Genomic DNA, 46,940 nt, shown 5'->3' on the forward strand with positions numbered 1-46,940 from the left:
CCCTTCACGATGTCTTCCTGCTGCTCGCGCGCTGTCAGCATAATAATCGGCACATTTGAGAAGCGTCGAATTTCCCTGCACACATCCCAGCCATCCATTTCCGGCATCATGATATCGAGGATCACTAAATCCACCGGTTCTTCTTCGAGCAGCCGGAGCGCTTCTCTGCCGCTCTGTGCTTTCAGGCAAGCGTAGCCATGCGGCTCCAAATACAGCTCCACCAAATCAAGCATCCGTTTTTCATCATCCACCAACAATACTTTGCGCATCGCTTTCCCCTCTTTCCAGCCGGACAATGACTTCCGTTCCTTTGCCCTGTTCGCTCTTCAGATCGATCCGTCCGCCGTGCGATTCGACAATTTCCTTTGCAATTGCAAGGCCAAGGCCGGACCCGCCGTTTTCGCGCGACCGCGATTTCTCGGCGCGGTAAAGGCGTTCGAAAACATACGGCACACTTTCTGACGGGATGCCTTCACCTTCGTCGCTGATGCGGATTACGATTTCATCGCCTTCTTGCCTGCAGTCGACCGAAACCCGGGAACCCGCAGCCGAATGTTTCAGCGCGTTGTCCAGAATGTTCAGCAGCACTTGCTGGATGCGGTCGGGATCCCAAAATGCCCGGAGGCCGGGTTCACACGCCACCGACAAAAAAATCCGCCCTTGTCTGAACGCCGGCTTGACCAATGCCGCAACTGAGCCGAGCAAATCAGCGATGGCTACGTCCTGGCGCCGTATTTCAAACTGGTGTAAATCGAGCTTTGCCAATTCGAATAAATTCCCGATCAGCGCTGCCAGCTGTGCCGACTCTTCTCGAATGATGGCGATGTATTCTTCCCGCTCCTTCTGCGGGATTCCCGGCCTGCTGAGGATATCCGCGTAGCCTTTGATATACGTAAGCGGCGTCCTCAGCTCGTGGGAAATGCTCGCCAGGAATTCATTGCGGGCATTTTTCAGCCGGTCGAGGTCGACCGATAATTTAGTGATGGCATTCGCCAGCTCTCCCAGTTCGTCGTTGCGGTCTGTCGACAAATCAACGCCTGTGTTGCCGATGCTCATCTGCTCCGCCGCTTCTTTCATCCGGATCAGCGGCAGCGTGATAAAACGCGACAGCATCAGCACAGCAACAATCGTCAACAATACGGCAATGGCGCCAGCCGCTAGAAATTGCTGCTGCAAATTGCCGACCATGCGCTCGATCGCCGCTGTACCGGAAAACATGAAGACATGCCCGGCGTGTTCGCCGTCGATTGTAATGGGGCTGTCTGCCGCAATATAGCGCTTGTCGTCCCATTTTTCTTCTACCACTTTTCCGCCTGCCGGCACTTCTTCAAAATCGGTATGCTGCAGCACATCGATTATTTCTGGTTCAAGCGGATCTGAATTGATGAGGATTTTTCCCACTTCGTCGGTGATGACGACAATATAGGAAGACGCCGCCTCCATCATGCCGACATGTTCGAGCGTCGTCGGCTCGAACATGTCGGCGAGCACTTCGCTGTGCGTTTCCCCGCGGGCAAGCAAGCTCTCCATGACTTCATCGACGCGTTCGTTGACGAGTGTGAAATACAATGCAGTGAACAGCAGCGCTTCGATCAATAAGATGAACGCAAAAAACAATAAGCCGATCTTCAGCGATAATTTATTGAACATAAGCGCCTCTTAGAAGCAAACGCGTTGCCAGCGTCGTCATCGCACTTCGCCATTTTCCAAGATTTGCGTCCAGTCTTCACCTTTGTTTCCTAAGAGGAAAGCCTGCCCTTTGACTGTATAAATCGCCAATTCATCCGGTTTCTGGGCTAGATAAAGAACGCCGTCTTCAGGCAGCTCTGGCAACGCCAAAGTTTTTTCATCGCCGGTTTCAAGTGTGTATTCCACGAGCTCTGACGCCGTTTCATAGCTTGCGTAATACAGCGCGTCTTCGCTGAACGTAAGCGCTGTACCAAATTGGCCGTCGCTTGTCAGTACTTTGAACGAATCGCCGCCATCCTCGGATAGATAAACGCCGGTTGATGTCGCCGCGGCGATGATTTGTGAATCGTCCGGGTGCATCGCCAAATAGGAAATTTCACCTTCAAGCCCTTCTACAGCCGCTTCATTCCAGTTTTCGCCTTCGTTTTCACTGCGGAAAAAGCCTGCTCCCATTTTGGAATTCGGCTGTGGGTTCATGACAAACATGTGGTGGCTTCGGTAGCCCACCGCCATGGCGTGGAAATCGGTCTCGCCTTCAAAGCCCATGTGTTCGAGTGAACGGCCGCCGTCCATGCTGCGTTGGATGCCGATCGGATTCATCATGCCGGAGCCTTGGCCCGGATGGCCGGATGTGTAAAACCCGAGGTCCACCGCGTTAAAGCCCATATAATCGTTGTGCATGCCATCCGTTTCAAGCCATTCGCCGCCGCGGTAGATTTTCAGCCCTTCGTGCGACGCAAAATACAACCCGTCGCCTTCAATATAGCCCATGCCGTGAACGTGCTCCAAAATGCCTTCAAAATCCACTTCGAAATCGCCTGCTTCCAGGCTCTCTTGTGTTGCTTCTTGCTTTGCTGCATCCTCTTCCGGTGCAGGTTCCGTTTCGTTTTCAGCCCCGCATCCGGCAGCGAGCAAAGCCGCTAACGATACAGCGATCCATAATTTATTGTTCAAGTGAATTGCCACCTTTCTTTATTCTGCTCCTTCTATTATAGCGGAAAATTCACGATTTTTTGTGCAGACGATTCTGCACAAATTCTGCATAAGCGATGGGTATAGTGAAAGTACACTAACAACGAGAGAGGGATTTCCATGATAAAAAACAAGTTTCAGATCACTATTTTGTCTGCCGTTGCGGCGTTCACACTCGCTGCGTGCGGAGATTCAGATGAACCTCAAATGACGCAGGAAACCGAGCAGCCAGCGACAGAAGAAAGCAGCGGCGGCGACCATAGCGGCATGGACCATTCCGGTTCCGGCGACATTCCGATGGGCCTAGAAGAAGCAGCCGATCCAATGTATCCGAAAGGCAGCACTGCTACTATCACGGCTGGCCATATGGAGGGCATGGAAGGCAGTGAAGCGACGATTGTCGGCGCATTTGATACCACTGTCTATGCCATAACGTACACACCTGAAACCGGCGGCGAACCTGTCGAGGACCATAAATGGGTCATTCACGAAGAGCTTGAAGATGCCGGCAGCGAACCGCTTGCTGCAGGAGATGAAGCGGTTGTCATTGCCGACCACATGGAAGGCATGGACGGCGCAACCGCCACAATCGACACTGCCGAGGAAACGACGGTCTACATGGTCGATTTCACTACCGCTGACGGCGAAGAAGTCATGAATCATAAATGGCTGACTGAAAGCGAATTGTCTGCCGAATAATACCTTATTTTTCAAAACAAAAACACCTTTGACGCCAGCGCTGATTTAAAGCGCATGGTTCTGAAGGTGTTTTTTTATCATACAGATTACGATAATGCCGGTATCCGTTCGCGGTATTTTTCAATCAGCTCATTATTGTGGCTGTCGGCCCCGTCAATGTTGCCGCTGAGAAAGACGGGAGGCTCGAAGCCGTTGTCGGCCATCACTTGAATGGCTTCAGCGAAGATGGCGTTTAATATGGCGGCCCCCACCACTGTCGATGTTGGCCCAAAAGGCACTTTGACGTTTTCTACGCTTAGGACGGCATCGCCCGCCACGGCATGGTTGTCGATGACGAGGTCCACTGAGTCATGCAAATGCTTGCCGCCCGAGTGTCTCGATGGCTGGCTGTTTGCATAAGCGATTGACGTCAGACCGATTACTGTGGCTCCCTTGCTGCGAGCGGCAAGCGCAAAATCAATCGGTACCGGATTTCGCCCGGAAGTGGATAAAACAAATACCACATCCTCCGGCCGGAAGTCCTGCTGTTTGAGCAACTCTGCTGCATACCCGTTTTTGCGCTCCAGTCCAGAAGAGCGGACTGCGCCTTCATGCAGCATCAGTGGTTCGATCAAAATCGGTTTGACCGGCACGAGGCCGCCAGCCCGGTAAAAAACTTCCTCCGTCAGGATATGGGAATGGCCGCATCCAAACAGCTGGATAATCCCGCCGTTTTGGATCGCTGCCGTCACTTTACGAGCCGCTTTCACCATCACTTCTTTTTCCTGATTTTCAACGAGCTGCAGCATTTCGTGCACTTTATCAAAATACATTGCCAACATGAGCAAACCCCCTTCGCCACTAGCCATTAGGTAATTCTTATTTTCAGCGCTGAATTTCGGTAATGAATTTATAGCGGTCGGCGCGATACATGCTGCGGACCACTTCAAAAGGGACGCCATTCGATAAATAAGATACCCGTTCAATCATCAGGATCGGCGCTGGCATGCCAATTTCAAGCAAAGCCGCTTCTTCTTTCTTCACGAGCGACGCTTCCATCCGTTGGGAAGCATGGCTGATCGCCAGCCCTTGCTCTTGTTCGATCAAAGAGTAAAGCGAACCGGCCAATTCCTGCTCGCTTAAATTCGGGAACAAATTCACGGGCAGATAAGTTCTTTCAAGTGCCATCGGCTTGTCGTTGGCGTATCGGATGCGTTCGACCGTGAACACTTCGTCGCCATTAGCCAACTGAAGTTCGTTCGCTACATCCAGCTCGGGCAACCCTCTGCTGAAATTAATGATTTTATTGCTCGGGACCAACCCCCGCGCTTTCATGTCTTCAGTAAAACTCGTCAAGCCAGTCAACGGCTGTTCCACTTTCGGCGACGCGACAAACGTGCCGCGGCCTTTTTCCCGGTGCAGCAGGCCCTCATTCACTAAATTGGTGATCGACTGGCGCACCGTCATTCGGCTGACCCCGAAAAGCTCTGTCAGATCGCGTTCAGATGGAATCGCTGTCCCGATCGGAAATTCGCCGCCATTGATGCGCTGCTTTAACGCTGCTTCTATTTGGACATACATCGGTACGTGTGATTGTTTGTCTAACACCGTGTTCACTGCCTTTCCTTTTCTGCCAATTGGTAGGCATCCCGGTCAACAATAAGAGTGACATCGTCGTGCTTCCATAAGAAAGATGCTGGAAAATCCTCATTTGGCTGTTTTTCCAGCAGCCTTTTAACCGCTTCGCCTTTCTTTTTGCCGGATGCCAATAAAAGGATTTTATCGCTTTTCAAAATCGAAGCGATTCCCATTGTAATGGCATGGGTCGGAACTTCTTCCAACGAGCCAAAAAAACGTGAGTTGTTGTTCCGCGTTGACTCGTCCAGTTCCACGCAATGCGTCAAACTGTCTTCTGGCGTCCCCGGTTCATTGAATCCGATATGGCCGTTCGTTCCCAAGCCAAGAATTTGCAAATGAATTGGGCCTAACCGATCGATGAGCGCTTCGTAGCGACGGCATTCCTCTTCTATTGAAGAAGCCTGCCCGTCCGGCAGATAGGTGTGGCGCATCTCGATATCCAGGTTGTTGAATAAATTATCGTTCATGAACTTGTGGTAACTGTTGGGGTGACTGCGGTTCAGCCCCCGATACTCATCCAGATTAATGGTTTTCGCTTGTTTATAGGAAATCTTGCGCTGCTGAACCCCTTCTGCCAGTTTGCGGTAGAGGCCAAGAGGTGTAGAACCGGTTGCGAGCCCTAAGACCGAATTGGGATTCCGCGTAATCTGCCCTTCCAGGATGTCGGCTGCACGGCTGCTCATTTCATCGTAGTCCTTAACAATTTCAACTTTCAAATGAGTCCCTCCTTCGCATAAGCGATTGTGCCGCGGCAGATGGTCAGCTGAACGTCCAAGTTTTCATCGAGGACGACAAGATCTGCATCTTTCCCTGCTGCGATGCTGCCTTTTTGGGACAAGCCCAGTTCTTTTGCGGCATTCGCAGAAGTCATTGCCACCAACTCGCTGATCGTGCACTGGGTGGCTGAGCGGACATTTTTCAACGCTGCATCCATCGTCAAAATGCTGCCGGCCAGCGCACCGCTTTTCAAGCGCGCATCCGTTTCGGTAACGATGACGTCTTGCCCGGCCAATTCATATGTGCCAGGCTCGAGCCCTTTCGCCCGCATCGCGTCTGTGATCAACACGAGGCCTTCCGCCCCTTTTTGGCGATAAGCCAATTCAATCGACTTCGGATGGCTGTGGATGAAGTCCGCTATGATTTCGGCGGTTAATCGGTCCTCCAGCAATGCCGTTCCAACAACTCCCGGGTCCCGGTGATGGAACGCGCTCATCTGGTTGTAAAGATGGGTTACTCGACTCGCACCTGCTTGGAGCGCTTGCTGCATTTCCAACCATGTGCCATCTGAATGGCCAATCGATGCCAAAACCCCGTCCGCAGTCAGCCTTTTGATAAATTCAAAACCGCCTTCCATTTCCGGAGCAAGCGTAACCAGCTTGATGCGGCCACCGCTCAATTCCTGCCATTTCAAAAATAAGGCTGATGATGGCGCAATGATGTGCTCTACTGGTTGAGCTCCAGGTTGCTTTGCGGAGATAAATGGCCCTTCAAGATGGACGCCCAGCATCTCAGCTTGAGCATCGCCTGCCTGAAATCGGCTGGCATTTTGCAGAGCCGCTGAAATCGCCTTATCGGACTGTGTCATCGTCGTCGCCAAAAAGCTTGTCGTTCCTTCTTTCGGCAGCGCAGTCGCTATGCCGCTGAGCGCTCCCGGCGTAGCGTCCATGACGTCAAAACCCGCAGCCCCATGGATATGGACGTCGATAAATCCTGGAACCAACGTCCAATTCTTTCCGGCTGCATTGATATGAACATCGGCAGCTTTCGATATTGATGGTGCTGTTTCTGTTATTTTTCCATCCTCCAGAAAAACGTCGCCAACGAAACTGTTGTTCACTGAATCCGCGATGGTAATGGTTGAAATCAAGATGGTTTTCTTCATCAATAGCACTCCTTACGAAAAACCAGGAAAGTCACGGATGAATTTCCTGGTTTTATAATATCATTATTGAATTTTCAAGATGGAAACTGTCCCTTGGTCCTGCTGCCCTTTTTTCAGCATTTCCAATTCTTGCCCCGTTAAGTTCGTGAAGATGATCGGCGTTACAATCGAAGGTGCATGCGCTTCAAGATATGCAAGGTCGAGTTTCAATAACGCATCGCCGCGCTGGACAAGCTGCCCTTGTTCAACAACTGCTTCAAAGCCTTCCCCGTTCAATTTCACGGTATCAAGGCCAACATGGATCAAGATTTCGATTCCCGTGTCCGTTTCAATCCCAATCGCGTGTTTTGACGGGAATAACGTGACTACGCGCCCATCAACCGGCGAATAGAGTGTGCCGCCGGAAGGTATGATTCCGAAGCCTGGCCCCATCATTTCTTTTGCAAACACTTCATCCGGCACTTCAGAAAGTTCAATGATTTCTCCGTCAATCGGCATTGCAAAATCTTCTGTGCGGAGTTCTTTCACTAGTTCAGGCGCTGCTGCCATTTCTTCAATAGGTACATCCAAGCTTTCAGGCGTCGGGTTGCCATTTGCCAATCGCTTCTGCATCGCGTCCGCTAAAAATTCAACAGCTGTCCCGATGACCACTTGAACATTTGTTTTATTGATTTTCATCAAGCCCATCGCGCCGTGGCGCTTCAAATCTTTCTCGCTTACTTTGTCTGCATCTTTAACTGTAAGGCGAAGGCGCGTCGTACAATAATCGACAGCTGAGATATTGCTGCTGCCGCCAAGCGCTTCAATGGTATGGTACGCGCGGATATCATTGCTCCGGTTGCCTGTATCGGCATTGCTATTTTCCGCGTCTTCATCTTCGCGGCCCGGTGTTTTAAGATCCAGTTTGATGATCAGGAAATAAAAGATTCCGAAGTAAATCGCGCCTGTTCCGGCGCCCATTACCAATAGCATCAACGGATTTTGGGCCAGCCCGAAGTTCAGGACATAATCGATGGCACCGGCCGAAAATCCGAAACCGTGATGGATATCAAGTGCATAAGCCACCATCATCGATACCCCAGTTAACATGGCGTGGACAATGTACAATATCGGTGATAAGAACATGAATGAGAATTCGATAGGTTCCGTAATCCCTGTCAAGAAAGAAGTAAAGGCGATACTGAACAGCATCCCGCCGACGATTGCTTTGCGCTCTTTTTTAGCCGTGGCATAAATCGCCAGGCACGCTGCCGGAAGCCCGAACATCATGATTGGGAAGAATCCAGAAAGGAAAGGCCCCGCTGTCGGGTCCCCTTTTAAAAAGCGGTTGATTTCGCCGCGCACAACTTCTCCGTTGGCGTCAGTGAAAGTACCGAAGTCGAACCAGACAATCGTGTTGATGACATGGTGCAAACCTGTCGGCAACAACAAACGGTTCAAGAAGCCGTAAGCCCCTACACCGAACATGCCGGCATTTAAAATCCAATCGCCTGCGCCATCGATCATTCCTTGTATTGGCGGCCATGCGTAGCCGAATAGGCCAGCTAAAACAGTCATCGCAGCCGCGGTAACAATCGGCACAAAGCGCCTGCCGCCGAAGAAAGCCAGCCACGCTGGGAATTTCACATCGTAGAATTTATTGTATAATAGCCCGCCGACAATACCCGAGAGAATTCCGGCAAAAACGCCCATATTGATTGATTCATTAATCGTGACAATGGCTGATGTCAATACCAGATAAGCGATCGCACCCGCAAGCGCCGCGCCGCCATTGCTGTCATGGGCAAGCCCGAAAGCGATGCCGATTGCAAAAATGATGGCAAGGTTATCGATGATCCCTGCACCCGCTGCCGACAAAAACGGAATGCCGAGCAAGTCATCCTGGCCAAACCGCAAAAGCAAAGCTGCTGCTGGCAATGTAGCGATTGGGAACATCAACGATTTCCCGATTTTCTGCAGAAAATTGAACAAATGGATCCACCTCTTCTTCTTTAGTCTTAATTTTTACTATAGAGATAATGTGTATAGATGTCTATACCAATTTTATTATTTATCAGATAAATGCACGCGCTTTCATTTATATTTTTATAAGTTGGAGAAAAGATTTTTAATGTCGATATTCCGCAAAACAACTACGCTTGCCGCGGGCGAGCGCCAAGCCTCCTCGGTCACTTCGCTCCCTGCGGGGTCTCGGCTGTCTCGCTTTCCCGCAGGCGTCTCCGCTGTTTTGCTCCATATCGAGAAATATCTTAGTGAAGGTGCGCCTAGCCCAAAGCGGTGTATAAAGGTTAACAAGCATTAATTTGCCTTTAACATGACGAAGCAATTCGTTGACATGACGAACAGAGAAATCAACAAGCACTAGCCGACTTTTAACATGAACTGTTTGGAATTTAACCGGTACTAGCTGAAAAGCGTCTCACCAAGATCCAAGTTCAAGAGCTTAAATGGAAAAGCCGTTCGCCCAGCGAACGGCTCCTTCTCAAGCACTGGCGCATTTCGCCTTGGCGAAATGCAGCCATCTGTTGGTTTGTGGCGGCAGGTTCGCCTGTTAACATGAACTAAATCGCAGTTAACATGACTTAACCAGGCGCTAACATGAAGTCCGGGAGATTCAACATGAACTAGTCAGCCGTTAACATGCACTGTTCGGAAATTAACCGGCACTATCCAAATTCCACATTCCACCATACGTCCTATCAATCAAAAAGCTGGGATATCGAATTCTTCATTGAACAATTCAGCGAGTTCGCCGACGGTCATGCCGTGGCGCAGCGGAATAGCGTACTGGCCGACAAATGAAGCAAATTCCGGATCAAGCACCGGCCCTTCCACTTTGATGCTGCCAAGTGGATTCGGGCGGTCGAGCACGATAAACGGAATGCCTTTTTCTTTAGCGGCTTCCATTGCAAGCGCCATGGTATAGATGTACGTGTAGAAACGCGTGCCGACGTCCTGGATATCAAACAGCAGCACGTCGACGCCTTCCAGCATTTCCTGTGTCGGTTTCCGGGTAGAGCCGTAAAGGCTGTAAACCGGAAGACCGGTCACTTCATCGATGTAATAATTCACGTATTGTCCGGCCTGAGCATCTCCCCGGACACCGTGTTCCGGCCCATACAGCGCAGTCAATTCAACTTCCGGGTCATTGTAGAGAAGGTCCACGATGCTGTTCAGTTCCTGGTCTACACCTGTCGGATTCGTGATCAACCCGACGTTCTTCCCTTCGATCAAGTGTTTCTGGTCTTCCAGCAAAACTTCCACCCCGATGGCGAATGGTTCTTTTTTGCCTTTGCCGCGGTCTTTCGATTTGCCGTTTCCGTTGTCATGATTGGCGAATGCAATTGAAAGTGAAGATAAAACCAGCATAGCGGTCAATAAAAATACGATCCACTTTTTCAATATCATCTTTCCTTGTCAGTTTAGTAAGTTAAACCATGTCCATACTCATACAACGAGCCGCCTGTAAGATCCGGAATGAATACCGGCAATTTGCCGGTTGGAGACAGTTCGCCTAAAATGGTCGATGCCATCGCTTCGTAACTTGCAGTACGGAAGCTGTATTGCGCCCAGTACACATCCACTTCCGGATACGCCATCACGTCATACGGGTTTTGAATGCCAACTGCAATAACTAGCGCATCGGTTGCGGCGATGATCTGATTTGCCATCTTCATTTGCCCGCTGTTCGGGGAGCGCTGCGAAACGATAGGAGAACGTTTTTCTCCGCAATCATTACCTCCATGTAAAATGCCTGCCCCGCTTACAGCGGGACAGGCATAACAATCACACGACGGGCTATTATTTCTGCTGTCTCGGGCGAATCAGAATCTCATTAACATCCACATAATCCGGCTGTTCGACAGCATACGCAATCGCGCGGGCGATGTCTTCAGCCTCCAGGAACTTCATGTCTCCCCCAGATGCAAACATATCAATGATGTCCTGGTCGGTGATCGTCTCGGAAAGTTCGGTCGACACAGCTCCCGGTGAAATGATCGTCGCTCGGATGTCCATCGCCGGATCGAGTTCCTGGCGCAAACCTTCCGTGATGGCGCGCACTGCGAATTTCGTGCCGCTATAAACGGCGCTGCCCGGCGTCACATCGTGTCCGGCAACCGATGCTACGTTGATGATATGGCCTTCCCGGCGTTCTTCCATATGCGGCAGCACTGCTGCGATGCCGTACAAAACGCCTTTGATGTTGACGTCGACCATTTGGTCCCATTCCGAAATCTTCCGTTTGTTGAGGAATGAAAGAGGCATAAGCCCAGCGTTATTGATAAGAACATCGATCTTCCCAAACTTTTCGATTGCGGCATCCGCCAGCTCTTGCATTTCTTCCGCCGACGTTACATCCGTAACTTTGAATGCCGCCGTACCGCCAGCAGCCTCAATTTCTTCTTTTAGTTCGATAAGGCGTTCTTCGCGGCGGGCCGCAAGCATGACGGCATACCCTTTGCCAGCCAATTCCTTTGCTGTCGCCTGCCCGATTCCGCTGCTTGCGCCTGTAATGATCGCTGTTTTCGTAGTTGTCATGTTTCATTCCAGCTCCATTTCTGTAATAGATTCCTCTAACTGCCTCATGGTAACTCTACCTTCTGCCTGTACCGCTGTAAACTGTTTCGCATGGCGTACGTGTGGTATGTTGGATAGAAGAACCGATGAAAGGTGGAAACGCCCTTGCAAGCCCCTGAGCCTTTATTTATTGACCTCCCGCAGGAATTCGACTTAGCGGCGAACCTCGCCTATATGCAGCGGAATTCTAAGGAATGCATGTATACGATTCGCAATGAAACCATTACGCGCGCATTGGAAATCGATGGCGAACGCCTGTTGATCCAAGTCAGCGCCATTCAGAACCGGCAGCTGCTGGTGCGTTTTTTAACTGGCACTCCGACTGCTGGGATCAAACCTTATATTCGCGACTGGTTCGACCTCGGCACCGATCTCGCACCGTTTTACGAAATGGCGAAAAACGATCCCCTCTTGCAACGGACCATCGAGGATTTTTACGGCCTCCGCAACATCGGGCTGCCGGATTTGTTCGAAGCGCTGTGCTGGGGGATCTTGGGCCAGCAGATCAATTTGGGCTATGCCTACACGTTGAAGCGCCAGCTTGTCGAGAAGTTCGGCGAAGCGGTGGACTATGGAGGTGTGCCGTACTGGATTTTCCCTTCTTATGAAAAAATCGCAGAATTGTCGCCGGAAGACATGAGTGACATCAAAATGACCGTCAAAAAAAGCGAGTACATCATTGGCGTCGCCCAGCTGATGGCAAGCGGCGAGTTGTCGAAAGAAGGCCTGCTCGCACTTGGCAGCCTTGGCGCCATTGAAAAAGAATTGATCCGCATCCGAGGCATCGGTCCGTGGACCGCCAATTATGTGCTGCTCCGCTGCCTGCGTTTCCCCAATGCTTTTCCGGTGGATGACGTCGGCCTCATCAATGCCATCAAATTCCAGCTTGGCCTCGACCGCAAACCAACCAAAGAGGAGATTCTCGACCTAGCCGTTCCATGGGAAAACTGGAAAGCGTACGCGACGTTCTATTTATGGCGTGTGCTTTATTAATAAATCCGGATCTTCGGCAAGTGCGAAGGTCCGGGTTTATTATTGTATGCGTATCTGGAATTGCCGGAACAATGATGGAAACGTCGGAAACGATGACAGAACCTTCTACTAAAAACAATAGAAAACGTAAAAGTGGTCCCCACCTTTTCACTGGACAAAAAAAGCCAACGGCAATCCCTCTGCCGCTGGCGCATCTTTTATTCTGCTACTTTAACCATGCCGTATGAAGTGATGGCGTTCCACATCGATTCCGGGATGTCGAGTTTGCCGACCATCTCCTGCGGGATCACTTCATGGATTTCCTGTTCTTTGCCTTGCTTCACTTTTTCCGTCCATTCCGGATCAACTAGCGCTTGGCGGCCCATTGCGACGATATCGGCGCCTTCTTCGAGCGCTGCCACGGCATCTTCCGGCTTTTTGACGCTGCCAACCACAACAAACGGCACGCGGCCATTGATTTGTTTCGATAGAATTTCAACGATGCTGCCTTGTTCTGCTGCACCGCGCGGCTGTTTCTTGAATTCGAATAAAGACACGTGGACGTAATGGATGCCGCCTTCGATCAATTTTTCGACGAGCACTTTTGTATCTTCAATCGTGTAGCCGACCGAGTCTTCGTTGTTTTCTTCAGGCGATAAACGGTAGCCGATGATGAAGCTGTCGTCTGCGTATTGCGCAGCTGTTTTCTTCACTTCGTCCAATACCGCCATCGAGAAACTCAAACGGTTTTCCAGGCTGCCGCCCCATTTGTCTTCGCGCTGATTGAATGTAGCTGAGACGAATTGCTGGATCAAATACGTGTTCGCGCCGTGGATTTCCACGCCGTCAAATCCGGCTTCGATCGCGCGGCGCGTCGTTTCGCCGAAATCACGGATGATGTCGTCGATTTCAGCAGCTGTCAATTCGCGCGGCGTCGGTTTGCCTTCTGGCCCTGCCACTGCGCTCGGCGCTACTGTTTCTTTCGCAGCGATCAAATCCGGCTGGCCTTGGCGACCGCCGTGCTGCATTTGCAGAATCGCTTTGCTGCCGCCTGCTTTCATTTCATCTGCCAACCTTTTCAAGCTCGGCAAAGCTTTGTCATCAAAACCGATAAACTGGTTCGGGAACGCGATGCCGTTTTCAGAGATTGCGATGCAGGCAGATACGAACAAGCCGCCGATGTTTGAACGGCGGTTATAATACTCAAGTTCAGCGTCTGATACTGTACCATCCGGGTTTCCTGAATAAGTCGTCATTGGCGCAACGCCTAAGCGATCTTGTAAAACAACACCGTTCGGCAATGTAATTTCTTCGAATAAAGATGTATAGTTCGGATTCATGTGAATTCCTCTTTTCTTTTGTCTGTAGGTATATCAAAATATCATAGGATTAGGACAATCACAAGAATACAGGCTTAGCGGTGTCTAATTTTTGATTCCTTTTTAAAGCAATGGTAAGCTCCTCTACAGACAAATTAGAAGGAGTGTTTTACATGGCACCTACAACTTATAAAGAAATCCACTTGGTAAACCGTCCGGAAGGAATGCCTTCAGACGAAGATTTCAAATTCGTGGAACAATCGGTACCCCCCCTACAAGACGGCGAAATGCTGTTAAAAACGCTTTACCTATCGGTTGACCCATATATGCGCGGACGCATGCAAGATGCAAAATCCTATATCGCACCATTCCAGCTCAATGAAGCCATCACCGGCGGCGTGCTCGCTGAAGTGATTGCTTCGGAGTCGCCGCAATTCAAACAAGGCGATATTGTCAACGGCAACCTTAAATGGGGAGAATACAATATTGCAAAAGCGGATGGCCTCCAAAGGGTCGATCCTAAGGTTGCACCGATTACAACACGCCTCGGTGTTTTAGGTCTAACGGGCCTAACAGCATATTTCGGGTTGCTCGACATCGGAAAACCGAAGCCAGGCGAAACGGTCGTCGTTTCCGGCGCAGCGGGAGCCGTCGGTTCGATTGTCGGCCAAATTGCGAAATTAAAAGGCGCGAAAGCGATCGGCATCGCGGGATCGGATGAAAAAATCGATTACTTGATCAACGAGCTCGGTTTCGACGCTGCAGTCAATTACAAAAAAGACAGCTTTGTGGAAGATTTGAAAAATGCGTTGCCGGACGGCGTCGATGTCTACTTCGACAATGTCGGGGGAGATGTATCGGATGCCGTCATGCGCTTGTTGAACCGCAATGCGCGCATTCCGCTGTGCGGAGCGATTTCTTCCTATAATGCAGCTGGCAAGGACCTTGGCCCGCGCATCCAGACGGCTCTCATCAAAACCAGCTCGATGATGCAAGGCTTCACGCTCGGCAATTACGCCGCAGATTTCGGAAAAGGCGCTGCTGAACTCGGCCAATGGCTGCAGGCTGGCAAGCTGAAATACGAAGAAACGATTGTCGAAGGCTTTGAAAACACGCCGCAGGCATTCCTCGGCTTGTTCCAAGGAAGCAACGTCGGCAAGCAATTGGTCAAAGTGGCAGACCCGGATTTCGCGAACCTGCAATAACGGCACCTTTTATTACTCAAAAACAAAAAAGCGTTCAAAGCGATTTTCCGCTTTGAACGCTTTTTCAATTTGATGATAAAGAAAATGCCTCCGCGAGTAGACTCAGCATCTTCATGCGGTTGGCAGCGCCTGATACATTCGGGATGACGGTGACTTCATCGGCACCGTATAATTCCGCGAGCCGGACGATTTCTGCCTTCACTGTATCGATATCACCGATAATCATGCGTTCTCTGTTTTTCGCCACTTTTTCGCGTTCCCCTCGGCTAAAGCCGCGGCTTTCAGCGGTGTCGATGGATGGATAATACGGAGGCGGCGTCTCGGATTCGACAAACAGCAGCCACAAATCGAGCGCTTTTGCCAGCTTCTCGGCTTCTTCCGCCGTATCAGCGACGACAGCGAAAACAGCGATGGCGACTTGCGGTTCCGCCAATAAATCCGATGGCCGGAACTTTTCCCGGTATGCGGCGACAGCTTCCGCGCCATCAGCAGCAGGACGTGCAAAATGGGCGAACGCGTAAGCGAGGCCGTTCTTTGCCGCAATGGCGGCACTACCGTGTCCGGTGCCAAGCAGCCACATTTCAGGCGCTGTTTCGGTAATCGGTGTCGCTACGAGCTGGCGGAATCGGTGCGTTCTTTCTGTGTCATCATTGAAGTATTTCTGCAGATCCTGGATTTGCTGTTCATATGACACTTTGATGCCTTTGCTTTCATTGAGTGCCTGGTTGACGTCTTTGTAGCTCCGTGAACGGCCGATGCCCAGGTCGATGCGGTCCGGATGCAACGCTTCGAGCATGCGGAAATTCTCAGCCACTTTATAGGAACTGTAATGCGGCAGCATGACGCCGCCTGAACCTATGCGGATCCGCTCTGTCGAAGCCGCCAATTGCATCATCAGCATTTCCGGCGAACTGCCGGCGACCGATAGCACTTTGTGATGCTCCGCCACCCAAAAGCGCCGGTAGCCGAGCCGGTCCGCGAGCCTGGCAAGTTCAATTGTCTGCAACAGCGCATCGCGCGCAGCCGCTCCCTCGTCGATCGGCGAGTAGTCGAGTATATTCAGTGCAAACACAATTCCCACCCCTGACATTTCCTAATGCGATTAGTTTAACATAATCGTATATACAGTCCCAACGCCAGCTTCGCGGGAAAAAGTGAGCCGATTGTTCTTTATTCAAATAGATTTATTTCAAATGGACGAATAAACACACAAAAAGAGCCGCTCCCAATCAGTGAGCGGCTCTTTTTTGGCTAGATTGCCTTCTATATTGAAAATACTGTCCGCACGGGGGCAAATACTGTCCGTCCCGGTCCAAATACTGTCCGAAATCCAGGGAATACTGTCCGCACTCCCTCTCCTCCTTTATTCCACATTAAAATACCGTGCATCCGGATGGGCGAAGACAATCGCCGAAACGGACGCTTCCGGGTCCATCATGAATTCTTCGGTCAGATGGACGCCGATGTCTTCCGGCTTGATGAGGCCAAACAGTTTCGCCTGGTCCTCCAGATTTGGACAGGCCGGGTAGCCGAATGAAAAACGCTGCCCCTGGTATTTCGCCGCAAAGCGGTCACGCATCGAGAAATCGGTAGCATCCGGGAAGCCCCATTGGTCGCGGATTTCCTGGTGGATGCGTTCAGCGAAACCTTCCGCGAGTTCCAGCGCCGTCGCCTGCAGCGCATGGCTTTCCAGGAACTTGCCGGCTTCTTTCAAGCGCGCCGCTTCGTTCCGGACGCCATGCCCCGCTGTGACTTGCATGAATGCGGCATAATCCATTTCGCCGCTGCCGACGGATTTCAAGTAATCGGCAAGGCATAGGAACGGCTCGGCGGCCTGGCGCGGGAAAGTAAAGCGCTCGATTTCCGTCTTGCCGTCTGCCGGGTCGTAGATGACGACATCGTCGCCGTCGCTTTGTGCCGGGAAAAATTGATAAACACCGGACGGCTTCAAAATGCCGGAGCCAAGAAACTCCGTTGCCAATTCGTGGAGCTGAACCGCGCGCGGATCGCCTTGCACCAGCATTTTATCGCTATAGCCACGCAATCCGAGATGATGGCCGATCAGTGTGCGCATATTGACGTATGGATACAAATGCGCAACCGAATACTCTTTTAAGACACGGCGGCGCAAGTCGTTCGGCACAAAGACTGGCACATCTTCGCGCACAGTCTTCACCGGTTTTTCCGCTACCGCAACAGCTGGCTTGGCGGCTTTTGCCGCTTCGGATGCCTGGCGCTTTTCTTGCTGCGCCCCCAATTCTTCCAGCAGCACGGCTTTTCCTGCCCCGCTTTGCAGGCGGTTGGCCAAGTCTAAGCCTTGCATGGCATCTTTCGCGTAAATGACCGGGCCGTCGTATTCAGCGGCGATCTTCGTTTCAGTGAAGCGCCTCGACAAGGCAGCACCCCCGACCAAGATCGGTGCATCAATGCCTGCTTCCTTGAAGTCCTGCGCGGTCAGCACCATCTGCTTGGCGGATTTCACCAGCAAGCCTGACAGCCCGATAATATCCGGCTTTTCTTTTTTGATAACTTCAATCAGCGTCGCCGGCGTCACTTTGATGCCGATGTCGATCACTTTAAAGCCGTTATTGCTGAGGATGATGTCGACCAGGTTTTTGCCGATGTCGTGCACGTCGCCCTTGACCGTGGCAAGCACCACTTTCCCTTTGCCTGTATCGTCCGCGGCTTTTTTCTCCATAAAGCCTTCAAGAAATGAAACCGCGGCTTTCATGACGCCTGCGCTTTGCAGCACTTCGGCGACGATCAGCTGGTTGTCATTGAATAAGCGTCCCACTTCCGCCATGCCAGCCATCAGCGGCCCATTGATGACATCAAGCGGCGTATCGTACATGCCGAGCGCTTTTTCAAGGTCCGGAATGAGCCCTTCTTTCGTGCCTTCCAGAATATAATAAGCGAGGCGGTCGGGAACAGTTTTCGGAATGTCGTCTTCGCTTTTTTCTTTTTTCTTGTCGCGGTAAAAATCGGTGAAATCCGCTAATGTCTTGTCTGTCGTCGTGAACAGCAATTCATCGGCCATCTTGATTTCCGCTTCAGGAATCGACGCATAGCGCTCTAATTTCTCCGTATTGACGATGGCGTAATCGAGCCCCGCCTGCGTGCAATGGTAAAGATATACCGCGTTCAGCACTTCCCGGCCGACCGGCGGCAAGCCGAACGATACATTGCTGATGCCGAGGATCGTCAATGTGCGCGGCAATTTTTCCTTGATCAGGCGAATGCTTTCGATCGTCTCGACCGCGGAACCGATGTATTGCTGATCGCCGGTGCCGACCGGGAACACGAGCGGATCAAAAATGATGTCTTCCGGCGCAAGGCCCCATTTGTTGACCAATAAATCATACGAGCGTTCTGCGATTTCCAGTTTGCGTTCACGCGTCACTGCCATACCCGGCTCATCAATCGTTCCGACGACAACCGCCGCCCCGTATTTCTTCACCAGCGGCATAACGGCATCAAAGCGCTCTTCGCCGTCTTCAAGATTGATCGAGTTGATGATCGCTTTACCTTGCGAAAACTTCAGCGCCGCTTCGATTACTTCTTCGTCCGTTGAATCGATGACGAGCGGCACTTTGACTTTCTTCACCACTTCGTGCATGAAGTTTGCCATGTCCTCGAGTTCATCGCGGTCCGGGTTCGCGAGGCAGATGTCAACGACGTGTGCCCCGTTTTTCACCTGGGCGCGTGCGATTTCAGAAGCTTCTTCGAATTTCCCTTCAACGATGAGCCGCTTGAATTTCCGCGAACCGATGACGTTCGTGCGTTCCCCGATAAACAGCGGACGCATCGAATCGTCGTATTGCAGCGGTTCGATACCGGACAAGACATGCCCATGCCCGGTTTGGTCCGGTTTTCTCGGCGGCAGCCCAGCCACTGCTTCTCTCACAGCCTTGATGTGCGCAGGCGTCGTACCGCAACAGCCGCCGACTACGTTGAGCCAGCCTTTTTCAGCAAAGCCCCGCAGCTTTTTCGACAGCGATTCCGGCGTTTCGTGGTAATGGCCTTCTTCGTCCGGCAGCCCTGCATTCGGGTAACAGCTGACAAAGCCGTCGGATAGCTCGGACAACGAGCGCAAATGGTCCGTCATGAATTCTGGTCCCGTTGCGCAGTTCAAACCGACCGACAACGGCTTGACGTGTTCAATGGAAATATAAAATGCTTCTATGCTTTGCCCGGCAAGCGTTGTGCCCATCGGCTCGATGGTCCCTGAAATCATGATCGGCAATTCTTTGTCTACCTCTTCGAAAGCCTGCCTGATGCCGATGGTCGCCGCTTTGACATTCAGCATGTCCTGGCTCGTTTCAAGCAAGATCAAGTCCGCGCCGCCTTCAACCAGCGCTTTCGCCTGTACATAAAAATCTTCGCGCAATGCGTCGAATGTGATGCCGCCTGTCACCGACAAAGTTTTCGTCGTCGGTCCGATCGCGCCTGCGACAAAGCGCGGCCATTCAGGGGTGGAATAGTCAGCAGCCGCTTTCTTGGCAATTTCTACAGCACGGCGGTTGATGTCGGTTGCCTGGTCTCCAAGTCCATACTCGTCGAGCACCACCGGCGTACCGCCGAACGTGTTCGTACAAAGAATGTCCGCTCCCGCTTCCAGATAGGCTTTATGGACGCTTTCGATGACGCCCGGCTGTACAATGTTCAAGTATTCGTTGCAGCCGTCAAATTCCTCGCCGCCGAAATCTTCCGCTGATAAATCGGCGTTTTGGATCATCGTTCCCATGGCGCCATCGATGATCAAGATCCGTTTTTCAAGCTGCTGTTCAATAAGTGTTTTGGACATGGCTGCTTTCGCCTTCTTTCTTCAAATCTAGTTGCCTGATGTAATTGATCAATTCCACGGACATTTCGTAGCGGAAAAATGGCGTGATCAAGTAAATGCCATTGAATAGGCCAGCCGCAGTATCGATCAATTCCTTCGCTATCGCAATGCCTTCAGCCGTCGCCCGTTCCTTGTCGTCGCCGCATGCGCGCATCCGCTCAAGCGCATTTTCCGATAACTTGATGCCTGGCACTTCGTTGTGCAGGAATTCCGAACTGCGGATGCTTGTCAGCGGCATGATGCCAAGGAAAATCGGCGTGCTCAAATGCTTTGTTTCTTCGTATATTTCAATGATTTTCTCTTTTGTGAACACCGGTTGGGAAATGAAATAATCTGCGCCGCTGTCGATTTTCTGTTCCAGCCGCTTGACCGCCCGGCTGACGACGCGGACATTGGGATTGAATGCCGCCGCCACTGAGAAGTTCGCTTTTTTGCGCAGCGGCTTGCCGGAAAACGAAATGCCTTCGTTGAGCTTTTTGATCAGCTGAATCAATTCCAGGCTGGAAACGTCATAGACACTTGTCGCTCCCGGGAAATCACCGACTTTCGTCGGATCTCCCGTGACTGCCAGGATATCATGCATGCCAAGTGCGTCAAGCCCCATCAAATGCGATTGCAGGCCGATCAAATTGCGGTCGCGGCACGTGATGTGCGCAAGCGGCCGGATGTTTTCCTGCTGCTTCAAAATCGAGCCCATTGCCATATTGGAAATGCGCGGCGAAGCAAGCGAATTATCGGCCATCGTCACTGCATCGACTCCCGCCGCATTCAGCGCCTTCGAGCCTTCGATAAATTTCGAGACGTCCAAATGGCGCGGCGTATCGAGTTCGACAATGATCGTGCGCTCCGTCTTCGCTTTTTCGTGCAGCGGCTTGGCGTCGAGCGCTTCCGCTTCGCGGATGACGATCGGCTTTCTCGCCACCACTTGCTTTTCTGTCACCGGCACTAAATTGCGCATGCGCTTTTTCACTTCTTCGATATGCTTCGGCGTCGTGCCGCAACAGCCTCCGATGAGGCGCACCCCTTCTTCTCTCAACAACAATGCAGCCCGGCCAAAATAATCGGCTTCCGATTCATAGACAATGCGGCCGTCTTCCACGTCGAGCAAGCTGGCGTTCGGATAGGCCGACAGGAAGGCTTTTTCCGGCAGCGACACTTCTTCGAATGCTTGGATCGTATGGTGCGGGCCGAGGCGGCAATTGACGCCGACGATTTCCGCTCCGAGCGCTTCAAGCTGGTGCAGTGCTTCGTTCAGCGACATGCCGTTTTGCAGGATGCCCGGCTCGTGCATCGACACTTGCGCAATCAGCGGGGTATCCGTCATCTTTTTCAAATGCGTGACCGTCGCAGCAAGCTCTTCAAAATCGTAATACGTCTCGAGCAGCAAGCCGTCCGGATCGCCTGACAATAAATGCTGCGCCTGCTGGTCGACCATCGCAATGATTTCCTGCATCGTGGCATCACTTTTCCGCATGCCTCGAATGCCGCCAATTGTACCGAAGACGTATTGCCCGCCAGGCGACGCGGCGCGCTTCGCAATATCGATCGCAGCGAGGTTGATGTCTTTCACTTGCTCTTCAAGGCCGTAGCGCGCGAGCTTATGGGCATTCGCACCGTACGTATTTGTCTGGATGATATCGGCTCCCGCTTTGATGTAATCCTGGTGGATCTTGCTGACGATTTCCGGCCGCTGCAGGTTCAGCTCCTCGTTGCAATACTCGATGCCGTACGAATACAGCAGCGTCCCCATCGCACCGTCCCCTGTCAACACGCGCGTTTTCAATGCATCCAATAACTTCATGCCGCTCACCCTCCTGTATATAGAAAAAAGCCCTCCATGAAAAAGAAGGCTTTACGGTCGTTAAACTCGTTCCTTTTCATCTCCCAGGCCATTGCATGCCTGCTGGATTTAGCACCTGACCACGAATGGCTGGTTGCTGAAGCGTCACAGGGCCAGTCCCTCAACTTCTCTCGATAAGAATTCACTATGCAGTTTTTGTATTCTTAAAATCTTACCTGCATACGGGACGCTGGTCAAGAAAATTCGTCTAAAAACAGAGAACTTTCTGTTTATTAGCGTTAAACAAGGACCCTCCACACAAATGGAAGAATAAAAAACGCACCGCCGGCAATTAGCTTGCTGGCGGTGCGTTTATCGTTTCAGTTACTTCTTGAGCACCGGCTCAAGATGCTCTTTTAGTGCCGGACCCATAGTTTTGGAGTAGAGTGTCGTCAAATGATGCTTATCTCGGTAGACGAGCACGTTGCCAACTACCGGCGAACACAGATCATCAATACAGAAATATTCCGACATGTCCACAAATGTCACGTTGCCCGGAATGCCTTCCGTGTTTTCCCACGGTGCTACAGCGGCCAGCGCTTCGCTGCGCGGCACGGAGCAGTCTTCTACAGTCGAGGCATCAAGGCAAAGCGTCGGGTCGACTTTCATCCGTGGATTGTCGCGCACCGCAAAAATATCAGTTACACCTTCAAATTGCTTCCATTTGTCGATATAAACCTGCGGCACGGTTGCTTTGGAACTTACGTTCGCCGTTGTGAAAATCAAATCAGGCGGATCTTCCATGAGCCGCTGATGGAGTTGATCATTCCATGTCATGCATGCTTCCGTTAATAACCCATCGAAATCGCCGTTCGTGAAGCGGCATGCATCCTTGTTGTAGACATCGATACGCATATTCAGTTCTTCCGCGATTTCTTCAAGCGCCGGGAACCAGTGCCCTGAATGTGAACCGCCGACCAATGCAAGCACATGCTCCGGATTTTCCGTCACACCGTACGAGCATTCCTTCAATTTAGCGTTCTTGCTGCCGGAGGAAGTACAGTCCTGGTCATTATAAAAGGCCGGCAGCACTTCTTTCGCAGTCAGAAAATCCGGCTTGAGCTCGGCTTCAATCGCCGGCTGGATGTTTTCCGAAACAGCACGGGCGCCTGGATTGTCTTCGGTTACGACAGGAACGGCGACGCTGCTGCTTGCCTGGACAAAGACGCTCCACGACACGCCAACCAGAATGGCCGGCATCATCAGTGTGACGAGTACTTTCGTCAAACGTTTTTTCGATTGCTTGACCGGCATCTGCCGCACAGGTGCTTCGACGAGCCAAATCGTAACGATCGACAGCACGAACGTCACTGCCAAAATGCTGAGCCCGCCAAACAGCGAAACCGTCTCGGTGTTGAAAAAGGCATAATAGAAAACAAGCAATGGCCAATGCCAGAGGTAAAAGCCGTAGGAAATGCTGCCGAAGTATTGAAACGGCTTCGAACCGAGCAATTTCTGCACACCGAAGAGATTGCCGTTTTCACTCGCTATGATGACCAAGATCACCCCACCTGTCGGCAGCAGCGCTGCAAAGCCCGGGAACACAGTCGACACCGGAAGCAGCATCCCCGTAAACGCGATAATCGTAAGGCCCAACCATCCCATGATGAGGTGCGCACGATCCGGAAACTTCAAATACGGCAGCAGCAGCGCAAGCATCCCGCCGAGGCTGAATTCCCAGGCGCGTGCAAATGTATCGAAATACGCCCACGGCTGATTGACAGCGGTGATGTAAACCGAGTAGCTGAGCGAAGCGAAGAAAATAGCCGCCAGCACCCCAAGCAACGTTTTGCGCACCGGTGTCTTCAAAATTTTCGTCGCGAGAAGGTACACGAGCGTGATGACGATTGGCCACGTCACGTAAAACTGGCCTTGAATCGACAACGCCCAGAAATGCTGGTACGGGCTCGCTTGGTTGTTCTGCCCCAAATAATCAACCGCGCTATTCGCGAGCTGCCAATTCTGGAAATAAAAAATTGAGGCAAACAATTCCGCGATTGTCTGCTTCCACGTGCTCATCGGCAAGAGAAAAATCGACGCCGCTGCGCTCACTGCTATTACTGTAAACGCCAGCGGAAACAACCGCTTTGCCAGCCCGAGCAAGTTTTCCGCGTAATTGATACGGCCCTCCCGCACCATCCGCGACAAAAGAGATGTTGTGATCAAATACCCTGAGACGATAAAAAAGACATCGACCCCACCGGACACCGACCCGATCCAAATGTGATAGATGGCCACCAAAAGAGCTGCCACCGCGCGTATTCCTTCCAATTCTGGCCGAAAGCGCTTTTCGGGCACTCGTAAATCTGCCATTTTTTTACCTCCCTATTCTTTGCTAGTTCAAAAAACTAATAGCGTAATATTTCAATAATTTTTACAAATAGTTTTAAGTTGTTATATTTTTAATAAATAAACCACTAATTCCCATTTAAGTTTAACGCGCCCATACAAAAGTTACAACAGCTTATCCTACATTTGAACCATTTGCTGCAAAAAAAAAGCTTCACCGATAGACGGCAAAGCTTTTTCTGATTCAAATGAAGGGAATTTCTTCGAGATAAGGCTCTCCAGAAATTTCACCCTTAATAAGGGCCTCTAATTGCCCCGGCTACTTCTTCTCTATAGAATTGCGACAGACGCTCCAGCTCTTCGGCTGAATACCCTTCGGCATCCAACGTCTGCAGATTGTCTTTTACTTGGCGCACATTTTTGAAACCCGGAATGACTGATGAAATCGCATCGTGTTCCAAAATCCACTTTAGCGAAGCTTGCGCCATACTGCCGCGCCCTTCCGCAATCCATTTCAATTCATTGCTCAGGTCGACGCCTTTGTTGAACTCCAGGCCGGCAAATGTTTCACCGACGTTGAATGCCTGGCCGTCGCGGTTGAAATTGCGGTGGTCCGCCGCTTCGAACTCGGCGTCTTTGGTGAATTTTCCGGTTAACAAGCCGCTTGCCAATGGCACACGTGCCAGAATGCCGACGCCCTGCTCCAACGCTTTCGGGAATAATTCCTCGAGCGGTTTTTGGCGGAACAGATTAAAAATGACTTGCAGGCTGCTGACATTGGGGTTTTCAAGACAAAGCAAGCCTTCTTCAACCGTTTCAACGCTGACGCCGTAATGGCGGATTTTTCCTTGTGCCTTCAGTTTATCCAGCCTTTCGAAGACCCGGCCATCCCGCAAAATCTCAATCGGCGGGCAATGGATTTGATACAAATCGATCGCTTCGCGCCCCAATCGCTGCAAGCTGGCTTCGCAATATGCCGTGACACTTTCTTCCGAATACGTCGCGGGATCATGGACATCACCTGCGCGGCAGAATTTCGTCGCGATCATGATGTCCGATTCTTTGCCTTTGGTGGCTTTTGCCAATAGCTCTTCACTGTGGCCCCCGCCATAAACGTCTGCGGTATCGAAAAAGTTCACCCCTTCATCCATGGCATAATCGAGGGCGCGCAGCGATTCGCTGTCGTCGTTGCTGCCCCAATCGCCGCCGATTGCCCACGTGCCAAAACTCAATTCACTGACGTTCATATCCGTCTTTCCAATGTCCCGATAATTCATCTTCTACACTCCCATTCCCTCAGTTTATCACGAACAAAAGCCCCAGCTTGCTAGCTGTGGCTTTCCATAACCTGTCTTTTCCCTTGTCATTTGACAGATAAACTAATTCCCTGCTCAATGCCGCCCTGCAGGCGCAGGCTCGTTGAAATGGACGCCACTGACTTCGAATTCGTACCAAGTAAATGGCCCTTCCGGCAGGTTCCAAACAATCTCCATCTTAGATGGCACCTTGATGCCGCCTGCTTCCATATAACTTAGGATATTCGCGGTGCAGAGCACCATCTCGGCCCCTTCGTTGCTGTCTTTATAGCGCCATGCCTTGACCGATTCTAATTTTCCTTGCGCGTTGAAATGGAAATCTGCATTGCCGGACACACCGTTCAGCTCCATCATTGCTGTCGCCGTCGTCTCATCGACTCTTTGCCAGCTGACGTAAGAGCTTAATGCCGCCGGCGGGCAGCAGGATAATTCCATTAAATAGCGCTGCAGCGACGATTGGTTCGTCTTAGGGCTGTTTTCAGTCTTCGACAGCGGCATGATGCCGTTGAATTTGATGCGCATCTGTGCGCGCCCGTTGCGGAAGACATCCTTTCCGCTGATATGGATGCCAGGTGCCATCTTCATATCCACTTTCCACGTGAATTCCGGGGGCTCGAAAGTTGAATACTGCTCCGCTTTGGCAGGAGTCCAATGCTTCTGTTCCGGCTTCAGCTTGATTTGCCCTGTCTGCTCCAAGTACATACTGCGCACTTCCGCTTTGCCGACCGAACCGCTCCATACCAGCCATTTCTGCACCGGCTCCGGCAACTCCTCAATCCGCTCCGCTGTCACCACAGCCAAATTCGCCCCTGCGTTTTTGGTCCGGCTCTCATTCCTGCCTTCTGAAGGCAAGCTTTTTTTATAGGCATACAGCGCCACAGCTATTATGCCAAACACCAAAACAATAAGCTGCATCAACCATCACGCCTTTCATCTTTTGTGTACCGCCTGTCGCAGCAACGAACAAAAAATCATGAAAATACCTTTTTTATACTATACGGCATGGGCAATGCTTTCTCCTGGCAATAAAATCCGTCACGCGCTTTATTTCAAAATCCTTCACAGGCTATTGTCTGGAAACAATTCCTTCAAAGTTTGGATTGGCCGCGCTTTCGGATGCGCTTCGAATGGCCGGAACTCGATGTTGCCGACGTGCACGCCCATATTGTATTCGCCGATGACTGAATCCAGCAGAATGAACACCACCGGAATCAACTCCTCATTGTTCTCTTCGGTCAGCCCTTTGATATAAAGGTTCAAGCTAACTTCCTCGCGCTCCAGGTCTTTGAGCGCGGTGTAATAGACGTCATCCCTTGTCAATTTCATATCGCCCCAATTGACGCTGAACTCTTCGTCAGAGGCTTGCCGGAAAGGGATGACGGTAAACCGCTCAAGCTCCGGCGCCGTTTCATGCAAGTCGAAGACTTCATCAAAGGCCTCCACCATCCCATCCGCGCTAATGATGAACTCGCGCTTGCCATCTTCCGGCTCTGCACTGAATTCGAACGCCAGATGCTTATTGACCTTTTTCAGCTTGCGGTGCAGCAAATCGAAAAGCTCTTCTCTTTCCTCTTCCGCCAGCTCAAAATAACTTTCCTCATTGTCCAAAAACCATTGCCAAAAGGCGTCCACCTTATTCTTTCGTGTCGGCAGCCATTTCATTTCATTTATCCCCTTCACTGTAAAAAATTCTTCCTTATTTATCATAATCATTTTGATGGAATTTAGAAATTGTTATTTTCTATGAATTCAAATAATTTCTTGCGAATAGACTTTTCATTCGAGCACAAATTCTTTATTATGGAGTTATTAAGAAAACTTCCCTTTGAAGATTGGACGCTGCCGCCCGGAGACGGAGACAAAGAAAGCACATAAATCAGAAGGAGGAATTTACATGTCAGCGAATAATGGATCGAATGGCGCCTCGACGCGGATCGAAGGCACTGAACTCGTTATGGAACGGTTTTTCAACGCACCCGCGGAGCTTGTGTATACGATGTATACGGAACCGCAGCACGTGAAGAATTGGTGGGGTCCGAACGGCTGGACGACGGAAAACTATAAGATGGACGTGCGCCCTGGAGGCATCTGGCATTATTGCATGCGCTCGGAAAACGGTGAGGAGGCATGGGGCAAAGCAATTTATGACAAAGTCGAAAAACCCCATTTGCTTACGTATACAGATACATTTTCTGATGAAGAAGGCAATGACGCCGAAGGCCTTCCCGCTATGAAAATTATCGACGAATTCGTGGAAGAAGAAAACGGCACGCGCATTATTAGCCGCACCGTGTTCGACTCAGAAGAAGACCTGCGCAAAGTCACTGACATGGGAGCTGTCGAAGGAATGACCGAAACGTTCGACCGCCTCGAACATTATATGGAAGAAACACAAAACAATCTGCATTGAGCACAAAAAAACGCAAACCCGGAATTGGGTTTGCGTTTTTTCCTATTTTCTTCACTTACGGTATTTCAGGCCCAGGCCTTTCAAAAAATTGCGCGCATAGCGGTCGCCGCAAACGCTGTAGTTTTTATGCCCTTCTTTGCGCAGCATCGCACTCATCTCGCTCTTTGTGACCGTCACGCCAGCCAGTGCCAGAATTTCAAGCATATCCTCGCTCGTCAGCTGCAGCGCGATTTTCACTTTCTTCAACAGCAAGTTTTTTGATGGTTCATTCGTCAAAGCGGGCTTGTCGGGCTGGCCCGGCTTCGGCTCCTGCTTGCCTCGTTTAAAAATGATCAATCCGTTCAGGAATGACTCGAATGTTGCGTCACTGACGCTCAAATAATCCTTGAATTCGTCCTCGCCCATAATGCCGCCAGCTTGGCCATCGTAATCTTCAGGGGTTTTCGTCAGCATTTTCATGACATCTTCTTTTGACACTTTTAAGCCGCCAAGCTTAAAGATTTCCACCATGTCATGGTTTTTGATATCGAGCGCGTAGCGCAATCTTATGAGTAAATCGTTGTTATCCATCCCTATACCTCCTGGGCAAACTGCTGATTCATGCAGTTGTCTCGTCAAAGTCAATCATAGCATATCGCAAGCCTTTCAATAAAAACAGCACCGATTTCCGTTGCGGGAAATGGGTGCTTCGCTTTGCATTACGCGCCGCGCGGTTCTTTTGGCGGTTGGCACACGTCGCATTTGCGTTGGTCATTCTTATTAAACTTTGTAAATGTCTTTTCGAAATTATTGCCGCATGCACATTTGAAAAGCAGCTTTTGTGAAAACCCGTGATATTCCGTCGACAGCAATTTGCTATCGGAATTTTTCTCCACAAACGTTCTGATTTTATCGATCGTCCATCGTTTATTCATTTTTTACACCTCTATGGTTTATTGATAGGCGTTGGGCCATTCGTTCACTTATGAGCAAAAGCCGCAATCGTCCTAAGTTCTTCATTATAGCACGTACCGGCTTCTAATCAGCAGTTATTGCACAGCTGATTTCACAATACCGGCTTTGGCGCAGTAATTTCTTCTTCCCCAAAAGCATCAAGCAAAGCCCGCACTTGATCTGTCGTCTCGGTATACATCAATTGGTTTCTCAACTCACCCGCTCCACGGACGCCACGCACGTAGATCTTAAAGAAACGGCGGAGCGGTTTGAACGAAATCGGCTCGATTTCCGTTGAATACTTATCGTGCAGGTCCAAATGCAGGCGCAAGAGATCGAATAATTCCTCGGTGCTGTGTTCTTTCGGCTCTGTCTCAAAAGCAAAGGGATTGTGGAAAATCCCACGCCCGATCATGACGCCATCGATGCCGTATTTTTCGGCAAGCTCGAGGCCTGCTTGGCGATCTGGAATATCCCCGTTGATCGTCAGCAATGTATCAGGTGCGATCTCATCACGGAGTTTCTTGATCTCCGGAATCAGTTCCCAATGCGCAGGCACCGCACTCATTTCTTTTTTGGTGCGCAAGTGAATCGACAAATTGGCGATGTCCTGCTCCAAAATATGCGTCAGCCAGCCTCTCCATTCTTCCACGTCGCTATAGCCGAGGCGCGTTTTGACACTGACAGGCAATCCGCCCGCTTTTGCAGCTTGTACGATCTCCGCTGCATTGTCCGGGTAGCGAATCAAGCCGCTGCCTTTTCCTTTTGCAGCCACGTTCGGCACTGGGCAGCCCATATTGATATCAATCCCTTTAAAGCCTTGTTCCGCCATCCCGATGCTCATGTCCCGGAAATGCTCGGGTTTATTGCCCCATATATGAGCCACCATCGGCTGTTCATCCGGCGTGAACGTCAGGCGTCCGCGCACACTGAAAATGCCTTCCGGGTGGCAATAGCTTTCTGTGTTCGTAAACTCTGTAAAAAATACATCCGGCCGTGCTGCTTCAGCCACCACATGGCGAAACACAACATTCGTGACATCTTCCATCGGCGCCAATACAAAAAACGGCCGCGGCAAATCACGCCAAAAATTCTCTTTCATATTTAAATTCCAATCCTTTCGTTACAGGATGAGAGGTCAGCCCAACATCCAAGATCTATGCTGTAAATAAATTAAATCTGCAAAATCATTCTATCTTTTCTTAACCTTATATAGTTTACACGAGTCACGCATTTGTGGAAAGCAGCGCGTTTTGAAAAGACAAAAACCCCCTCAACCCTTTGTTGAGGGGGGTGGCATCCATATCTAAGGCTTAAAATGATGTGTCATGCTTTGATCCAGTCCTTCAAATAAGCTGGTGACGAGTTCTTTAGGGATCTCTGAATATTGGTCTCCCATGCTAAATTCAAAATAACAAGACTGTTCATCAACCATTGTTAAACGGCCGGTTATTCCTACTTCCATCTCTTGTCCCAACTCGGCTAAAACCGCTTCTACCCGCTCTTTGGCATACGGAAAATGGACATGGAACATATTGGACACAGGAACAACCGGAAGCGTGGAGATACCGTAACAAGAATTGAACAATGCAGCAACTTCCTTTGCCTCTTCGAAATACTGTCCCATTTTATGAGCGCGAATGTCAAAGTAATAATCTGCTGAGATGATATAAGGATATAAACTAATCAGATCGCCGCCATGCCGCCTTTTCCAAACTTTCGATTGCTGAATAAAATCTCGATCGCCAGCTAATATGGCGCCGGCGATTCCACCAATCCCTTTGTATAAAGACAAGTAAACGCTATCAAACAAAGCACATACTTCGGCCGCAGTTTTTTGGTAATAAGGGAGAACTTCAAGCAACCGCGCTCCATCAAGATGCAGCCTGATTTGCTTTTCCCGGCAATACTGCGAAATCTGTTCGAGCGTTTCGAAGCTCGGTAATTGTCCGCCTATTTCACGTTGAGGCAATTCCAGCAACACGGCCGCAATCCCGTCCTCCATTTTTATCACATCATCCAGATCGATTACACGATGGCGATCCGCAAGCAAAACCGTTTCAATGCCATGCAGCTCTTTTAACCCATCTTCTTCATGAATTTCTAAATGGCTCAGCGGGTGATAAGCCACTTTTTTTATTCCTTTTTCATCACACCATATGCGCAAAGCAATTTGCTGCGCCATTGTGCCGCTGGGGAAAAAAACGGCGTCATCTTTCCCTAATAATGCAGCCATTTTCTCTTGGAAATCCTCAATAATCCGGCCTTTCCCATACATATCACTTTCCAAATCATCGTTCACGTTTTGGAAGGCTTCTTTTAACACATGAACATTGCGTGCACTATGATTTGCCAACTTGTATGTGGATTGATTGTAGGTCTTTTGCAATTGGCTTGTTTCGCCCATCTTGTAAGCTCCTTTTACCACTCTTTTTAGGAAAGGGTCTCCTATATTACTTGTAATGAAAAAAGTATGCCTTTTGATTATTTTAGAAAAATTGCTTAAAAAAACTTATACGTGTTCTTTCCGGCTTTTTTTGCACGATATAAGGCATCGTCTGCATTTTTAAGAAGCGTGTTTAAATTGTTTTCATTATCGGCAGGATAAGTTGCAATGCCAATGCTTGTGGAGAGTTCATATTCGGCACCCCATGTACTTAAACCGTTAAGCAACTGTTCCGCTCGCTTACTGCTTTCCTCTTTGCTAGAGATGCCAGAGAAATTTATGATGAATTCATCTCCCCCTAATCTAACGACAAAAGCATCATTATACTCTTTCACAAAGTTTTGGAGCCTCTGAGCGACTTCCTTCAACACTAGATCCCCCGTATCGTGACCATGCACATCATTCACCTTTTTAAATCCATCCAAATCAAGAAAGTATAGCGCTCCTCCGTTTATGGAATTGGTTTCAAAAAACTTCGAAAGATAATGCCTGTTGTATAGTTCAGTCAAAGAATCTCTATAGGCAAAGCGCTCCAGATCCAAATAATATGAAAACATCCTGACTATTCTTTGCAGCAGAACTATGCTCTTGCTGTTGAAATGGCTTTCTTCGTGATGCACTGCACACAAAGTTCCAAACCGCTCCCCGTTTACGCGGGAAATCGGAATCCCTAAGTATGACTTGATATTGGCTCCTTCGAGTACTTTTTTTAAATCACTCGGACAAGCTTTTTTAATATCCTCATAAATTAATGGCTGTTTTTTTTCAAAATCAATTCGATCACATACTGTCTCTTCAAGGTTTATTGTCATTCCTTCAGTCAGAAGAATACTTGTGTCAAGATCTGACAGCTTCAAAATAATTTGCTGCGTATCGCTGAATGAAGTTAAGTAAATCAATTGGTCAGGCAGAATTTCTTTTGCAAGATCAAGGACATCTTCAGCCAGCTCATCAAAATTCTTATACATTTGCAAGTCTTGTACCGTTATTACCATCATGCACCTCGATTATTGTCATGTTTTACTTCTCAGTTGATTAAACTAAAATTTTACTTTATTTCTTAAATTTTAACATATATAGCTAAAGGCTGTTTAATAAGATTTCTGCTAATCAAGGAGCCGATTAAAAAGAGGCAAACCCATTGTGGATTCGCCTCTTTTTTAACCGTTTATAATAAAAAATCAATAAGCAACCCAGCTTAACCCCGTAGTTCCTTCCCCCGCATGTACCCCGACACATACACTAAGTGGAACAACTTGTACTTTTAAGCCCGGAAACTCCTGCAAAAGCTCGTCCTTCCATATTTCTGCGTCAGCCGCATTATTGCAATGAATAGCCGCAACTTCCGGTACAGTGCCTTTCGCCCTATCCGCGCGAAGTGCATCAGTCACGGTATTTTTTGCCCGCTTGTTTGAACGGACTTTTTCTTTCATGACCGTTTTTCCATTTACAAACGTAATGACCAGTTTGATGTTCAGGATATTGCTTAAGAATGCTTGTGTGCCGGAAACCCGACCGCTTTTATGCAATTGGTTCAAGCTTGAAGGTATAAAAGATAAATGCGATTTAGCTGTCATATCCTTTATTGTCGCAACAACTTCTTCTACGTCCTTGCCTTCTGCCAACAGGCTATCGCCAATTTCAATCATTTTCACCATCGGAAAAGAACCGATTTTCGAATCAATCGGATACACTTGGAAGTCTGACATTTCCGCAGCCGACTGCGCGCTTTCAAATGTGCCAGAAAGTCCACTTGATAAGTGTAAAGCAATCGCAAAATCATATCCTTCGGACTGCAATTTTTCGTATAAAGAAAGCATTTCTCCAATTGCTGGCTGCGAAGTTTTAGGCGAGACTTTCGCTAAGCGCAATTTATCATAAAACTCTTCCTGTGTAAGGTCGATGGACTCCCGATATGACCCTTCGTCAAAAACAACACTAAGAGGCAGGACATATACATGATGTTTTTGGATGAAAGCTTCATCCAATTGCGCAGCTGTATCCGTTATCCAAGCTATTTTCTTCATAAAAAAATTCTCCTTTAAATGCAATTCCGTATCGGAAGCAATTCTCTGCTACGGATAACTTACCTGACGCACCTATGGGAGGCTAGTGATAGGTGTCATATAAGCGCAAACTCAACAAGAACGTTTGTAAGCGCAGACATAATTTGAACTTATATAGCCTATTTCCTTGATGGTTGCAGCCGCCAAAATAATTAGTTGAAACGTTCGTAATTTCCTAAGGCGCGAGACGAATGCTCATACTAAAAAAGAGCGGTGATCCAATAAAGGGTCAGCGCTCTTTTGATGTTTCATTTCTTCTAAAAGAAGTAGATAAGAAGAATATTCATGAATTTAATATGAATCAAATTGAACGAGTTCTTATGGAGGGTGGAATAAACGGGAGAGCTTCTAGTTGCTATTTAATGACTTGTTCACTCAAAGTTTTTTTCACAGCCTGGTTTCCAATCGCATAGTCAGCAAGCAACGGAATAACCATATCATCCATAGGTGGATTGTGAAGGCCCGCTCTCACATCCCGGTAATATCTTTGCAGTGGGCTCTTTTCTGATAAACTATGAGCACCTGCTACCCTCATTGCCAAATCAACAATGGTGATTGCTGAATTGGTGACAGCTACCTTCACGGCTCCCAATTCCGGATTCATCTTTGATCGTTCCTCTTCATTCGACTCATCCCACTGCTTCGCTACAGAATATAGAAAATGTCTCGCTCTGACTAGTTCCAATTCGATTTGGCCAATCTTTTGCTTAACATTCGGCAGGTCGAGAATCGGGCCGTTAAGACTATTCGGCGAGTATTCTTTTGCAAAACTGATGGCATACTCCTGCGCTGCCTGTGCAATGCCGAGGTAGCATGCCGGAATATGAAGCAGCCATCCAGCTGCCTGTTTTTTTCCAGGTTCGAGAATTTCGACTAATGAGTCTTCCTCAAGCTTGACGTTATTCAATATCAAATCATGGCTCCCTGTACCTTTCATGGCTATACTATCCCACGTTTCTTCGATCTCTACCCCTACTTTTGAGCGTGGGATGAGGAAAAATCCAATTTCACCTGTCTCTTCAATCGCAGCTGTTACGTTGAAATAATCCAATACGGGAGCCATTGTCGTAAACGTCTTCCTGCCATCGATAACCCAATGCCGTCCATCCTTTTTAGCTGTTGTAGAAGGTTTTCCTCCCCTTGTCGGACTTCCTGTTTGCTTTTCTGTCGCACAGTTATTGATCAATGTCCCATTTTCTCTGATATCGTCAAATAGTTTTTTCAGCATAGACTCTTTCCATCTATTCTTTTCTCCCAGATCTTTAATGATTCCCATGTGCCAGCCGATGGACAATCCTGTGGATCCGTCAGCCTTACTGATAACTTCTTGGTAGCGCAGCATCTCATATAATGAGATGCCTGCCCCTCCGTACTCCGCTGGAATCGTCAATGAAGGATAATGGATTGCTTTCAGTTCTTTAAAATTCTCAAATGGAAACCTTCCTTCAAGATCGTTTTCGGCTGCTCTTTCTGAGAATGAGGCAACCGTATGTGTCAGTAACTGCAAACGCTCTTCAAAGGTCTTATCTGCTGTGATATCCATGTACACTTCACCTTTCTTTTTCTAATACGGGTTCTTATTTATTGATCCCATTCCTCTGTTAAGATGAACCCGTCATATTGTTCATTCGACTCGATGTATTCCTTAAATTCCTCTGATTCATATGCTTCCTTCAAATCTCTCGCCCATTCTGTATCCTCGTTTTCTTCCTCAATCGTTACAACAATCCGGTGCTGCTCAGGTGTATCTTCAATCTTGAGGGCATCTGTAATTTTCCGGTCCGGAGCATTGGCAATATAATTGCCATTGACGACCCCAAAGTCAATGTCCTGCAGTGATACTAGAATTTGAGCAGGGTCTAATACTTTAATGTCAATGTCGTAATCGGCTGTTTCAACACCTTTCAGGTTGAAATCTGTAACCCCTGCATCAGACGAGACAGTCACCCATCCTAACTCCTCAAGAATACGCACCGCTCTTTCCTGGTTTACCGGATCATTCGGCACCCCTACGGTTGATCCGTCTTTCACTTCATCCAGGGATTGATGATGTTTAGAATATAATCCTTGAGGGGCACTCGGCACAAAAGCAATACCGGTCATATTCATGTTTAATTCATCATTCATCCCTTCCATATAAGCTGTACTCTGAAAAATACTCGCATCAATTGAACCTTCTTGCATTGCCGGATTCAACTGCATATTCTGAGAGAAGGTTGTCGTATCAACGGTGTACCCTTTCTCCTCTAAGATGGGCAAGATGCCTTCTTTGAATTGCTGCTCATAAGTGCCAACTCCGAAACCGACCCGCACTTCTTTCGTATCCCTTCCGGAAGCTTGATCATTGCCGCAGCCCGCTAATAATAGGGAAGCTGAAAGCCCCAACATACCAATTAATCGCTTTTTCATTTGCTATCTCTCCTTGTTTTTCATTATTTTACTCTGCCCCTGACAAATCTAAACCAGTTGCATATGCGGCAATTTTATAAACTGGAAATGATGTAAAACATTTCGGCGGTTCGATACCTTTTACTCCTCATTCCTCTCAATCCATTGAATAGAAAAAAGCCCCTCTCCATAATTAAGAAGAGGGGCTCACGGTCCGGCTCTTCTCATCTTTCAAGTGCTGTCTAGGGCACCTGCTGGATTTGGCACAGTTACAAATCGGAATGTTCTCCAATTAGTTCCGCTGCCGAAGCTTCAAAGGGCCAGTCCCTCCACTTCTCTAGATAAGAATTTATGTATACTCGGAAATTTAATACCGAGTAATCTGATGTGATTAATACAATAGCAGACGATCCATTTCATTACAACACATTTTCAGAAAATCATTTTAATATTTTACCCAACAGAATAGAAAAACTCCCTCTCACTTAGTGAGAGGGAGTTTTTCCGGAAGGCTGATGATTACATCATGCCGCCCATACCGCCCATATCAGGCATGCCGCCTTGGCCTGCTGGTTCTGGGATGTCTGCTACGACTGCTTCAGTCGTCAAGAACATCGCTGCAACGGATGCTGCGTTTTGAAGTGCAGAACGCGTCACTTTCGTCGGGTCGACGATTCCTTGCTCAAGCATGTTGACCCAAGTGCCGTTCGCTGCGTTGAAGCCGATGCCGATTTCTTCCGATTTCAGGCGGTGAACAATGATCGATCCTTCAAGGCCTGCGTTCGTTGCGATTTGGCGAACCGGCTCTTCTAACGCGCGAAGAACGATTTTGACGCCTGTTGCTTCATCGCCTTCTGTTGTTTCCAGAAGTTCCGCGACTTTATTGTATACATTGACAAGCGCTGTACCACCGCCTGCAACGATTCCTTCTTCTACTGCTGCGCGCGTTGCGTTCAAAGCATCTTCAATGCGCAATTTGCGTTCTTTCAATTCTGTTTCAGTAGCCGCTCCAACTTTAATGACTGCTACGCCGCCGGCAAGTTTTGCCAAGCGTTCCTGTAATTTCTCTTTGTCGAATTCTGAAGTCGTTTCTTCCAGCTGGTTGCGGATTTGCGCCACGCGGGCAACAATCTGCTGCTGGTCTCCAGCGCCTTCAACGATTGTCGTGTTTTCTTTCGATACGACAACTTTCGATGCACGGCCAAGCTGTGCAATGTTCGTCGTTTTCAATTCCAAGCCAAGGTCTTCCGTGATGACTTCCGCACCTGTCAATGCTGCAATGTCTTCAAGCATCGCTTTGCGGCGATCGCCGAAGCCCGGAGCTTTGACAGCTACAGCATTGAACGTTCCACGCAATTTGTTGACGACCAATGTAGCCAACGCTTCGCCTTCAACGTCTTCCGCTACGATCAATAACGGTTTGCTTTGCTGAACAACTTGCTCCAACACTGGAAGGATTTCCTGGATGTTGCCGATTTTCTTGTCAGTGACAAGGATGAACGGGTTTTCAAGGACTGCTTCCATTTTGTCCGAATCCGTCACCATGTATGGCGACTGGTAGCCGCGGTCGAATTGCATGCCTTCTACAACGTCCAATTCCGTCGTGAAGCCGCGTGATTCTTCCAGCGTGATCACACCGTCATTGCCGACGCGCTCCATCGCTTCAGCGATCAAGTTGCCCACTTCAGCGTCACCGGAAGAAATAGCTGCCACTTGTGAAATCGATTCTTTGCCTTCGATTTGCTGGGAAACGGCTTTCAAGCCTTCCACAGCGCTTGCGACAGCCAATTCGATCCCACGGCGGATGCCGACAGGGTTCGCGCCTGCAGTGACGTTTTTCAGTCCTTCACGGATCATTGCTTGCGCAAGGACCGTTGCCGTTGTCGTACCGTCTCCTGCGATGTCATTCGTTTTAGAAGCGACTTCCGCCACCAATTTCGCGCCCATGTTTTCGAACGGGTTTTCAAGCTCGATTTCTTTCGCAATCGTTACGCCGTCATTTGTGATGAGGGGTGAACCGAATTTCTTCTCAAGTACAACGTTGCGCCCTTTCGGCCCAAGTGTCACTTTCACTGCATCTGCCAATTTATCAACACCGCGCAGCATCTGGCTGCGTGCATCTTCGCTGAATAAAATCTCTTTTGCCATGTTTAGTTTCCTCCTCTATCTTGTTAAAACATTCTATATTGTTATTCACCCGGTTAATAATATGGAGCAAAACGGCGAAGACGCCTGCGGGATAGCGAGACAGCCGAGACCCTGCAGGAGCGCAGCGACGAAGCGGCTTGGCGCTCGCCCGCGGCAAGCGAGCCGTTTTGCGTAATATTAGGAATATATGGCTTAGCCTAATACAGCTAAAATGTCGTTTTCGCGCAAGATTAAGTATTCATTGCCTTCGTATTTAAGTTCAGATCCTGCATATTTCGAGAAGATGACCCGGTCGCCTTCTTGGACGTCCAATTCAGTGCGCTGTCCATTGTCGCGGATAAGTCCGTTGCCAACAGCGATCACTTTGCCTTCCTGCGGTTTTTCCTGTGCCGATCCCGGCAATACAATCCCGCTTGAAGTTTTTTCTTCAGCTTCGATAAGCTTAATAATTACGCGATCTCCTAATGGTCTTAACAATTGAAACACCCTCCTCAGATTATCTAAATAAATATTTCTTAGCACTCTCAACACCCGAGTGCTAACCCACTTCTCAGTTTAATAAAACCGCCTCTCTTTTGCAAGTCAAAACATTCTCTTTTTTTAAATCTTTGCGGTCGCCCGGTGAAAGTTCTACAATAGAAGGAGCATGCATTAACGAAAGGAATCTACCTGAAATGAAATTGAATTTAAAAGCGCAGACCGATACAAGCCGCAACGGCAAAAGCAAACTGAGCGTCACCGCCAAACGCCAGACAAAAAAGACGCCGCTTTATGTCCTGCTCATCTTCATCGTGATGCAGCTAGCACCGGCATTCTTCATCGCACCTACCATGGGTTATTTCGAGGGACAAGGCCTCGAGGAAACAACAGCACGGATGACCACTACCGGTTGGCTCATCGTCAGCTCCATGGGCATCGGCTTTGTCGCCACCATAATCCTCGTGCTTCGGGACAAGCGCTTTTTCGATATCTGGAAAGGCAAAAAAACGAGCCTACCGATGGCATTCCTTTGGGGAGCCCTCGGCTTCTTGCTGCTGCTAATTGGGCAGTCGCTTGCTGTCATGATTGAAATGGCCATCGGCATCGATCCCGGATCGGAGAACACGATGGCGCTCGTCAGCGTTGCTGAAGTTGTGCCGCTTACGATACTCGCAATCGTCCTATTCGCCCCGGTCCTTGAAGAACTTGTATTCCGCCGCGTCATTTTCGGCTCACTGAACCAAACAACGAACTTTTGGGTTGCTACTGCCGTCAGTGCATTGGCGTTCGGGCTTGTCCACATGGAAATGACACACTTGCTGACGTATTTTTCCACCGGCCTGGTGCTCGCATTCCTTTACCAGAAAACAAAACGCATCATCACTCCAATTATCGCGCACATCCTGCTGAACGGCTATGTCATGGCCATCCAGCTCAACATGGATAAGATCCAAGGATTCTTGAAAGAATTGGAGAAAATCCAATAACAACTGCATAACAAAAAAAGCCTTCCCCGATTTAATTCGGTGGAAGGCTTTCTTGTTGTTCGATGATTTGCTGCTGCTGCTCTGCTTTCAAAAACTTGCGGTAGCCAATTTTGGCGATGACGACACTGAACTCATAAAGCACGATTAACGGCAGTGTAACAATCATATGTGAGACAATGTCCGGCGGCGTGATGAACGCCGCGATGATCACCAATCCAAGATACGAATACTTGCGGTATTTCGTCATCAGCATCGGCGTAATAAAACCGAGCCTTGTCAGGAACAGCATCAATACCGGCAGCTGGAAAATCAAGCCGAACGGCAGGGTGATTTGGAACAGGAATTGGAAATATTCATTGATCCCGATGGTTTCCTGGATATCCATGTTGTCAGAGATATTCAGCATAAAACCGATTACATAAGGAAACAGGACCAAATAGGAAAAAGCGATCCCGCCTAAAAACAAGATTAAGGAAAACGGAATATAGCTTAGCGTCGCTCGCCGTTCTTTTTCAAGAAGTCCCGGGCTGATAAACGCCCAGAATTGATACATGATCACGGGCGAAGTGAAGATCAACGCTAAAATCATCGTTACCTGCATAAAAATCTTGAGTGGATCCGTAATTTTGAACGCGTTCAAGGTAAGATTTTTCGCTTCTTCTGTATATTGCAGATACTGAATCAACGGTTGGGCAAGGAAAAAGCTGACAATGAGCGCTAATACAAAGAAAACGACTACAATGGTGAGCCGTTTTCTCAATTCAACTATATGTTCAACTAAGGTCATATCTTTTTCTGTCATCAGACAAACATCCTAACGTATTTCCTTTTGCTCTTCTTTCTTTTTCAAATCTACTTTCTGATCGTCGTCATCATCTACAAGTCCTTTTGTAGCATTTTTGAACTCACGCAAAGACGAACCAAACGCTTTCCCGAGTTCCGGCAACTTTTTAGGGCCGAAAACAAGTAAAGCAACAACTCCGATAACGATGATACTCATTGGACCTGGCATACGAGGCACCTCCTGTATTATGGCTCTATTCTACATCATTCGAGCCCTTTTGGCTATTTCGAGAAACCCTTCAAATGTGAAGATTTTAAGTCAATGCTGCTTGATCTGGTAGATCAGCGTCTGCAGCTCGACGGACAAGTCAATGGTCTGTACGCGGATATGGTCCGGCACTGCAATGCGCACCGGCGTAAAGTTTAGTATGCCCTTGATGTCAGTTTTCGCAAGGCGATCGGTCACTTCTTGTGCTGACCTCGACGGCACAGTCAGGATGACCACTTCGATGCCGCATTCGGTGATCTTCTCTTCAATGCGGTCCGGATGATAAGTGTCGATGCCACTGATCCGTTCGCCTTCAAGCGGACTGTTTGTATCGAAAGCCAGCACGATTTTCGTATTGTGGTTGCGCTGAAAATTGTATTTGAGGAATGCGCTGCCGAGATGGCCGACGCCGATCAACGCAACGTTCGTCGCTTCATCTTGATCCAAAGTCTTGCGGAAGAATTCAAGCAAGCCCTGGACATCGTAGCCATAGCCTTTTTTGCCGAATGCCCCGAGGTAGGAAAAATCGCGGCGGATCGTAGCGGAATCGATTTTCATCGCTTCACTCAATTCCTGCGATGAAATCCGCTTTTGTCCGGCGTTCGCGAAATTCTGGATAAAACGGTAATATAGCGGCAGGCGTTTTGTCGTCGCCTGCGGAATTTTCGTTGGTTCGTGCAGCATGCCAGCTTACCTCCTGAGGTCTTGTCAAATCGATACTATCTTACATTAGGAACCTCCAGATGTAAAGCTGGCTTTATTGCGGACAGCCGCCCTATGGGCTACACTTGAAGTAGAATTGAGGTGACCCGCATGATAGTACTGCAAGTAAACCAAGTCCATAAATCGTTCGGCGCAGATGAGATTCTCTCAGGCGTCAAACTGGAAGTCCAACACCGCGACCGCGTTGCACTCGTAGGCCGCAACGGCGCGGGCAAATCGACGCTTTTGAAAATCATATCCGGTGAGATGTCTTATGACAGCGGCGAAATCATCATGCCGAAAGATTTGACCATCGGTTATTTGGAACAACAGAACGACCTGGAATCCGACGCGACCGTGTGGGAGGAAATGATGACGATTTTCACTCATTTCCGCGAACAGGAAGCGCAGCTCCGCCGCCTCGAAGCCCAGATGGCTGAGCAAGAAGTACATGACGATGCAGAGCTGTACGACAAGGTCATGAAAGAGTATGACACGCTCCAGCATGATTTCAAGGATGCCGGTGGCTACCAGTTCGAATCTGATACCCGCGCCATCCTCCACGGCATGAAATTCTATGCGGACGACTACGGCAAAAAGGTCGTATCTTTGTCCGGCGGGCAAAAGACGCGGCTCATGCTGGCGAAACTTCTGCTGTCCAAGCCACAGCTATTGATCCTCGATGAACCGACAAACCATCTTGACATTGAAACGCTGAGCTGGCTCGAGAACTATTTGAAGAATTATCCCGGCGCCCTGCTGATTGTATCGCATGACCGCTACTTCCTCGACCAGGTCGTAACGCTTGTTTATGAAGTGGCACGGCATCGCGTTAAAAAGTACACAGGCAATTACAGCCGCTATCTGGACGAGAAAGCGAAGCAATATGACCTTGACATGAAACAGTTTGAAAAGCAGCAAGGCGAAAAAGCCAAGCTCGAAGATTATGTTCAGCGCAACCTGGTGCGGGCATCGACGACAAAGATGGCGCAGAGCCGCCGCAAGATCCTGGAAAAAACAGAATGGATGGGGGCACCGGACGGCAGCGAAAAATCCGCACGTTTCGGCTTTACAATCGACAAACAAAGCGGCAATGATGTGCTGACCGCCAATTCACTGGCTATCGGCTATAGTGGCGAGCCGGTCTCAAAAGACATTTCGCTGAAGCTGTACCGCCAGGAAAGCATGGCACTTGTTGGGCCGAACGGCGTCGGCAAGTCGACCCTGCTGAAGACGATTATGAAAGAACTCAAGCCCCTTGCCGGCGATATCCATTACGGCACAGGCATCCAGTTCGGCTATTACGACCAGGAACAGGCCAACTTAAAAGGAAATAAACTATTATTGAATGAACTATGGGATGAATACCCGCTAATCAATGAAAAGGAAATCCGCGGCATCCTCGGGCGTTTCCTGTTTTCCGGAGATGATGTATTAAAGCCGATTTCTACGCTATCCGGCGGCGAAAAAGCCCGCGTCGCGCTCGCCAAGCTGATGATGCAAAAAGCCAATGTGCTGCTGTTGGATGAGCCGACAAACCATTTGGACCTTGACAGCAAAGAAGTGCTGGAAAATGCATTGATCGATTATCCTGGCACCATCCTTTTCGTGTCCCATGACCGGTATTTCATGAACCGCATCGGCACGAAAGTCATTGAACTGACCCAAGACGGCGCAACGGAATACCTTGGCAACTACGATTATTACGTAGAGAAAAAGCTTGAGATGGAAGAGCTGGCCGCACTTGAAGCGGACCAATCCACTGTGGCAGTGAAAGCTGCTCCAGCAGCGACAACTTCCCAAATCGACAAAGGTGCAAAGAAATTGGAACGCCAGCTTTTGCGCCAAACAGAGGAAACTGAGCTGGAAATGGAAAAGCTCGACGCGCAGATTTCCGAAATCGAAGAGCAGCTTTGCCTCCCAGAAGTATTCCAGGACCACGAACGGGTACTGCCTTTGCAGACTCAATTGGAAAGCTTGAAAGAACAGCAGGAAGAAAAAATGTCCGCATGGCTGGAATTACAGGAACAGATTGAAAAAGTGAACAGTTGACCGTATACATCTGTATACGGTTTTTTCTTTTTCTATATCTAGGTCAATACCTATTTGCGAAATAATTATTTCCACAAAGTTGTACACATCCAAAGAAGTGCAATAACAGCTATCAACAGACTTTTCCACATTATCCACAATTCAATTAAATGTTATCCACATAGTTTTCCAGTGTAGAGGCTACAATATGTAGGTAAACGGCTGTTTTTCATAGAGTTATGAACAGCTTATTCACAATTTGTGCATAAGTACAAATGTTCTCTATTGACAGTCAAAGGATCAATTGTGCATAAAAAAGCTCAATTATGTACGAAAAAGCTCGGCAGGAACCGTGAAATCCGGGTTTCTGCCGAGCTTTTTTCAATTCCAGGAAGCAAGTTCCATTCCCGGCCGTCCATTCATAGCCATCGTTCCTCGTATGCCTTTTTCGAACATGACCGTTCCGGCCGCAGCGATCATCGCTGCATTATCTGTACATAAAGCAAGAGGTGGAATATAGAACGGGATGTCTTTTCCATCGAACGCTGCCGTCAAAGAAGTCCGCAGCCCTTTATTTGCGGCTACGCCGCCCGCTGCAATCACCTGGCGCACCTTATACTGCTCTGCTGCGCGCACGGCTTTAGCTGTCACCACTTCAACGACACTGTTCTGGAAGCCTGCAGCGATGTGCTCAGGCGGAATCTCTTCCCCTCGCTGCGCCGCATTGTGCAGATAATTCAACACCGATGATTTCAAGCCGCTGAAGCTAAAATCATAGGAGCCGTCTTCAAGCCACACGCGCGGAAAATCGACAGCCCCGTCGCTTGCATGCGCAAGCCGGTCAATGTGCGGGCCGCCCGGATACGGCAAGTTCAGCGTTCTGGCAACTTTGTCATATGCTTCCCCTGCCGCGTCGTCGCGCGTCTCACCGATTACGTCAAAATCGCCATGCTTTTTCATAAACACCAATTCGGTATGGCCGCCCGAAATCACCAATGCCAATAAAGGAAATTCCATTTCCTGTTCAAGCCGGTTGGCATAGATATGCCCTGCGATATGATGAACCCCGACAAGCGGCAATTGGTGGGCAAAGGCAAAGGCTTTCGCCGCATTAACGCCGACCAGCAGCGCGCCGACCAGTCCAGGACCTTCGGTTACCGCCACAGCACTCAGTTCTTTCGGCTCCATGCTGGCTTGCGTTAAAGCTTCTTCGATCACCAATGTGATTTGCTCGACATGATGCCGCGAAGCGATTTCCGGGACAACGCCCCCGAAACGTTTATGACTCTCGATTTGCGAGGCCACGACGTTGGAAATGATTTCCGTCCCGTTTTTGACAACAGACGCAGCGGTTTCGTCGCAGCTTGTTTCTATTCCTAATACATAGATATCTTCAGTCATTAAAATTCACCCACATTACTATGGCATCTTCCTGGTTATCGGTATAATACCCCTTCCGGATGCCACCATTTTTAAAACCCATTTTCCGGTATAAATTCTGCGCCGCATGGTTGCTGACACGCGCTTCAAGCGTCATCAGCTCTGCGCCTTTTGATTTGGCGACCCTGACGACTTCTCCCATCAAGCGTTCGCCGTATTTTTTGCCGCGCTCCTGCGGCAGGATCGCGATATTCGTGATATGGCACTCATCCAAGATCAGCCACATTCCGCAATAACCGACAATGCCTTCTTGCGTTTCAGCGATTACGTAATAGGCATGATCGTTATTTTCCATTTCATGGCGAAATGATTCTTTCGTCCACGGCAGCGTAAAAGACAATTTTTCAATCTCATAGACTTGATCGATGTCGTCGACCGTCATTTGACGGAATGCCAGCTCTGCGCTCATGATGGCTGGCCTTCTTGCTTCTTGATGTAATTCGCTTCGGCTTCAGTAATGCGCTGATATTCAGGCACTGCATGATGAATATCTGAAGCTTCCGACTGCTGCGCCAATAAAATCAAGTTCGAAGCGCGCGGCAAACGATTTTGAGGTGTGCTGAAATGCGCCATTTCGTCCAGGACTTCACGGATCAGCTCCTCATAGATAGAAACGTCTGCACCTGTAAAGAGGACAGGTCTACCTATTGCCTTGGCTTTATTCAAGAACTCCCGGAAATCACTGTGCACATCGCCAATAACCGGTTCAAGTGTTTTTCCATCATACAGTGCAGTAAATGCCGTACCTCTCCGCGCATCCATCACCGGACACACTAAACCCTCGAAAGACTGGCCATTCGCCGCCAATACTTTCAGGCTGGATACCATATGCAACGGAATTTTCAGTGACCAGGCCAATGTTTTCGCGATGGTCAGCCCAATCCGGATGCCGGTATACGAACCCGGTCCTTCCGCTACTGCTATATGCGTCAAATCAGCAGGCGCGACTTTCGCTTTCTTCATCATTTCCTCAATCGCCGGCATTGCTGTCAGCGAGTGATTGATTTTCAAGTTCGTGACTTCTTCTATTAAAACGGTCTGGTCTTCCATCAAAGCAATCGCTAAGGGATAGTTTGAGGTATCGATGCCTAGATAAATCATAAGTTTAGCTCCTTGCATAAAGTTTCATAGCGCAGGCCTCTTGGGTGAAGGCCGATTTCGCGAGCCTCTTCCGACTTGCGGGTGATGATGATGTCCAAGCGGTCTTCCGGCAAATACTCGCTGATGAATTTTGCCCATTCTACGACCGATACTGCGTCGCCTGAGAACAATTCATCAAAGCCAATGTCTTCACTGCTATCTTCTAAGCGATAGGCGTCGATATGGTTCAATTCCAGGTCGCCTTCGTATTGTTTTAAGATGGTGAATGTCGGGCTGTTGACCATTCGTTTAATGCCAAGCCCCTTCGCGATGCCTTTGGTGAATGTCGTTTTTCCTGCGCCAAGGCTGCCTTCAAGCGTCAGAAGATCCTGCGGCTGCAGCAGAAGGGCCAGCTTTTCAGCGAACGCCATCGTTTCTTCGGGGGAGTTCACTTCTATTGTATAGTTCATTTTATCCGTCACCTCTATTGAGTCTTAACATAGTTTAGCGAAGAAAGCGCAGGAAATCAAAAAATCCACTTTCTTGTGCGTTTCATGCCGTTTTATAAGTTAAAAGTTAGATCAAACATTTAGATAGGCTTTAAAGCTGGAAACGAAGCCTGCCATTCTTACCAAACAGATAGCCTGGTTCTTGAATCGTTTTCATCGGTTATATATTCAATATCGGTAAAACTATTATTTGCTGCATTTTTTTGCAGAGAGATGATGGTCTCCTGATTTTTGCAGTAAATGGTGACGTAGATGCAATCCACCACGAGCAGAACCAGTTCGCAATCACTTTCCATAAATTCTTTGTAGGTTTCGATGCTAGATATTTCTTCACTCGGATATGCCTGCAAATCAGCAAAAATAACATAATAATCATTCGTTTCCAATGTGAGTTTCAGTTCTGTCCCTATAATGGCCTCTCTGCTATCTGAGAAAAGCATTCCATCTAGTTTACCGTTAACTGCCTTATACGATTCGCCTATGCCAATCTTCCAATTGTACGCGTTAATATCTATAGGCTTTAGGACATCTCCAAGAAAACGGCCATAGTCGTCCGGAATTTCAAAACTGATTCCTCTTCTCATAAAGTTGCCTCCATAGATAGTTTCAAGTTATGCCGCTTGCTTAATCCAAACAAAAAAAATGAACACAGCCCATTGGCTGTGTTCATTCGGAAAAATTACGGTCCCGACCGGGATCGAACCGGCGATCTCCTGCGTGACAGGCAGGCATGTTAACCGCTACACCACGGGACCAAAAAAAAAATACAGACCAGCGACGTCCTACTCTCACAGGGGGAAACCCCCAACTACCATCGGCGCAAAAGAGCTTAACTGCCGTGTTCGGGATGGGAACGGGTGTGGCCTCTTTGCCATCATCACTGGACTATTTTCTTGAGTGCTTGCGCCCTCAAAACTGGATACACGACATTGAAACGAAACGGGCAATCCGTGCCCACGGTTTTGGTTAAGTCCTCGATCGATTAGTATTCGTCAGCTGCACGTGTCGCCACGCTTCCACTCCGAACCTATCTACCTCATCGTCTTTGA

General features: G+C 49.0%; 42 protein-coding genes, 1 tRNA gene, 2 rRNA genes, 1 pseudogene and 2 riboswitches (1 of these 48 running past the window's edge). Of the genes and pseudogenes, 6 read left to right on the plus strand and 40 right to left on the minus strand.

The genetic code is table 11. The features are described 5' to 3' along the window. The 3 genes in view from AC4EHB_RS12560 to AC4EHB_RS12570 are tightly spaced (at most 36 nt apart) and all read right to left on the minus strand, a layout consistent with a single transcriptional unit that may run on beyond the window. A protein-coding gene (locus AC4EHB_RS12560; RefSeq protein WP_490981725.1) for a response regulator transcription factor crosses the window boundary here: on the minus strand, window positions 1–269 show its beginning. Its footprint begins 406 nt before the window's first position; the window shows 269 of its 675 coding nt (coding positions 1–269); the start codon lies at window positions 267–269; its stop codon lies off the left edge, out of view. Further along, a complete protein-coding gene (locus AC4EHB_RS12565; protein ID WP_490981726.1) occupies window positions 244–1,650 on the minus strand; it encodes a sensor histidine kinase in 1,407 nt (468 codons plus the stop codon). The genes AC4EHB_RS12560 and AC4EHB_RS12565 overlap by 26 nt, the downstream gene beginning before the upstream one ends. 36 nt (window positions 1,651–1,686) lie before the next feature. Continuing rightward, complete coding sequence (locus AC4EHB_RS12570) at window positions 1,687–2,643, minus strand: F510_1955 family glycosylhydrolase (protein ID WP_490975711.1); 957 nt, start codon at window positions 2,641–2,643, stop codon at window positions 1,687–1,689. Between the two features lie 138 nt (window positions 2,644–2,781). Between AC4EHB_RS12570 and AC4EHB_RS12575 the strand changes: the two genes are divergently transcribed. Continuing rightward, on the plus strand, window positions 2,782–3,360 hold the full coding sequence (locus tag AC4EHB_RS12575; RefSeq protein WP_490981727.1) for a YdhK family protein: 579 nt from the start codon (window positions 2,782–2,784) through the stop codon (window positions 3,358–3,360). Between the two features lie 86 nt (window positions 3,361–3,446). Here the strand turns inward: AC4EHB_RS12575 and AC4EHB_RS12580 are convergent, their stop codons facing one another. The 8 genes and pseudogenes from AC4EHB_RS12580 to AC4EHB_RS12615 all read right to left on the minus strand — a co-directional run bounded on the left by AC4EHB_RS12580 (window position 3,447) and on the right by AC4EHB_RS12615 (window position 11,398). Then, entirely contained in the window at window positions 3,447–4,181 is a 735-nt protein-coding gene (locus tag AC4EHB_RS12580; RefSeq protein ID WP_490981728.1) for an SIS domain-containing protein, read from the minus strand. A gap of 43 nt (window positions 4,182–4,224) precedes the next feature. After that, complete coding sequence (locus AC4EHB_RS12585; protein WP_490981762.1) at window positions 4,225–4,947, minus strand: GntR family transcriptional regulator; 723 nt, start codon at window positions 4,945–4,947, stop codon at window positions 4,225–4,227. Between the two features lie 5 nt (window positions 4,948–4,952). Further along, on the minus strand, window positions 4,953–5,693 hold the full coding sequence (nagB, locus tag AC4EHB_RS12590) for a glucosamine-6-phosphate deaminase (RefSeq protein WP_490981729.1): 741 nt from the start codon (window positions 5,691–5,693) through the stop codon (window positions 4,953–4,955). Continuing rightward, the gene (gene nagA / locus AC4EHB_RS12595; protein WP_490981730.1) at window positions 5,690–6,859 is read right to left on the minus strand and encodes an N-acetylglucosamine-6-phosphate deacetylase; all 1,170 of its coding nucleotides are present in this window, start codon (window positions 6,857–6,859) and stop codon (window positions 5,690–5,692) included. The genes nagB and nagA overlap by 4 nt, the downstream gene beginning before the upstream one ends. Window positions 6,860–6,922: 63 nt before the next feature. Then, entirely contained in the window at window positions 6,923–8,830 is a 1,908-nt protein-coding gene (gene nagE / locus AC4EHB_RS12600) for an N-acetylglucosamine-specific PTS transporter subunit IIBC (protein WP_490981731.1), read from the minus strand. Window positions 8,831–9,568: 738 nt separating this feature from the next. Further along, window positions 9,569–10,261: pseudogene (locus tag AC4EHB_RS12605) on the minus strand (exo-beta-N-acetylmuramidase NamZ family protein); the annotation flags it as partial. A 20-nt stretch (window positions 10,262–10,281) separates the two neighbouring features. Beyond that, window positions 10,282–10,530: a hypothetical protein gene (locus tag AC4EHB_RS12610; RefSeq protein WP_490981732.1), complete on the minus strand. Its 249-nt coding sequence runs from the start codon at window positions 10,528–10,530 to the stop codon at window positions 10,282–10,284. Between the two features lie 130 nt (window positions 10,531–10,660). Then, on the minus strand, window positions 10,661–11,398 hold the full coding sequence (locus AC4EHB_RS12615; protein WP_490981733.1) for an SDR family oxidoreductase: 738 nt from the start codon (window positions 11,396–11,398) through the stop codon (window positions 10,661–10,663). 144 nt (window positions 11,399–11,542) lie between these two features. On the opposite strand from AC4EHB_RS12615, the gene AC4EHB_RS12620 reads away from it, so the two are divergent. Then, window positions 11,543–12,430, plus strand: a complete 888-nt coding sequence (locus tag AC4EHB_RS12620; RefSeq protein WP_490981734.1) for a DNA-3-methyladenine glycosylase family protein — start codon at window positions 11,543–11,545, stop codon at window positions 12,428–12,430. A gap of 197 nt (window positions 12,431–12,627) precedes the next feature. On the opposite strand, the gene AC4EHB_RS12625 is transcribed toward AC4EHB_RS12620, so the two are convergent. Beyond that, window positions 12,628–13,749, minus strand: a complete 1,122-nt coding sequence (locus AC4EHB_RS12625; RefSeq protein WP_490981735.1) for an NADH-dependent flavin oxidoreductase — start codon at window positions 13,747–13,749, stop codon at window positions 12,628–12,630. 152 nt (window positions 13,750–13,901) lie between these two features. On the opposite strand from AC4EHB_RS12625, the gene AC4EHB_RS12630 reads away from it, so the two are divergent. After that, window positions 13,902–14,933 (plus strand): NADP-dependent oxidoreductase, encoded by a 1,032-nt coding sequence (locus AC4EHB_RS12630; RefSeq protein WP_490981736.1) that lies wholly within the window; start codon window positions 13,902–13,904, stop codon window positions 14,931–14,933. 64 nt (window positions 14,934–14,997) lie between these two features. Here AC4EHB_RS12630 and AC4EHB_RS12635 read toward each other — a convergent pair whose 3' ends face one another. The 7 genes from AC4EHB_RS12635 to AC4EHB_RS12665 form a co-directional block, all read right to left on the minus strand. Next, on the minus strand, window positions 14,998–16,005 hold the full coding sequence (locus AC4EHB_RS12635; RefSeq protein ID WP_490981737.1) for an LLM class flavin-dependent oxidoreductase: 1,008 nt from the start codon (window positions 16,003–16,005) through the stop codon (window positions 14,998–15,000). Between the two features lie 291 nt (window positions 16,006–16,296). Beyond that, on the minus strand, window positions 16,297–19,737 hold the full coding sequence (gene metH, locus AC4EHB_RS12640) for a methionine synthase (RefSeq protein ID WP_490981738.1): 3,441 nt from the start codon (window positions 19,735–19,737) through the stop codon (window positions 16,297–16,299). Beyond that, entirely contained in the window at window positions 19,718–21,577 is a 1,860-nt protein-coding gene (locus AC4EHB_RS12645) for a bifunctional homocysteine S-methyltransferase/methylenetetrahydrofolate reductase (protein WP_490981739.1), read from the minus strand. Before AC4EHB_RS12645 ends, metH begins: the two co-directional genes overlap by 20 nt. A 73-nt stretch (window positions 21,578–21,650) precedes the next feature. Next, window positions 21,651–21,757: riboswitch (SAM riboswitch) on the minus strand. A gap of 183 nt (window positions 21,758–21,940) precedes the next feature. Beyond that, entirely contained in the window at window positions 21,941–23,929 is a 1,989-nt protein-coding gene (locus AC4EHB_RS12650) for an acyltransferase family protein (protein ID WP_490981740.1), read from the minus strand. Between the two features lie 269 nt (window positions 23,930–24,198). After that, entirely contained in the window at window positions 24,199–25,182 is a 984-nt protein-coding gene (locus AC4EHB_RS12655) for an aldo/keto reductase (protein ID WP_490975690.1), read from the minus strand. Window positions 25,183–25,296: 114 nt separating this feature from the next. Continuing rightward, window positions 25,297–26,136 (minus strand): DUF6920 family protein, encoded by an 840-nt coding sequence (locus tag AC4EHB_RS12660; protein ID WP_490975689.1) that lies wholly within the window; start codon window positions 26,134–26,136, stop codon window positions 25,297–25,299. Between the two features lie 144 nt (window positions 26,137–26,280). Next, window positions 26,281–26,883, minus strand: coding sequence for a hypothetical protein (locus AC4EHB_RS12665; RefSeq protein ID WP_490975688.1), 603 nt, complete (start codon window positions 26,881–26,883; stop codon window positions 26,281–26,283). A 232-nt stretch (window positions 26,884–27,115) separates the two neighbouring features. Between AC4EHB_RS12665 and AC4EHB_RS12670 the strand changes: the two genes are divergently transcribed. Next, entirely contained in the window at window positions 27,116–27,631 is a 516-nt protein-coding gene (locus AC4EHB_RS12670; protein WP_490981741.1) for an SRPBCC family protein, read from the plus strand. A 51-nt stretch (window positions 27,632–27,682) separates the two neighbouring features. Here AC4EHB_RS12670 and AC4EHB_RS12675 read toward each other — a convergent pair whose 3' ends face one another. From AC4EHB_RS12675 to groES, 10 genes are all read right to left on the minus strand, one after another. After that, window positions 27,683–28,201, minus strand: coding sequence for a YehS family protein (locus AC4EHB_RS12675; protein WP_490981742.1), 519 nt, complete (start codon window positions 28,199–28,201; stop codon window positions 27,683–27,685). 128 nt (window positions 28,202–28,329) lie between these two features. Continuing rightward, on the minus strand, window positions 28,330–28,545 hold the full coding sequence (locus AC4EHB_RS12680) for a hypothetical protein (RefSeq protein ID WP_490975685.1): 216 nt from the start codon (window positions 28,543–28,545) through the stop codon (window positions 28,330–28,332). A 131-nt stretch (window positions 28,546–28,676) separates the two neighbouring features. Next, window positions 28,677–29,666 carry a tRNA dihydrouridine synthase gene (locus AC4EHB_RS12685; protein WP_490975684.1) on the minus strand — a complete coding sequence of 330 codons (990 nt, stop codon included), beginning with the start codon at window positions 29,664–29,666 and terminating at the stop codon, window positions 28,677–28,679. Window positions 29,667–29,870: 204 nt separating this feature from the next. After that, window positions 29,871–30,971: a threonine aldolase family protein gene (locus AC4EHB_RS12690; protein WP_490981743.1), complete on the minus strand. Its 1,101-nt coding sequence runs from the start codon at window positions 30,969–30,971 to the stop codon at window positions 29,871–29,873. A 95-nt stretch (window positions 30,972–31,066) separates the two neighbouring features. Continuing rightward, a complete protein-coding gene (locus AC4EHB_RS12695) occupies window positions 31,067–32,005 on the minus strand; it encodes a GAF domain-containing protein (protein ID WP_490981744.1) in 939 nt (312 codons plus the stop codon). 186 nt (window positions 32,006–32,191) lie between these two features. After that, window positions 32,192–33,037, minus strand: a complete 846-nt coding sequence (locus AC4EHB_RS12700; protein WP_490981745.1) for a DegV family protein — start codon at window positions 33,035–33,037, stop codon at window positions 32,192–32,194. Window positions 33,038–33,431: 394 nt separating this feature from the next. Further along, a complete protein-coding gene (locus tag AC4EHB_RS12705; RefSeq protein WP_490981746.1) occupies window positions 33,432–34,619 on the minus strand; it encodes an acyl-CoA dehydrogenase family protein in 1,188 nt (395 codons plus the stop codon). Window positions 34,620–34,657: 38 nt separating this feature from the next. After that, complete coding sequence (locus tag AC4EHB_RS12710) at window positions 34,658–35,485, minus strand: MetQ/NlpA family ABC transporter substrate-binding protein (protein ID WP_490981747.1); 828 nt, start codon at window positions 35,483–35,485, stop codon at window positions 34,658–34,660. 200 nt (window positions 35,486–35,685) lie between these two features. Further along, a riboswitch (SAM riboswitch) is annotated at window positions 35,686–35,812 on the minus strand. Between the two features lie 171 nt (window positions 35,813–35,983). After that, entirely contained in the window at window positions 35,984–37,612 is a 1,629-nt protein-coding gene (gene groL, locus AC4EHB_RS12715; RefSeq protein ID WP_490981748.1) for a chaperonin GroEL, read from the minus strand. A gap of 192 nt (window positions 37,613–37,804) precedes the next feature. Next, on the minus strand, window positions 37,805–38,089 hold the full coding sequence (gene groES / locus AC4EHB_RS12720) for a co-chaperone GroES (protein WP_490975668.1): 285 nt from the start codon (window positions 38,087–38,089) through the stop codon (window positions 37,805–37,807). A 197-nt stretch (window positions 38,090–38,286) separates the two neighbouring features. Between groES and AC4EHB_RS12725 the strand changes: the two genes are divergently transcribed. After that, window positions 38,287–39,078 carry a CPBP family intramembrane glutamic endopeptidase gene (locus AC4EHB_RS12725; protein WP_490981749.1) on the plus strand — a complete coding sequence of 264 codons (792 nt, stop codon included), beginning with the start codon at window positions 38,287–38,289 and terminating at the stop codon, window positions 39,076–39,078. A gap of 31 nt (window positions 39,079–39,109) precedes the next feature. Here the strand turns inward: AC4EHB_RS12725 and tatC are convergent, their stop codons facing one another. The 3 genes from tatC to AC4EHB_RS12740 all read right to left on the minus strand — a co-directional run bounded on the left by tatC (window position 39,110) and on the right by AC4EHB_RS12740 (window position 40,813). Beyond that, on the minus strand, window positions 39,110–39,880 hold the full coding sequence (gene tatC, locus AC4EHB_RS12730; RefSeq protein WP_490975666.1) for a twin-arginine translocase subunit TatC: 771 nt from the start codon (window positions 39,878–39,880) through the stop codon (window positions 39,110–39,112). 12 nt (window positions 39,881–39,892) lie between these two features. Beyond that, entirely contained in the window at window positions 39,893–40,090 is a 198-nt protein-coding gene (locus AC4EHB_RS12735) for a twin-arginine translocase TatA/TatE family subunit (RefSeq protein WP_490975665.1), read from the minus strand. A 90-nt stretch (window positions 40,091–40,180) separates the two neighbouring features. Next, window positions 40,181–40,813, minus strand: a complete 633-nt coding sequence (locus AC4EHB_RS12740) for a redox-sensing transcriptional repressor Rex (protein WP_490975664.1) — start codon at window positions 40,811–40,813, stop codon at window positions 40,181–40,183. 129 nt (window positions 40,814–40,942) lie between these two features. On the opposite strand from AC4EHB_RS12740, the gene AC4EHB_RS12745 reads away from it, so the two are divergent. Continuing rightward, window positions 40,943–42,883, plus strand: a complete 1,941-nt coding sequence (locus AC4EHB_RS12745) for an ABC-F family ATP-binding cassette domain-containing protein (RefSeq protein WP_490981750.1) — start codon at window positions 40,943–40,945, stop codon at window positions 42,881–42,883. 360 nt (window positions 42,884–43,243) lie between these two features. Here AC4EHB_RS12745 and tsaD read toward each other — a convergent pair whose 3' ends face one another. The 8 genes from tsaD to AC4EHB_RS12785 form a co-directional block, all read right to left on the minus strand. Then, entirely contained in the window at window positions 43,244–44,263 is a 1,020-nt protein-coding gene (gene tsaD, locus AC4EHB_RS12750; protein WP_490975662.1) for a tRNA (adenosine(37)-N6)-threonylcarbamoyltransferase complex transferase subunit TsaD, read from the minus strand. Next, a complete protein-coding gene (gene rimI / locus AC4EHB_RS12755) occupies window positions 44,256–44,711 on the minus strand; it encodes a ribosomal protein S18-alanine N-acetyltransferase (protein ID WP_490981751.1) in 456 nt (151 codons plus the stop codon). The genes tsaD and rimI overlap by 8 nt, the downstream gene beginning before the upstream one ends. Continuing rightward, complete coding sequence (gene tsaB, locus AC4EHB_RS12760; protein WP_490981752.1) at window positions 44,708–45,403, minus strand: tRNA (adenosine(37)-N6)-threonylcarbamoyltransferase complex dimerization subunit type 1 TsaB; 696 nt, start codon at window positions 45,401–45,403, stop codon at window positions 44,708–44,710. The genes rimI and tsaB overlap by 4 nt, the downstream gene beginning before the upstream one ends. Further along, window positions 45,400–45,852 (minus strand): tRNA (adenosine(37)-N6)-threonylcarbamoyltransferase complex ATPase subunit type 1 TsaE, encoded by a 453-nt coding sequence (gene tsaE, locus AC4EHB_RS12765; RefSeq protein ID WP_490975659.1) that lies wholly within the window; start codon window positions 45,850–45,852, stop codon window positions 45,400–45,402. Before tsaE ends, tsaB begins: the two co-directional genes overlap by 4 nt. 158 nt (window positions 45,853–46,010) lie before the next feature. Continuing rightward, window positions 46,011–46,475 (minus strand): DUF2691 family protein, encoded by a 465-nt coding sequence (locus AC4EHB_RS12770; protein ID WP_490981753.1) that lies wholly within the window; start codon window positions 46,473–46,475, stop codon window positions 46,011–46,013. Between the two features lie 98 nt (window positions 46,476–46,573). Then, window positions 46,574–46,646: transfer RNA gene (locus tag AC4EHB_RS12775), tRNA-Asp, on the minus strand. Between the two features lie 14 nt (window positions 46,647–46,660). Further along, a 5S ribosomal RNA gene (rrf, locus tag AC4EHB_RS12780) occupies window positions 46,661–46,776 on the minus strand. Window positions 46,777–46,853: 77 nt separating this feature from the next. After that, window positions 46,854–46,940: ribosomal RNA gene (locus tag AC4EHB_RS12785) — 23S ribosomal RNA — on the minus strand; the annotation flags it as partial.

Source organism: Planococcus sp. TJ-302, from assembly GCF_058268455.1.

What these genes read in the sequence shown, in the direction of transcription:
- AC4EHB_RS12565 (WP_490981726.1), bottom strand. Translation starts at nt 1,650, where the DNA reads ATGTTCAATAAATTATCGCTGAAGATCGGCTTATTGTTTTTTGCGTTC.
- AC4EHB_RS12575 (WP_490981727.1), top strand. Translation starts at nt 2,782, where the DNA reads ATGATAAAAAACAAGTTTCAGATCACTATTTTGTCTGCCGTTGCGGCG.
- AC4EHB_RS12580 (WP_490981728.1), bottom strand. Translation starts at nt 4,181, where the DNA reads ATGTTGGCAATGTATTTTGATAAAGTGCACGAAATGCTGCAGCTCGTT.
- nagA (WP_490981730.1), bottom strand. Translation starts at nt 6,859, where the DNA reads ATGAAGAAAACCATCTTGATTTCAACCATTACCATCGCGGATTCAGTG.
- AC4EHB_RS12610 (WP_490981732.1), bottom strand. Translation starts at nt 10,530, where the DNA reads ATGGCAAATCAGATCATCGCCGCAACCGATGCGCTAGTTATTGCAGTT.
- AC4EHB_RS12615 (WP_490981733.1), bottom strand. Translation starts at nt 11,398, where the DNA reads ATGACAACTACGAAAACAGCGATCATTACAGGCGCAAGCAGCGGAATC.
- AC4EHB_RS12625 (WP_490981735.1), bottom strand. Translation starts at nt 13,749, where the DNA reads ATGAATCCGAACTATACATCTTTATTCGAAGAAATTACATTGCCGAAC.
- AC4EHB_RS12630 (WP_490981736.1), top strand. Translation starts at nt 13,902, where the DNA reads ATGGCACCTACAACTTATAAAGAAATCCACTTGGTAAACCGTCCGGAA.
- metH (WP_490981738.1), bottom strand. Translation starts at nt 19,737, where the DNA reads ATGTCCAAAACACTTATTGAACAGCAGCTTGAAAAACGGATCTTGATC.
- AC4EHB_RS12645 (WP_490981739.1), bottom strand. Translation starts at nt 21,577, where the DNA reads ATGAAGTTATTGGATGCATTGAAAACGCGCGTGTTGACAGGGGACGGT.
- AC4EHB_RS12650 (WP_490981740.1), bottom strand. Translation starts at nt 23,929, where the DNA reads ATGGCAGATTTACGAGTGCCCGAAAAGCGCTTTCGGCCAGAATTGGAA.
- AC4EHB_RS12655 (WP_490975690.1), bottom strand. Translation starts at nt 25,182, where the DNA reads ATGAATTATCGGGACATTGGAAAGACGGATATGAACGTCAGTGAATTG.
- AC4EHB_RS12660 (WP_490975689.1), bottom strand. Translation starts at nt 26,136, where the DNA reads ATGCAGCTTATTGTTTTGGTGTTTGGCATAATAGCTGTGGCGCTGTAT.
- AC4EHB_RS12665 (WP_490975688.1), bottom strand. Translation starts at nt 26,883, where the DNA reads ATGAAATGGCTGCCGACACGAAAGAATAAGGTGGACGCCTTTTGGCAA.
- AC4EHB_RS12670 (WP_490981741.1), top strand. Translation starts at nt 27,116, where the DNA reads ATGTCAGCGAATAATGGATCGAATGGCGCCTCGACGCGGATCGAAGGC.
- AC4EHB_RS12675 (WP_490981742.1), bottom strand. Translation starts at nt 28,201, where the DNA reads ATGGATAACAACGATTTACTCATAAGATTGCGCTACGCGCTCGATATC.
- AC4EHB_RS12680 (WP_490975685.1), bottom strand. Translation starts at nt 28,545, where the DNA reads ATGAATAAACGATGGACGATCGATAAAATCAGAACGTTTGTGGAGAAA.
- AC4EHB_RS12685 (WP_490975684.1), bottom strand. Translation starts at nt 29,666, where the DNA reads ATGAAAGAGAATTTTTGGCGTGATTTGCCGCGGCCGTTTTTTGTATTG.
- AC4EHB_RS12690 (WP_490981743.1), bottom strand. Translation starts at nt 30,971, where the DNA reads ATGGGCGAAACAAGCCAATTGCAAAAGACCTACAATCAATCCACATAC.
- AC4EHB_RS12695 (WP_490981744.1), bottom strand. Translation starts at nt 32,005, where the DNA reads ATGGTAATAACGGTACAAGACTTGCAAATGTATAAGAATTTTGATGAG.
- AC4EHB_RS12700 (WP_490981745.1), bottom strand. Translation starts at nt 33,037, where the DNA reads ATGAAGAAAATAGCTTGGATAACGGATACAGCTGCGCAATTGGATGAA.
- AC4EHB_RS12705 (WP_490981746.1), bottom strand. Translation starts at nt 34,619, where the DNA reads ATGGATATCACAGCAGATAAGACCTTTGAAGAGCGTTTGCAGTTACTG.
- AC4EHB_RS12710 (WP_490981747.1), bottom strand. Translation starts at nt 35,485, where the DNA reads ATGAAAAAGCGATTAATTGGTATGTTGGGGCTTTCAGCTTCCCTATTA.
- groL (WP_490981748.1), bottom strand. Translation starts at nt 37,612, where the DNA reads ATGGCAAAAGAGATTTTATTCAGCGAAGATGCACGCAGCCAGATGCTG.
- AC4EHB_RS12725 (WP_490981749.1), top strand. Translation starts at nt 38,287, where the DNA reads ATGAAATTGAATTTAAAAGCGCAGACCGATACAAGCCGCAACGGCAAA.
- tatC (WP_490975666.1), bottom strand. Translation starts at nt 39,880, where the DNA reads ATGACAGAAAAAGATATGACCTTAGTTGAACATATAGTTGAATTGAGA.
- AC4EHB_RS12735 (WP_490975665.1), bottom strand. Translation starts at nt 40,090, where the DNA reads ATGCCAGGTCCAATGAGTATCATCGTTATCGGAGTTGTTGCTTTACTT.
- AC4EHB_RS12740 (WP_490975664.1), bottom strand. Translation starts at nt 40,813, where the DNA reads ATGCTGCACGAACCAACGAAAATTCCGCAGGCGACGACAAAACGCCTG.
- AC4EHB_RS12745 (WP_490981750.1), top strand. Translation starts at nt 40,943, where the DNA reads ATGATAGTACTGCAAGTAAACCAAGTCCATAAATCGTTCGGCGCAGAT.
- tsaD (WP_490975662.1), bottom strand. Translation starts at nt 44,263, where the DNA reads ATGACTGAAGATATCTATGTATTAGGAATAGAAACAAGCTGCGACGAA.
- rimI (WP_490981751.1), bottom strand. Translation starts at nt 44,711, where the DNA reads ATGAGCGCAGAGCTGGCATTCCGTCAAATGACGGTCGACGACATCGAT.
- tsaB (WP_490981752.1), bottom strand. Translation starts at nt 45,403, where the DNA reads ATGATTTATCTAGGCATCGATACCTCAAACTATCCCTTAGCGATTGCT.
- tsaE (WP_490975659.1), bottom strand. Translation starts at nt 45,852, where the DNA reads ATGAACTATACAATAGAAGTGAACTCCCCCGAAGAAACGATGGCGTTC.
- AC4EHB_RS12770 (WP_490981753.1), bottom strand. Translation starts at nt 46,475, where the DNA reads ATGAGAAGAGGAATCAGTTTTGAAATTCCGGACGACTATGGCCGTTTT.